Here is a 55,382-nt window from a genome sequence, read left to right on the forward strand (position 1 = left end):
GCCCGGAACACGGGGATCGCCGCGGCGACGGGTGAGTACGTGGCGTTCCTCGACGACGACGACTACTGGGAGGCCGAAAAGGTGGAACGGCAAGTCGCCGCCCTCCGAGACGCCGACGATCGCTGTGCGGTCGCATTTACCGGCCAGCGGCGCGTCGACGAGAACGGGACGACCCTCGGGACCGTCACACCCGTGACCGACGGGGAGTTCCTCGCGAACCTTGCGGCGGGTGCCACGTTCGGCCCCTTCTCCACGGTGATGGTCGAGGCCGAGGTGTTCGAGGAGACCGGGGAACTCGACGAGCGCTTCCCCTGCTGGCAGGACCGCGAGTGGTATTTCCGGCTCGCCGAGCAGTACGACTGGGTCGCGATCCCGGACGCGCTCACGGTCAGGCGGTCGATCGAGGGAGCACAGATCTCCGACGGCTACGAGCGGAAGCGCGATGTCGCCTACCCGCTGTTGGTCGACAAGCACGGGGGGAAGGTGGCCGACCTGGGCCGGTCGTACGAGCGGCGCTTCCTCGCGTCGTTCTCACGTGGACTTGGCCTCACAGCCGCGAAGAACGGGTTTCACCGCGAGAGTCTCGTCCATTTCGGCCGGGCGATCGGATACCACCCGACGGCGGTGGGCACCTACGGATATCTCCTGGCCGTACTCGGCGGCGGGTACACGTTCCGTGCCGCGCGCGTCTGCAGGCGGGCGGCCGGACGGACGGTCGCGAGCCTCCGCCCGGGGACGAGCGACCCGTGACGGCACCGGGAGAAGAGAGCTGAAGCGGTCATAGTCACGTCTATTCGCTTCAACTCCCGGTCTGTTCGGACACGAGTCAGCCCGTAAGCGCGCGGCGGAGCGACGCAACGTCCCGGTCGAGACCGACGTCGAACAGCCGGACACCGACGGCGAGGACGGCAAGATACGCGATGACGCCGATCGTGACCAGCGCGGCCAGCTCAATGAACGGCGAGGCGGGCGCAAGCGTCCGACTCGCAGCGACGACCGTCCCGCCCATCAGGAGGGCGCCGGCGGTCGGGAGCGCGAGCGATCGAAGCAGTCGGTTCGCTGAGGCGTCCACGGTTCGGAGCGCTATGAACAACGCGATCGGGTTCTGGATCACCGCGCTGGCGACGAGCGCGGCCGCCGTCCCGACCGTCCCCCAGGCGACGGTCGCGGGATAGAGTAGCGCCGCGACGATCACGAGCCGAGAGGCCTGCAGGGCGGTGCTGTAGTGGGGCCGGTCGGTCGCCTTGAACAGCGGTCCGACGACGGCGACGAGCGCACGCAGCGCTCCCCAGAGGGCGAGCACGCGCATCGTCTCGACCATCGGGAGCCACTTCGGACCGAAGGCAGCCTGGACGAACACGGGTGCGACCGCCGCGACGCCGACCGCCATGGGGAACGAGAGGTACGCGACGGCCCGGACCGTCCGCAAGAATCCCTCGCGGAGCTCCTCGACATCGTCCTGAACCTTCGAGAACGCCGGGAAGGTAACCTTCGCGATCACGTGACTCACCTCGGTCGCGGGCGCGTTCGAGAACCGGAACGCCATTCCGTACAGCCCGAGGGCCGACGCTCCGAGCAGCCAGCCGACGATCGCGTCGTCCCCCTGGTTCAAGAGCAGCAGTAAGATCCCGGACCCGAAGATCCACTTGCCGTACCCCAGGAGTTCGCGTGCGGCCGCCGGGTCGAACCCGGGCCGAGGGCGGTACGGGTGGAGGAGGTGTGAGGCGACCGTCCGGGCCGCCGACCCCGCGAGGAGCCCGGCAACCAGCGCCCACGCGGTCCCCCACGCAAGGGCTGCGGAGACGGCGACTGCTGCCTGCACGACCGTTCCGCTGACGGAGTACGTGAACTGGCGGTGGAAGGCGAGCTCCTTGCGGAAGTAAATGACGCCGGGGTTCCGGAACCCGCCGACGACCGACGAGAGAGCCAAGACCGGGAGGACGGCAGTCAGTTGGGGCTCGCCGACCGTGTCCGCGACGGCCGGGGCTGCCAGCGAGGCGATCCCCCAGAGCGCGAATCCCCGCAGGACAGTAAGGGTCCACGTCGTATCGAGGTAGGCGTCGACATCCGCTTGCTCGTCCTGAATCAGCGCCTCGTCCAACCCGAGCCGGAGTACCTTGCGGAGGACGGCGACCGCCACTAGCCCAAGCCCGACTACGCCGAAGGCCTCGGGGGAGAGCAGCCGGGCGAGCACGACCAGCATCGCCAGCCGGACGAGGCGGTCGGCGGCTGTGAGCGCCGACAGCCAGACCCCTCCCGTGGCGACCCGCTCGCCCAGCGACTCGCCCGGAGCGAAGAGGCGCACGACGAGCCGCGCCCACCGGCGGACCCGTGATCTGGGCGACACGTCGATGTGCTCCCGGCGGGCGCCGAAAGTAACGACAGTCATAACCCGCCTGTCCCGGGGGGTCAAACCGCACTCAACCCGTGTGTCTCTGTCGCACATTCCGCCCGGAGATCGCCCGTCTCGGGAGTTGGCCGAACCGCCAGCGGCGAAAAGGATAGCCGGACGATACTAATGGCCAGCGTCGTCGAATCTCCGGCCGATCGACAGTGATGAGCTCCGAACGGGATGGCGGGCCGACCGTGTCCGTGATCGTTCCCGTCTACAACGATCCCGAGGGCATCGACCGGACCCTGAGCGCGCTGACCGACCAGACGGTCGCCGACGCCGAGTACGAGGTGCTCGCGGTCGACAACGGCTCGACTGACCGGACGAAGGACGTCATCAGGGAATACCGCCAGCGGAACCCGGGGCTCGTGACGCTCGGCGTCGAGGATGATATCCAAGGTTCGTATGCGGCACGAAACGCGGGGATCGAACGGGCGACGGGCGAGGTTATCGCGTTTGTCGACGCGGATATGACGGTCGATCGGAGGTGGCTCGCGTCGGTCCGCGAGGCGATGGCCGACGCGGACTACGCCGGCTTCGACGTGCAGATCGAGGGGACCGTCGAAGACGGTCCGGTCGTGGCGTACAACCACGTGAGGGAGTTCCCGGTGGAACGGTACCTCGAGAACGGCGACTTCGCGCCCACGTGCTGTCTGGCCGTCCGCCGGAGCGTGTTTGAACTGGTCGGGACGTTCGACGCGAGCCTGGAGTCCTCGGGGGACGCGGAGTTCGGGAGACGGGTCGCCGACGCCGGGTTCGACCAGGTCTTCGTGCCGTCGGTCACGATGTATCACCCGCCACGCTCGGCCGCCGGGCTCGTCCGGAAGTACGTCAGGATCGGCCGAGGACTCCATCAACGCCGGCGAGACCACCCCGAACGGTTCGACGACGAAGAAACAGGGGTTGGCCTCGCCGACGTGCTGCCGACGGTTTCGCCGCGGCAACTCGTGGCGTCTGCCCGAGACGTCCAGGCTCGCGCCGGAAGCACCCTCTCGCTCCGTACGCTGGGAGTGTTCTATGTCCTTGAGCAGTTGGTACGGCTGAGTACGCTCGTAGGGCGGCTCGCAGCACGCCTGGAGCGGGATCACCCGGCTGGCGATCGGTCGACGGACGAGTGACCCGTCTCGGGGGCAAGATCCGAGGCAATTTGCGAGTACTATTCGGCTACTCCGTAGTTACCGAACTCAGAACAAAGGTCCACCGACCCTCTCCATCGGCTATGACCCGCCGGAGCAATACCTGTCGAATCGGATTTCGTCACGACCGCCGAGTGGAAGCACAATGATCGGACGACGGCGTACGCTCACGGTCGTGGTCGTCCTACTCGTTGCCGGAGTCGGGGCCTTCTCTCCCGTCACGAGCGCGGACGGCAGCGCTGTCGGGTTCAGCCAGAACGGCGCGTGTTATTCGGCGACACCGTACGGGAATGGATCTGAGACCGTCGTTGACTACTACGACTACCGGTATCAGAACGGCGCGCAGTACAGTTCCTACGGCACCACCGACCTCCAGCAATCGCAGGTGAGTCAGCTGTTCATCTACCGTGGGAGCGATGGACTCAGCCTCGTGTTCCTCCATGACAAGCTGGGCGACGGTGAGCTCGGCGGCACGATCACGTTCGACATCACCGGCCTTCCCGCCGATGGCGTCTGGGCAGAGCGGGACGACTACTACGGCAGCGGGACGGACGACAACTGGGAACTCGGCGAGACTACGGCCCACATCGATTGGGTGTGGGCACCCGGCCGGAGCGACGGCGCGGCGTTCCGCGGCCTCGACAGCGAGGAGCCCTACGAGATCGTCATTCGGCCCGGCTTCAACGAGGACGCTGACAGGTATGCATCGTGGCGCTGGGGCCAAAACGAGACGGAGGCGTGGATCCTCAGAACGAGTACGTCGGACACTGTCGAGCTTTCGATGGACGATCCCGTAACGATCACGCCCTCCTGCGGGCCGGACGCGGTGCTCGACGCGCCGAGCACCGTCGAGATCGGTCACGAGGTCACGCTCGATGCGGGCGGGTCGACCGACGACGAGGGGATCGTCGAGTACCGCTGGGACGTCGACGGCGACGGAGTCACTGACGAGACGACATCGACCGCGACGTACACGCACACGTATCACGCGACGGGAACGGTCGAACCACATGTGACCGTGGTCGACGACGACGGGCAGACGGACACCGCCAGCGTTTCGATCGAGGTCGAAGACACAACGCCCCCAAAGGCTAGTCTCGACGCACCCACCTCTGTGACGGTCGACGACCTCGTGACAGTGTCCGGGGCCGACTCTACCGACAATGTGGAGATCGTCTCCTACGAGTGGTCGTTCGGCGATGGGACGACGGCTACCGGGGCAACGGCAAACCACACCTATGACGAACCGGGAACGTACTCGGTCACGCTGACGGTGACTGACGCCGCCGACAACACCGACTCCGTCACGGAGACGATCACCGTCGAGGAATCGGCATCCGACTCCAAGACGATCGCCGAGGCGGTTGCGAGTACCGGGCCCGGCGACGACACCCAGATCTCGCGACAGGAGGTCCAGAAAGCGATTTTCTGGTGGCAGACTGACCAGGCGGTCCCTGACACGGGCGGCGAGACGATCAACCGACAGACACTCCAGCGACTGATCTACCTCTGGCAGACCGGGGCGACGGTCGACGGATCATAATGGTGATGGGCAGCGGGTCACCTCTCGATTCGGAGGCGATCCGCACCAGCGTGAACACGATCGCGAACCAACTCGGCGAAGGCTTCCTCGAGGCCACGTTTCGCCACACCCAGCACGGCGAGTTCACGGAGAACCGGGGGAGGATTCGAGAGGAGAGAGTGACACTCGCCCCCGAAATCCACCAGGCTGGTGGGTACTTCGACATCCAGTGGTGAGAGAACGGCGCCTACACGTACCACTACCGGGAGAACGGACTCGAGTTCTGGTTCGAACGGGAAGCGTCTACCCAGATCACTGAACATCCGGTTCGCCATTTTCACCCGCCGGATAGTCCACGCGAAAGCCCTACCCTCAACGACCGAGCGGGTCCGTAGACCCCGAGCGAAGTAGGGTAGGGTAGTTTACACCTCAGGCTTCGGCTTCCGCCTCGCCGCTCAACCGGCGCTCCGCTTCGTCGCGGTCCTCCGGGTATCCGATGTCCATCCGCCAGCCGTCCAGCGGGATCGCGTCGATCGTTCGGCCGCTCTCCAACAGTAACCCGACCGCGTCGCTGATCTCGTACTCGCCACGGTCGCTCGGTTGGACGAGGTGGCAGGCATGGAAGATCGCTGGCGTGAACGTGTAGAAGCCGGTCATCACGAGATTCGACGGCGGGTCGTCGGGCTTCTCGACCACGTCGACGATCTCGCCGTACTTGTTCGTGTCACAGACGCCGTAGCGTGAGGCTTCCTCCATCGGAACCTCCTCGACGAGGAACGCGGCGTCCGCGCGGTCCTCGGCCTGTCGGCGGACCACGTCCTGAAGGTTCGCCTCGAAGACGTTGTCGCCGAGGATGAGCATGAAGTCGTCGTCGATGTGCTCCTCGACGGTGAGGAGGGCGTGAGCGAGCCCGTTCTGCTCGCGCTGGTGGGCATACGTGATGGGGACGCCCTCGTATTCGTCGCCGTAGTGCTGGATGATCTTCTCTTTCATGTACCCCACGACGACGATGAGCTCGCTCGCGCCGAGCTCGACGAGATTATCGAAACAGTGCGTGAGGATCGGCGCTCCGTCGACCTCGACCATTCCCTTAGGCTTGTCTTCGGTCAGCGGTCGGAGTCGGGTTCCCTCGCCTGCGGCGAGAACGACTGCTTGCATGGGAGAGGGGTTCGGTTGGCACCGTATATATCTCTCGGCTCGTTGACGCGTGGGGTTCTCGTGACCGGACGAGAACGCTCATGTGAGTCGGTCCACATCCCGTCGATATGCGAATCACCGTCGTCGGTTCCGGTTACGTCGGTACGACGCTGGCTGCCTCGCTGGCGGATCTCGGCCACGAAGTGACCGCGATCGACATCGACGAGGAGATCGTCAAAGCGCTCAACGGCGGCCGTGCACCCATTCACGAGCCCGGACTCGATGACCTCGTCGCCGAGCACGCGGGCGGCCGGCTGCGGGCCACGACATCCTACGACGGCGTTCAAGCAGGCGACGTGACGTTTCTCGCGATCCAGACGCCCTCACGCGAGGACGGAAGCATCGACACGGGGGCGCTGTGTGCGGCCGCCGAGATGACCGGCGAGGCGCTCGCCGGCGGCGACGGTCGCCATCTCGTCGTGGTCAAGAGCACGGTCGCGCCGCCGTCGCTCCCCGAAGTCGCCGACGCCCTCGCGACCGGGCTGGGCGAACCACTCGCCGGCGACGGCGGCGACCGCGTCGCCCTCGGCGCGAACCCGGAGTTCCTTCGGGAGGGGACCGCAGTGTCGGACTTCCGCGAGCCCGACAAGATCGTGTTCGGGACGACCGTCGAGTGGGCTGCTGAATTACTTGCTGACGTGTACGCGCCGCTGCTGGCCGAGCACGACGCACCGGTCGTTCGGACCGACCCGGCGACCGCGATGATGGTCAAGTACGCCAACAACGCCTTCCTCGCCGCGAAGGTGAGCCTGATCAACGACCTCGGCAACATCTGCAAGGCCTTCGGCGTCGACACCTACGAGGTCGCCGAGGCGATCGGTCTCGACGACCGGATCGGCGAGCGCTTCCTTCGAAGCGGGTTGGGATGGGGTGGGTCGTGTTTCCCGAAGGATACGAACGCGCTCATCGCTGCAGCCGAGGCTGCCGGGTACGAGCCGGCGATGCTGAACGCTGCCGTCGAAGTGAACGATCGACAGCCTGAGCGACTCGTCGAGTTGTTGGAAAAGGATGTGAACCTCGACGGCGCCCGGATCGCGGTGTTGGGGCTAGCGTTCAAGCCGGGCACTGACGACGTTCGTAATTCCCGGGCTATCCCCGTGATCCAGGCGTTACAGGAGCGGGGAGCAATCGTCGTCGCCTACGACCCCGTCGCGACAGAGAACATGCGTGAGCGCTTCCCCGACTTGGAGTATGCCGACTCCGCCGCTGGCGCGCTCGCTGGCGCTGACGGTGCTGCTGTCGTTACAGACTGGGACGAGTTCGCCGCGCTCGATTCGGAGTTCGACGCGATGGCGGAGCCTGTGGTGGTCGACGGTCGTCGTGTGATCGAACGTCGGGATGGTCTGAGGTATGAGGGGTTGACGTGGTGAGTATTGACTACTGAATACGCGTGAACGGCTGTAATTGGCGCACTCCTTTCCCGTTTGTGTCCGATTCCCCGCCTTCGGGCGGAGGGAATCTCAATCCTCGTTCGCGTACTGGTAGTTCGGACGAACATCCTCGAGCAGTTCCTCGATGATCTCCCAGAGGATCAGCGAGGGTATCTCGTGTTCGAACCTGACGCCCCACCGGTCCTCGTCATCGGCGACCGCGTACTGGAAGTGTGCCCGTCCGAGATCGGGGTGGTCCTCGTCTTGGTGCCAGCCAGCGTGATATCCTGTGTTCGGGTCAGAGTAGTTGATGCGAAACCAATCGTGTGGCTCTTGTCGATACCACTTGACGGTCAATTCCGGCGAATCCGGGCCTGTTGGTGGATCAAGACGGGTCGGATCAAACGTCGCTCGTAGCCGCCTGGCTTCGAGATCGTCCGGAATATACTCGACCGCGGAAACGTGTGGTAGGCGATCGAGAACATCCCGTTTTAGCTGTGTGTACAGGTTCGCGTTCGGGTCACCACCGGGATGCGGGACCGACATCCGCTAGCTGCTGGCCTCAGCGGGATTGTTCGTCGGGGCGAGGAAGTCCCATTCGCGGACGGCGAACCCGACGATCTCGATGCGCCGCTGAAGGTGCTCCCACTCACGTGCGATCTCACGGCGGCGGTCCTCCTCGCCGGCGTCGAGGGACTCATCGGCGAGTGTCCCGCGAAGCTGGTTCGGTGACTCGACACTGAACTCGTCCCCCCACTCGCGGATCTGCCGCTTCATGTCGGCGATGCTGTCCGTGAGCTCCTCGACAGTGTGCCCGCTGTCTCGAAGGCGCATCGCCTCCTGCATCGCCTGGCGACGATAGTCCGGGTAGTACGTGGTGTGCGTACCGTCGTCATCTCGGTGAAGAATACCGTCTTCGACGAGGCGTTCGAGGACGCGCGTGGTCGGCTCGTGTGACCAGCCCGCTTCCGAGGCGATCCAGTTGGCCGTCCGCGGCTCCGAGAGCTGCCGGGCGACCATCCGCACACGGTCTTCACCCGTAGTCTGTTGATCCCGGAGCCCGGTATCCTCACCCATGGCTTCATCTTTACGCTCTGTCTTCATATAGATTGAGTCGAGTAATTCTATACCGAACTCCGATCAGGCGGCACGTCATGACCGCTAGCGGGCTCCGACTGGTGGCGGACCGGCCTGTTCACCACGTACCGTCGACGGCCGCTCGGTAGGCGGCGAGCGCGTCGTCGGCGACGCGGTCCACCCGTATCGGGCGGCTCGTTCTGTGGGCTCCGCCAGCGGGCGTTCGCCGTCGATGGCGCGTGCGAGAGTGTCCGTGAGATCGTCGATGCTCGCCTCGGTGAGCACGCCCGCGTCGGCGATGGCCTCGTCGGCCGCGGAGTACGCCGACCTCCTCCTGATCGACGAAGCCGACGGGTGACGGGTCGGTATCATCCAACCAGTCCGAGAGATCTGACGGCGCTTGTCGGACCGATGAACGCGGCCGCGCGTTCGACACGCCACGCGGCCGATCTCGGCGTCGGTTCGCCGAATCGGTTATGTCCGCTTGACCCTTACCCACGGTGAATGATCGCAGTTCGATGGACCGTCGCCTCCGACGGTCCGGAGGGTGAGTGAGTCCGCCGCCGTGGGGTCACGACTCCGAGGACGCGCTTGAGTTCTCCGTCGAGGGGGACCCGTTGCGCGACCTGTTCGCGCGATACGCGGGCGCCGACCTGCCGCTGTTCGTCGTGGGCGTGCTCACGAGCATCCTCGGCCGGGTCGCCAGTCTGGCGCCCCCACTGGTGCTCGGCGTCGCCATCGACGCGACGTTCAACGACGACGTCGCGTACACGCTGCCGTTCGTTCCTGCGGAGTTCCTCCCGACGACGCAGGCCGCCGAGGTGTGGGTGTCCGTCGGTATCATCGTCGCGGCGCTGGCGGCCTCGGTCGTCCTCACGTGGACGAACGGGGCGGCGCTGTCGCTGTTCTCCAACCGGATCCAGCACCGCATCCGCGTCGACAGCTACGAGGCGATGCAGCGCCTCGACATGGCGTTCTTCGACGACAAACAGACCGGGCAGGTGCTCGCCATCCTCAACGACGACGTGCGCAACCTCCGGATGTTCCTTGGGACGACCGTCTCGTCGGCGCTGCAACTCGTTGCGACCGTGATCGGCATCGCGGTCATCCTGTTCAGCCTGAACTGGCAGTTGGCGCTCGTCACACTGGTGTTCGTCCCCGCGCTTGGCGTGTTCACCCTCTGGTTCATGCGTTCGATCCGCCCCCGATATCGCGCGCTGCGGGCGTCCGTCGGCGACCTCAACACGCGCTTGGAGAACAACCTCTCCGGGATGGAGGTGATCAAGACCGCCAACGCGGAGGCCCATGAGACGGACCGCATTCACGAGAGCTCGTGGCAGTACTATCTGCGGACGTGGGCCGTCGCCAAACTCGAGTATCTCTATCAGCCGTCGATGGACCTGCTCGCGGGGCTCGCGTTCGCGGCGACGTTCCTGATCGGCGGGCTGTGGCTCGTCGGCGCTGCGCCGGAGCCGCTGTCGGGCACGCTGCGCGTCGGCGAGTTCGTCACGTTTCTGTTCATGACCCAGCGATTCGTCGACCCGCTCTCAGGCGTCGGCCGGATCGTCAACAGCTACGAGAACGCACGCGCCAGCGCCGAGCGCGTCGTCGGCCTCGTCGCACAGCCGGTCACCGTCACCGATCGCGAGGACGCCATCGTTCGTGACCGCCTCGAGGGCGCCGTCGAGTACGACGACGTGACGTTCTCGTATCTTCCCGACCGACCCGTGATCCGTGATTTCTCCTTCGCCGCCGAGCCCGGTGACACCGTCGCGTTCGTCGGCCCGACCGGCGCGGGGAAGTCGACGGCCGCGAAGCTGCTCCTCCGGCTCTACGACGTCGATTCCGGGGAGGTTCACGTCGACGGCGTCGACGTACGCGATCTCTCGCTGGATAGTCTCCGGTCCAACATCGGCTACGTCAGCCAGGACGTCTTCCTGTTCGACGGCACCGTCGCTGAGAACGTCCGATACGGCTCCTTCGATGCGACCGACGAGGAACTCGAGGACGCCGTTCGACTCGCGGAGGCACACGAGTTCGTCGTCGACCTACCGGACGGGTACGACACGCGTGTCGGCGAGCGCGGCGTGAAGCTCTCCGGGGGACAGCGCCAGCGACTCGCCATCGCCAGGGCGATGCTGCAAGACCCCGCGATCCTCGTGCTCGATGAGGCGACCAGCGCCGTCGACACCGAGACGGAGGCGCTCATCCAACGCGGACTCGCCCGGCTCACCGCCGACCGGACGACGCTGGTGATCGCCCACCGGCTCTCGACGGTCAAGACGGCGGATCTCATCCTCGTCGTCGACGACGGTCGGATCGTAGAGCGCGGGACACACGAGGAGTTACTGGCGGTCGGTGGGCGGTATGCCGCGCTGTGGGGCGGGCAGACTGAGGGTTCGGTCGGTTCGTTCTTGGGAGGCGAGTGAACGTCGGAGATCGGGTGGGGCCGTGCACGAGACGACTGCGGGCTGTTCCTCAGGCTGGTTTCGTGTTCGTGATAACAGAGACACTCGTGTGACACCCGGGTCATATCGACGAGGTGTCGGTAGATGTCGCGGCGAGCCGGTACATTTCCTCGACCTGTTCTTTCGTAGCGATACCAAGCCTGTACTCGGTCTTCGTTCGGGTTCGGTTCCACAGCTCGGCGAGGTCGCCCCCGCGCGCGTCACCGGACACACGATCCCAATCGTCGCGTTGGGTATTCTCGATTCGATCGGAGAGATCGCTGTGAACTACCCCACCCTACCGCTCGCCTGACGGCTCGCACTTGAGGGTGGGGTAGCTCACGGAATCCTGGTTGTCATTGCCCTCAGGTCTTCAACATCCCACCATTCAACGCTCTGTTCTCCCGTCAGGAGTAACTTGATATGTGAAGCTGCCATCCCGTTCTCGTATCGCCTGCGTTCCTCCTCTTCGCTCTCGTATGCTCGTTTCAGAACCCACACCTTCTGGCGGTACTCCGGTGCGAACAGCAGGCCCAGCTCCCAGACGTAGCCGCCGTCGAAATCTTCGATCACTGCGACAATGTGTGTCGCCTCCCCACAGAGAATATCGAAGACTCGTCCCCATAAACGGATATCGTCCGGGGTGAGGCCGAACTCTTCCAGTCGGGTAGCAATAGCCGGGGGATCACCACGCTCGTCGAGTAGATCGTAGACGATCATCCGGCGCTCGGCTGCCGCTGAATCCCCACCCGCCCCGACGACAAGGTATCGGCGGTCGAACCGCTTGATTCGATTCAGCCGGTCACCGTTGAGTAGGTCCTTGATCCGCTGATGCTCGGTCGGCGTCAGACTGATACTCTCAATCCCGTTCATGAGCTCGTCTTCATCCGGGATCTGTGATCCCTCACCCTCGTCTTCGTCCCCCGATCTACCGCCACTATCCATAGTTGTCCAGTGGTTTGTTCACCACTTTAATTGCGCTATCACTGTTCAATCAGTTGTGGAACTAGTTGTGATACTAACCTCACTTAGATACAAGTGTTTATGCCGGTGGGGAACATATCTGCTTCTATGAGCCACGTCCCACCGCAGGCTGACGATCCCCCTACTGAGGATCGCGAGGAGTTCAATACCTGGAGGGCACTCCAGAAAGCCACTGATAAGAAGCGGGCCGATATCCTCGCGGACATTATCGGCCATCCGAACGGACTCCCGACCGTGGAGGAACTGGACTATATGAATCCCCCGCTGAGTGACGACGCTATCCGTCGGCATCTGAAGACGCTACTGGATGTAGGGGTTGTTGAGGAAGTGGAACTAGAGGTGGGGAACCGTGTCAGAGGCTACCCCTTCAAGTTCTACCGACTCACTGAGCCCGCTCGCAAACTGTTCGACAAGAACGGTCTGTTCCCGGAAAACGCCTGGAAACGACAGTACCAATCGGTCGAGAAGACGGACCGCATCCGCGAGATCGAGGAGATGCCGCGCCCGGATGTGCCCTCCTCCCGCGCCTGAAGACCTGTCTCGTACGTCCCAAGACACTCGCCGTGGCATTCGTGAACTGCGGCTGGTGACCCGAACTGATATTCCGTCTGCCCGGGGTACTAGCGTCTATGGCGAGTACCAGCGACGCCGGCGCGGACGGCGCTACCCGGGAGATTCGACTCGTCGAAAATCCCGATGGGCAGTGGACCGCCCGGGACCAGACAGTCGGTGTGACCGCACAAGGCGACGCCGCACTCGACGCTCTGGACGATGTCGTGGCTGCCGTGCGCGGCAAGGGCGGGCACGAACCCACCGAGGAGGAAATTCGCGCGCTCGGCGTCGATCCCGAGGTCGCGCGCTCTCAAGACGGCGAACTGCCGGACGTCCTGCAGTAACGCGGCGATGGTCACGCACGACTTCTCCGGTGAACGGTCATTTCCGACCGCGACGCCGGGGAAAGTCGAGACAAATACGGGAAAGACCTTTCCATAGCGTGAACGTACACTTGGCTATGGCAACGAACACCGACGACCGCGGGCGGATTTACCTCCCGAAGGACGTCCGCGAACGGTTCGGCGACCAGTATCGGATCGTCGAGCTCCCGACCCACGTCGCGCTGTTTCCCATCGCCGACGATCCCCTCGCTGCCGTCGAGGACGCCATCGGCGACCGCCTGGACGGGACGCCGTCGGATGAGGCGAAAGCCGAAGCGCGGCGGAAGGCTCGCGAGGAGATCACGGCCGAACGCGGGGAGATCGACGCCGCAGGCGGGGCACAGTAACCCCGGATGTACGTCGAAAGCGATTTTTTGTTTGCCCTCGCGAAACCATCCGATTGGTTAAAAGCGGACGCCGAGGTGGCGCTTGACGAATACGACATCCACACATCGATCGCGACCTACACCGAGTTTCTCGTCTACTTCTACGACGAGGCGGCCGGGGAGTACACGCTCCCAGTCACGGAAGTGATCCCGAATCTCCTGGAGCTCGTCCCCGTCCGCCCAGACGAGCATGAGGACGCGCTCCTCGCAGCGGCGGCGTTCATCGACGAGGAGGAGCTTACACCGTTTGACGCTGTCCACGCCGGGATCGCCCACATCGAAGGCGAGGCCGTCCTTTCGACAGACCGGGCGTACGATTCGGTCGGTGTCGAGCGTGTCCCGCTCGACGAGGTCGCCGGCGAGTAACCGGTGGGGCACGGCACAGTTGCGCCGAGTGATCGATAGGTCCGAGACACCAATCCGTCACAGTCGTGAATCGTCGTCCAAACAATCACTCCGTGTTCCGGTCGACCGTGAGGGTGGCGGCCTCGCGCTGAACGAAGTCTTCAACGCGGGCAAGAACGTCGCTCACAGCCTTCACAAGAGACTCCACTCAAGGCAAAACTCATTCAGGTGAGGCGCACCCGGTCTGTGTGAGCCACTGGATAGGATGGTGGCCTGAACGGCGATTTCACGTCGCCGTCACGTCGACAGGCGTTCTCCAGTCAGTCCTGTGCGTTGGTAACCCACGACTGAAGTCGTGGGCTTCCGCCTTGCCACTCTGTGAGTGTCAGGATCAACAATGCCTGCTCAGTAGAATGAGCGCGAGCCCGTCGACCGCGAGTATCACCGACAGTGCGAGCGTCCCAAGCAGGGGCGTGGATACTGAGCCAAGAAGCAAGCCGACGCCGACGATTGTACCGATCAGGAGCGAAAGCGCTCCGAACACCAGCATCATAATGCTCCCCGTATCGAGGAGGAGCAGGTCGCTTCGGTTCTGGAAGCCAGCCATAGTGACCGATGTGGTGAATGCCCACAAATATCCTCTCCTCGAATTCTCAGCGTTGATGCTCTCGTGGTCCTCTTTGCGAATTCGTTTGCTGAGGATCGTCCGTTCATCGGTGCCGACGTTTACGCCGGGCATTCAGGCTCGTCTGGATCCCGATTTTCACGCTATTTCTTCGGACGACCCCGAACGTTCGCTGCCCGGTCGAAACGGAGTCGCCTGTGACCCACATGCGAACGGGCTCGTCGTCATGGTGGACTGCCCCAAGTAGTAACCCCCGCGGCACCGCGGGAGCGACGCGATTCTCCGCGGTCTGGTTGTTGCTTCGGCCCATGAGGACCCGGCAAACATCCCGAGTCCGTGCCACGACGGCGTGTGGGGTTGGCGTCAATGACGAGGTACCGGCGATATACTCAAGAGATACACACTCGTAGTTCCGCTGGAACCCAGCCCCCAATGACCGATTACGACGACCTCTTCGAGACGACCGCCCCCGACAACACCCTCTTTATCGACAAGCGGGCGCTCGACCCGCTGGCCGGGCCCGCGGAGATCGTCGCCCGTGACGCCCAGCAATCGAAGCTGGCACGCCTCCTCAACGGCGTGCACGAGGGGTATCTCCCGACGACGGTGTCGATCTACGGCCCGCCCGGGACGGGCAAGACGCTGACCACCCGCCGGGTGTGTCGGGAGTTCGCCGCCCGGAGCGACGTCGTCGCCGTCGAGTACGTCAATCTGAAGGAGTGCCGCACGCTATTCAGTGCCGCCAACGAGATCCTCTTCGAGCTCGCTGGGGAGAAGAAAGGCGCCTACGAGGGGATCGACGGGGTCTTCGAGGGGATTTGGGACGCCTTAGAGGCGTATCCCGAGTGGCCGATCCTCATCCTCGATGAGATCGACCACCTCACCCAGGACTCGAACTACGACCCCAACGACTTCTTCTATCGGTTGTTGCGTGGCGAGGGGAAGCTCAAGCGGGGGCTCAACCTCTCGGTGATTATGATCAGTAACGAGTTGTTGGAGGTGGACTTGCGGTTGGACAGTCGGGTCCAAAGCGCCATGGACGGCGAGGAGGTGTACTTCCCGCCGTATGGGATGGTGGATCTGGAGGCGATCGTCACACCGCAACTCGACCAGGCGTTCGTCGACGGGGCGATACCTGAAGAAGTACGTGAGTATGGCGTGCGGGAGGCGGCGCGGCGCTGGGGCGATGCCCGCAAGGCGCTACGGCTGTTTCGCCAGGCTGGGGAGACGGCGACTGAGCGTGAACTCGACCAGGTGACGCGAGAGTGTGTGGAGGTGAACTTGGAGGCGACTGAGCAGGCGGCGGTGACCGAGAAATTACTTGGCTTACCGTTGAATCACTTCCTGGTGTTGGTCGGGATCACGGGCTGGGATCGAGGTGGCGCGATCAAACAACCGGTGCGGACAAACGAGGTCGTAGAGGCGCTTGCCGACCCCGACGCGCCACAGAGTACGCAGTTGGGGGAGCGGGCGGTACGCAACATCCTGACCGAGTTAGAGACGATGGGCCTCGTGGAGACATGGATCAACTCCCGTGGCCGAGAGGGGCGCATCAAACAGATCAAGACGACATTCGCACCGCAGTGGGTGCGGGCGGCGATTCCATTGTATTTTGACGCGACCGTTCACACCGACCCCATGGCACTGTCCACCGACGTCACGGAGTGACCGTCGCGCGAGTGGGTGGTCGGTGGGGAAGAAAAACGGACGGTTCGGTTGGCATAGCCCCGACAGCGGCTGTCTTAGCCCTTTGTTCGCGTCGGGGCGTGGTCGACAAGCGGGCTGGCGACAGGGTGTCCCGTGCCTCTTAGGTGCATCATAGTATCCACATGTCCGGTTGTGACCATTGAGGTATATCGCTTGGAAGCCTTGATTCAATGACACTCTATGGCAACTGAACGAGAAGAAGTTATCGAGATTAGTGTCGAGAACATTCGCGCGCTCAACGAGCGGATTAAGGCGGCCCGTGCCGACGGGCTCACACCCGACAACGAGCCGCTGCAGCTGCAGCGGATCCGAACACTCTCACAACTCATCCGACAGCACCGGCTGTTGACCCAAGCGACTGGCGACGATGCGGAGGACACGCGGCTCGATAACTGGCGCAGATTTATCACTGGGGACTACGATCGGGAGGCGGTGGACGATGAGGAGTGACGCTCCGAGCACCCACTTCCACACACGGTGCCTGTAAGAGCAGGTGTGCGATGTTTTCTCCCGACGGCCACCGTGCTCGGCCGGCTATGCGTGACGGCTGATCGTGGACTGCAAGGGAGTGTGAGCACCCCGGTCGGGAGAGGCACGTGGTGCAGACGGGACGGACTGTACGGGGTGCAGCTTCGCCATCGCACGACGGTGCTGGTGCAGTGATCGCGTCGTTCACGTACACGTGGAACTTGCTCATCGTGTGGCTGTTGTGCCCGTTTCGCAGGTAGTGGTTAGGCCTCGCGCGGATCTTCGATAAGTTCGTAGAGGCCGCCGCCGAGCTGGGCTACATAGCCGTGTTCGACAAGTCGAACAAGTCTGTTTCTAATATTCCCCTTAGAGTATCCCGTTTCCTGAGCGATATATGCTGCTGTGCATCTGCCCTCATTAAGGCAGTCGAGAATCACTTGGTCGGATGGATTGAGCTGTTCTGAATCTAGCGCCACTATTGAGGTTATGGTCGTGAGCCGACCAAAAATATGATCTATGGAGCGGCTGTGAAAATACGCGTATTAGATAAACGATTCGTAATATCTAACTCCTTGTAGCCTCATAGGTAAGATCGAGAGCGCGGTCTATCGGTCATGAAATGGCCGGGTGTTGGAGCACCCGACCGCGCTTCTCGGAGTGAGAAGCAATGCACACTACGAACGGTACCCTAGAAGAAGATACCGCCAGCCTGACCGGTTGCACCACCGAGTGGTGTCCCGGTCCAACGAGCACGGAGCTTCCCTGTTTCGTGTGCTTCAATCCCGATCGTGACTACGTGCTCCCAGCGCCTGCCAATACTACCGCCGAAGAGCGGGCAGACTTCACGCGATGAACGACGACTACGTCCATCCGTGGGACCAGCCTGAGGCGGAGGGAACGCATCGAACGGTACAGACGACGCTTCACCAAACGCTCACCGGCCTGCCGGTCGGCTTAGCTACCCTGGACGTGATCTGTAGCGCGTGTAAGCGAGCGATACAGGAGGGCGACCACCTCTGGGTGTATGCGTATCGGGCGGCCGACGACCCGGAGTGGCTACTCACGCGTTGTTATTGTGAGGCGTGTGCAGTCGACGAGATCGAGACGCCGACGTTGGGGACGAGTGAGACGCTTGTCGAGGCCCGCCTCGATGTGGTAGCGATCACGAGCGAACAACGCCACCACCTGTGTCTGGGTGCGGTGGACGTCCGCGCATTCAGTCCGCTGACGGAGGGGGCGCGGCCGTGATGGAGGATCCGGAGACACCAGACTCGCTTCGAGCACGGGTTGACGCGCTCGAACGCCAGCTTGCAGCCATGCAGGCGGCGCTTGAGACCGCCACGAATCGCGATCTCCCGCTCCTGAAAGGGACCATCCGGTCACTGGTGGCAACTGACGTCGAGACGATCGACGAGTTCCCCATGGTTGGTGCGGCGTTCGGCGAGCGCGTCACAGCCCATGGGAACCGCCTCGATCAGCTTGAAGCACGGGTGGACCTCGTCACTCGCCAGTCGGACACGTCGACGAAAGCCGAGAAGATCGCGGCTGTCCTCACATTCGCACAAAACAAAGCCGACCGGACCGGGAAGGTGGCAGTGACGCCGGCAGAGATCCGTGGTTGTACCGGCGTGTCGCGTCGATACGCCTACGACCTCGTTGAGGCGATCGCTGCCGATGTCGATGGGGTCCGGATTCGCGAGAGTCGCCAGGTCAAAACTGGCAGTGGGACAAAGCGCAAACAGAAGGCGCTGCTGGTCGACTGTGAAGCAGTTCACGGGTTGGATGATGCTGTGAACTCCTTCACCACAGCGAACGGGGGTGATGGGGAGGTCTAGGCCACCAAGTCAGCAGGGAGTCGCTCGTGGTGGCTCCCGTTGGCGTTCGATTCAGATCGGTAGAACGAGAATGAATGTGTTCGAGAGTGGCGGGCATGGCATTCTCTCCGTGAAACTGTGTGCTAGTATCTGAGTGACTCGTCGGCCACGGACCCGGAATCGTGTGGTGAACGAGTTCATTCCGTGGTCGCTGTCGTGGTACGTCGACGATCAATCACCAAGACTCCGACCGCAATGGTACCAGTCACGATCGCCGGCCATATATCGGTACTCAGGTAGAGCCCAGGCGTTGGTGGCGCATACGCGGTGAGCGGCCACAGGAGTGGGTACGAATGGCCATATGCCTTAATCAGGAACGCGTCCGCGATGAGATGGGTAACGGCACCGAGTGACAGAAGCATGAATACACGAATGCGCTCTGTCGATTGAACGACAACGACTCCGATCAGGACGCCGACTAACGCCCCACCAGCAGTATGGACGCCGAACCAGCTGAAGGGAATGTTCAACAAAGCGGCCACACGGTCGCTCGGAATGAGGAGGTCGATCTTCGCGATATCGGGAATGAATGCCCCCGCCATACTCACAGTCACGTAGCGTGACGTAATCCAGTCGTAACGCCATGAAAGAACCAAGCCCCCCGTATACGCGAGGAACGCGTGGGTGAGCAGGTCAGGCATCCGTATTGTCCTCCTCGCTGGTCGGGAGTCGAGATGTTAGAGCGGTTCGTATGGTGAGCGGTGTTGAACGGGGAACGACACGAACGTGTCGCCAGTCAAGACGCCACTGTCGGAGTATGCGGAGGAGGACCCACAGACCAGCGATGAAAGAGATCACATACATATACAGGTAGTTGCCGGCCGGGACGACGACCGTATTGATCGCACGGACAGTCCCCCTGTCGGTGAGCGTGCCGTACACCTGCATCGTTGCCCCCCGGGAAGGGGGTGGTGTAACGTCAGTCACAGTAAATCGAGATGAAGTACGAACAAATTGGCCCGCTTGAACGTGTGTGTATTCGTCTTGGATGACCACTGGGTCTGTTTGGACGACAGTTCCGGACACAACGACGTGCTCACCGAGATAGTCGTCCGTGTGTTGGACAACGTCCTCAGCGCCGGGATAGCGGCCCGCCTGAGGCTGTGGCGTGAGCATCCCATAGCCGACGAATGCAACGAATAGCATTAGCAAAAGTACGCCAAGCGTAACAATACGAGAGGTTCGCGATTCAAGCATCAATTCGTATCCAGTCTACTCCCGAACGGATAATAAATACCTCCGTGGGCACCGTTAGGCTTGGCGTTCAAGCCGGGAACTGACGACGTTCGTAATTCTCGGGAGATCTCCGTGATCGAGGCGTTGCAGGAGCGAGGTGCGACCATCGTCGCCTATGACCCCGTCGCGACAGAGATAATGCGTGAGCACTTCCCCGACTTGGAGTATGCCGACTCCGCTGCTGGCGCGCTCGCCGGCGCTGATGGTGCCGCTGTGGTTACTGACTGGGATGAGTTCGCCGCGCTCGATTCGGAGTTCGACGCGATGGCGAATTCTGTGGTGGTCGACGGTCGTCGTGTGATCGAGCGTCGAGACGGGCTGACGTATGAGGGGTTGACGTGGTAATCTGAGATGGGTACGGGTTTATCGACGGTCTATCGATAGCGGGGTGATCGACTCGATACTATCGGCTAGATTGAACAAGCTTCGCCTGTCCGACGATACTACCATCAGCGCATGCGGGCCCAGACGGTGGCCACCCAGATGTACAGACACAGCGGTCGAATTCAACTGGTGAGTTTGGCCTGTGGAGGCGCGCTACATTCGTGATTCTCGGTACCACTCGATCGTGTGCTCAAGCCCTTCCCGGAGCGAAACTGTCGGCTCGACCTCGAGTTGATCACGCATCCGTGTGATGTCCGCTTTCGAGTGGTCGATATCGCCCGAGCGGACGTCCGTATGAACGATGTCAGAACGAGTGTCCGTTATCTCTTGGATCTCCTCGGCTAACTCGCGGATCGAGGTCGATTCGCCGGTACCGACGTTGTAGGGGTTCCCAACCAGGTCCGTTGTCGCAGCCGCACAGTTCGCCCGGACAACGTCGTCAACGTAGACGAAATCGTGTGTCTGCTCACCATCCCCGTGAACGGAGATGTCTTCACCGGAGAGCGCCTGTTCAATGAAGACGCTGATGACGCCGCTGTAGTCGCCCGCGACCTGCCCGGGTCCATAGACATTGAAATAGCGGAGCGGGATGGCCTCCAGCCCGTACAGCTCGGAATATAACCGCGCGTAGTGGTCGATCGTGAGTTTGTCGAGCCCGTACGGTGAGGTGGGCTCTTTCGGGTGTGTCTCAGAGGTCGGGATGGACTCGAGATGACCGTAAATCGCCGCACTGGACGCCCAGACGACTCGCACGTCATTGGCGCGAGCAGCCTCAAGCAACCCGAGCGTCACCTGTGTGTTGATCTCGTGGCTGTCAGTCGGATCTTCGACAGAGCGCTGGACGCTCACAAGGGGGGGGCTTCGTGAAAGACAATATCCTGCAGTGCATCTGCTAGTCTGTGCTGAATCAGATACATTCGTTAGCAATCGTCGTTAATTCACAATACGGCCAGACAAAGCATTCTATAGAATTAATTACATATATGTTCTGAAATAATATAGAATATGAAGAACTAGCATCCAGATTGATCGACGTTTGGGTACTGAATCGCCGCCATCGGCTCCGCGCGTGAGACTATGGAACTTGTCCAGAGCGGGATCGACACCGAGCAGATCCGAGCCGCCCCACTTCCCGACCACGGCTACGACGTGCTCTTCACGGGCCGGCTGATCGCTCACGAACGCGACCGTCGACGATCTCGCGGACGTCCTTTCACGTACTCTCGACGGCGAACGTCCGCCCACGGGTCCCGTCGAACGAGCCGCCCGGTACGACTGGGACCGCGTCACGGACGACGCGCTCGCCGCCTACCAAGCGGCCGTCGACGGCGAGTGGTGAGTGGACTGTCTGCTGTTCTCCGAGGATAGAATTCCGGTGTTCACATCGATCAGCTGTGACCGGTTGTACGCCGTTCCAGGATTTGTACAGTTCCGGTTGTTCGTGAGGAACTCGCGAACAGTGTTGAGTTTCCATGGGTGACCGTCTTCGACCGTAATGCCGCCGACCACGCTGAGATGGGATCGCCGACGAGAGTCTGATCTGGGACACTGACGAACAGGTACTCCGGCGCGTTCAAGAGCAGAACCGGGGTGGGACCAGTCGTTTGTCGTACCCGTTCTGTTCACTGCATCTACGGGTTTCACGTGATCAGCCGGACCTTTGAACGCACATCACAGATGCCTAGATCGCTAAAATCGCTCAGAATCTCCGAAAGTGAGTATAGAACAATGCAGAGAAGAATCAGAGGTCGCTGAAACAGCCAACCGGTCTTCTCAGGCACTCGAGAGGATACCGACGAAGAAGCTCCCGAACACCGCCTGAATCCCCACCACGATGGCGGTAAACGCGATCAAGCTCACTCCGATCGCGGGGGGAGTTTGATAGCCAGAGACGATCCAGTCCAACACGGTCCCAGCGGCGATTCCCGCGCCAGCTGTGAACACGATCAGCCCTGAAGCGACGCCAATTTCCAGCGTAAACTGATTCGTCATGTATTCGGTTATCGGGTCACGCGGCCGGCGGATCGGATCGCTCGCGATCGTCGCGTAAATCCCGAAACTCGCGATCTGGACGCCCGAGATTATGAGCAGACTCCCAGCTAGCAACGTCCGGACGCCAAACGCCGCACCGTTGAATTCGACACCGCTGACGGCGAGGCCCATGCACAGAGCACCGACGACGCCGAGGACGATACCCGGTACCGAAAACAGGTACCCCGGCGCGTTCTCAAGCATGAACCGGACGTGGCGCCAGCCGTCGGAGAAGCTGTCGAGCGTCTCTTCGCCCTCCCGCTCGTGATAGACGATCGGCCGCTCGGCGATCTCGAGGTCTTTCGCCCCCGCTTCCATGATCATCTCGGAGGCGAACTCCATGCCAGTCGTGTCACAGTCCATCCGGTCCCACGCCTCCCGGGAGAACACTCGCATCCCCGAGTGGGCGTCCGAGACGCCGGCACCGTAAAACGCGTTCAAGAACGCGGTGAGCAACGGATTGCCGATGTACTGATGCAGCGTTGGCATCGACCCCGAGCGGATCTCGCCGTTGAGGCGCGAGCCCATCGCCATATCCGCGTCGCCTGACTCCACGAGTTCGATGAGCTTCGGGAGGTCCTCGAAGTCGTAGGTGGTGTCGGCGTCGCCCATGGCTATGTAGTCGCCGCGAGTGCGTGCGAACGCATAGCGGTAGGCGTAGCCGTATCCCGGCTGGTCGGGTGTGACGACGATCGCACCCATCTCCTCAGCGATCTCCGGTGTGCGGTCCGTCGAGCTGTCGGAGACGATGATCTCCGCGTACACTTGGAGCTCTTCTACTGCTGTCCGAATGCGCTCGATACACTCGGCGATCCCCTCTTCTTCGTTGAGCGTCGGCATCACGACGCTCAACGTGGGTCGGATTTCGCTGTCGGACCCGACGATCAACTCCGCTGCTGGCTGTTCGTGCTGTATCTCGGAAGCATCCGGTTCCGTATCGGTTGCCCCGATTCCCCCAGGTTGATTGAGTGACTCTCCTGACATAGTTGCTCCTTACGGACTGTTGATGACGCGCTCCCCGCACTCGACGCAGACGTACGCGTCGTCGACCGTCTCGGTCGCCGGTGCATTACAGTCGATGCACTTCACCCGAGAACTCCGCGCTGGCCGAGGATAACGTCCCATACTATCTTCATAGAGACGGGATAGAAAAGTGTGTCTTTGTCTTCAAGTCCCACGTCCCAAAGCTTCACAAAAATATACGATGTTCTATCTTGAGACACAACAAGCACCTACTGAACCCGTAGTACCCTCCTCAAATCCACTGTGTTGACCCTTCTACGGGATCTCATGAGTTTGTCGGTCAGTTGTACACGCGAGGCGGACTGCCTTATCACTCAAGGTTAGAGGCTCCCATCTGAGCGCGGCGAGGTTCTCGATCGACAGACGCATCTTGGGGACGTCGACCGTCCAGCCCCGGTCGCCACCAGTGTACTCATACGTCGAGTCCACTCCCAATTCATCGCCAACGATATCCGCGGGGCGATTCACTGAGGTGGTCGTTCGTGAGCCGAGATGGTACGTGTTCAAGTTCCTCAAAATGGCTCTCGACTCACTACGGCAGGCGTGAGCTCGAGTGAGGGACGGAATAAATCTTGTCTACACGTAATAATCCGTCAAGCCACACAGTCAGTCAATTCTGGTTCTTTCTGGTGGCGTACAAGACGGTGAACATACCCCGGGGTCAAGCCTCGGGGCACTCTGCCTTGAGTTCTGTAGAGAAGCCGACTCGAAGTCACAACCGATTTGCGTCTGCCGTAGCTTCCATCCGCTATGCAGACCGTCATTCTCGCCGCCGGGCAGGGGACCCGGATGCGGCCACTCACTGACCGGCGTCCAAAACCCATGCTTCCGGTTGCGGAAACACCACTCGTCGCCCACACCGCGGAGGCGGCGGTCGCGGCCGGCGCTTCGCGTCTCGTGATCGTCGTCGGCTACGAATCAGAAGCTGTGCGCACCTACTTCGGCGACGAGTTCGCGGGCGTCCCCGTCGAGTTCGCCGAACAGCCTGACCAGCGCGGTACCGCCGATGCCGTCCGCAAGGGCGCATCACGACTTGAGGACGGTCCCTTCGCCGTGCTCAACGGCGACGCGCTGTACGACCACGCATCGCTGAGGACGCTGTACGACTCCGCGCCCGCCGTCGGATCGTATCGAGTCGATAATCCGAGCGCCTATGGCGTCCTCCACACGGAGGAGTCGGGCGACGAGACACGCGTGACCGGCGTAACAGAGAAACCGCAAAAGCCGCCGTCCGACCTGATCAACACGGGCGCGTACGTGTTCCCCGCAGCGGCGCACGATTGGCTCGATGTCGGCGAAAGCGAACGCGGCGAACTCGAACTCACCGATGTGCTTGAACGCACGTGTACAGAAACCCACGTCACGGCAGTTCCGTTCGACCGCTGGCTCGATGTTGGACGTCCGTGGGAACTACTCGAAGCGAACGAGTGGAAACTCGACGAACTGGAGCGTCGGATCGACGGCGACGTCCACGAGGATGCCGACCTTCGCGGCGCGGTCGTCGTCGAGGAGGGCGCGGAAGTCGATGCGGGCGTCGTGATCGAAGGCCCTGCGTTGATCCGATCGGGCGCGAGTGTCGGTCCGAACGCGTACGTGCGCGGGCGTACGCTCCTCGGGCGTGATGCGAAAGTCGGCCACAGCGTCGAGATCAAAAACAGCGTGCTGATGGAGGGGGCCACGGTGGGGCACCTCTCGTACGTCGGGGACAGCATCCTTGGACGAGATGTGAACTTCGGGGCGGGGACGACCGTCGCGAATCTTCGCCACGACGATTCGGCTGTACAGTCGGTCGTGAAAGGTGAACGCGTCTCAACCGGGCGTCGGAAGTTCGGCGTCGTCTGTGGTGACGGCGGCAAAACGGGGATCCAAACGAGCCTGAATGCGGGCGTGAAACTTGCCACCGATGCACGGACGATTCCTGGGGAACGAGTCCTCAAGGAGGATCCTGAAGCGACTACTGAGAGTTAACCGTTCAACGGCCTGAAAGCCACACAGCGCGTCCGTCTGGTCTCGAGCAGTTTGCCCCGATTATTTATCCACTCATCCGCCGAGATGCATGTATGAGTGGTATCGAGCTCCGAGACGAGACGCTCATCGTTAGCCGAGAGCCGAACCAACTCGACGAACTGGCGATCGAGTTCTCGGCCATTCTCGACCGATTCGGCATCGACCACGTATACATCGCAGGATACGTCTCAATTCTCGCCGGACGCGCTCGTTCGACCGAAGATGTCGACGTCTTCATCGAAGACATCGACGGAGAAACAGCAGCAGCCCTTGCTGAGACACTGAAGGATGAGGGGTTTTGGGGTGCAGCGATGCCACTCTCCTCGATGTACGAGATGCTGTCAAATGGTGATAACATCTGGGTTGCCCTCGAGGACCAGGTGACCCCGCACCTCGAGGTGAAGTTCCCACGTGATGAGTTCGACCGCGCGTCCCTCGAGAACTCGATCACCGCTCGCATCGCTGGAGAGACCATTCCGATCGGTCCGTTGGAACTCCAGATCGCCTACAAACTCTACCTCGGTGCCCAGAAGGACCTCGAAGACGCAGTCCACCTCTACACGCTCTTCGAGGAAAGCCTTAGTTTCGACCGCCTCGAAGAGTGGGTAACGCGCCTCGGCGTCGAAGACGAATATGAGCGACTCAAACGTGCCTGACTACCTCGACGCGAAACACGAGCAGAATCGCCACGAGCGGATCGAGGCGGTCAAGCGCTGGGTCGAGTATATCAAGTCCGAGCCGCCGAAGAAATGGGGACCACAGCAGAACAGCGTCGTGAACGATCAGCTTGAGGCCGCCCAGAGTGTACAGACGTCTGCTGTCCATCAACAGCACGTGAAAGACGTCGCCGAAGAGATCGCCGACGCGCGGGACGATTCTGACGAGGGTTCGGATTGACCTCCTCCCGCGCCTGAAGACGCGCGGCACACCCTACTACCTCCAGACCATCGATCCCACCCAGTCGCTTGGAACGAACGTCCAGCAGTCGATCCTGTCAGAACGCGGCCTGCTGTACTCTGAACCCGAATTCCTGCTCCGGACCGAACTCCGACAGCCGAATACGTACTTCAGTATTCTCCGCGCCCTCGCTCATGGACGTCGCACCCCGAACGAGATCGCGGGCATGGCCGGTGTGGATTCGGGGTCGCTCAGCACGTACCTTCAGAAGCTTCGCCGACTCCGCCTCGTCGAACGCCATATCCCCGTGACGGCGTCGCCGACAGCTTCGAAACGTGGTCGGTATCGCATCGCCGCACCACTATTCAGATTCTGGTTCCGGTTCGTGTATGGGAACCAGGACCAACTTCGGATGCTCGACGACGACGCATACGACGAACTTGTCGCACCCGAGTTAGCGGATTACGTGAGTTCGTTGTTCGAACGCCTCTGCCAGCGAGCGCTCCCGGAACTCGTGGACCGCCGATTCCGTGACGTCGGACAGTGGTGGTTCAAGGAACACGAACTGGATGTCCTCGGCCTCACCGACGAGGGACTCGTTGCCGGTGAGTGCAAGTTCACCTCCAGACCCGTGAGCGAAGGTGTCCTCGCTGACCTCGAACGAACTTCGTCGGAAGTCCGGTGGTCAGAAGGGGGGCCGAATGGGGAACCACTGTACGTCTTGTTCAGCCGGTCCGGGTATACCGACGATCTTGAACGAGTCGCCGACGCGCGTGATGACATACTCCTCTATGGGCTGTCCGATCTGGTTACCTCCCACTAAGCAACTTGTCAGCCGCTCTCAGATTCACTCACGCACCCCCCTCACCCTCGAGTGAGGTACCGCACTCCTTGCACATGTCCGACTGCCACGGCACGGTCTCGACCACCGCTCGTTGGTCCTCACACCGCGGACAGTACTCATATCGTTGGTTCTCGGGCACCGCGTCATCACAAGTACGAGACTGCGAGAAATAGTTTTTGGATAGTTGATAGGGCCGGGGAACCACTGAGCGAACCCGAACGAACCATCGACACGGCAAGCGTGCTCACCCGGATCAGCTCGGATATCACCCGACGACAGCAATTAACCCGGCCGGATGGCCGTCGGACGCACCGCAGTTGAGGACTCAGTTTCGTTGTTCCACAGGTGGAACTCGCGTCACTTCGATTCGGACCGCCGCCGCTCCGACGCGGCAGTGACGGCCGCGGCCTGTGGCTCGCTCAATCGTCGTCGTGCCTCACGCACCGCCGTCCAGTCGTACTCGTCATGCTCCCCAGACAGCGACACGTCCCGTTCATTCACCTGACAATAGTAGTACACCCCGAACCGCCCGTTCCCATCGTCGTTGTGCCACACGAGCGTGTCGACGGGCGTGACGACCTCCGGCTCGAGCGTCGTCTCCTCTGTGATCTCACGCCGGACGCCCGCGACGGCACGCTCGCCGCGGTCGACGCGGCCGCCGGGCAGTTCCCAGCCGCCGTCAGTCGCTCGCCGGACGATCAACACCTCGTCGGTCGGCGCGAAGACGACGCCGCGCTGGGACACGGTCGCGCGAAGCGGCTCATCCGTCATCGGTTGAGGTACGGACGTATCATGTATCAATGTGGCGAGCACTTTGGCACCCACTCCCCCTGAAGAACGACAGTGCTCCGTGCTGTTCTGCAACCCCAGCCGCGATCGCCCCGTTTATCCACACCCCACACCTCCCCGTTATCGTGTTACCGCTGGGACACCTCGCGTTCGCGTACATCTGGTATGCGGGCTACGCGGCCGTCGGGACCCACCGCCTGCCCGCCCGCGCCGCGCTCGTCCCGCTGGCGATCGGCAGCCAGTTCCCCGATCTCGTCGACAAACCGCTCGCGTACATAGAGGTCCTTCGATACGGTCGATCGCTGGCACACTCGCTGTTCACCTTCGCGATCTGTTCGATCGCCGTGTGGTGGGTCGCCCGCCGACTCCACGGTCGCTGGGCGGACGGAACCCTCCCCGAGCGGCTGCGGATCGCCACACCGGCAGCCTTCGCCGTCGGCTACCTGAGCCACCTCCTCGGCGACACGTATCGGTCCCTGCTCGCCGGCGACCTGTGGGCCGCGCGGTTCCTGCTGTACCCGTTGTTCCCGATGCCGACCTCAGCCGGCGACGATATCGCCCCCTGGATCCGGCTGCTCCAGATCTATCAGGATATGGAGACGCATCCCCAGCTGGAGCTGATCGCCGTCGCGCTCGTCGTGTTCGTGGGACTGCGAGTACGACGCTACTGGAAGCAGGCGCACGTCGACCGCGCCTGAAGCGGACCCGACCATCCACGGCTCCCCGACTACGGGCGAGACGTCCCGCTTTGCCTCCACCCCGTCAATCGTCGAGCTCTGGGAACGATTCTGGACCGAAGTCCCGAAACCCGAGTTCGAGGTCACGTGACTCTATCACCCCTCGTCGTGACCGCGAAGTCGTCCAGTGAGTTCCACGACGATGTCACCAACGGGATCGAGGCGCTCGAACGTGGCGACGAGGTGGATTCCACGCCGACGCTCTCGTTCACCAGCTACGACGACCTCATGGAGACGCTGACGCCGCGTGTCCTCGATCTCATCGAAGCCATCCGCCGAGAAGAGCCATCCAGCATCAACGAGACCGCCAGGGTTGTTGACCGGGACGTGAAGAACGTCCGCGAGGAACTCAGTCGGCTCGCCCAGTTGGGCATCACCTTCTTCGAGGAAGACGGCCAGAGTAAGCGTCCGGTCGTCAGGTTCGACGAACTCGTCATCACCCTCCCGTTCGATCCAGAAACTGGCGATACGGCCACTGCCGCGCCGTAGCGCTCACCTTCCCGGTGGCGGCGGTCGAGTCCCGACTCACCGTCTCGCTGACGCGAATCCGTTCGTCGGCAGTCGCCGTCGTACGTTGTCGCGGCTTGGTCATTGGGCCCAAACGGCAGCTTCTACTTCTTCGAGGTATTGGTTCGTCCGCTCGTGAAGGTCAAGAAAGGCAGACGTCGACCTCGGTGAGATCAATTAACGACCAGTCGTCTGTAAGGTCGTCGGCAAGCCCATCGACGAACCCGCTCTTCGAGAACAGGGCGAATTCCTCCTCTCTCGTCTCCGGGCCCCATCGAACGTGCGGGGCCTTCTCCCGGAGCTGTGACGCGACCGAATGGCCGACAGGGTCGCTCGTCCACTTGCATTCCGCGAGCAGAATACGGTCGTCATCCGGAGCGAGGCCGACGATGTCGATCTCGTGTTCGCCGTACCACCATCGCCCGACTTCGGAGTAGGGCGCGAGTTCGCCACGTCGGATCTTCTCCCACACGACTTCCTCACAGACGTCCTCGAACGTCGGTGCGACGTGGTCGGGAAGGGTCGGTTCGATCGTCCCGTCGAAGACGACTTTCGGGGCCTCTTCGATGCTGGAGCGATTCGGTTCGACGAACCGGAACCAGAAGCGCAGAAATTCGTCGGCGACTCGATATCGTGACCGCTTCGACTGTTTTGCCGACGCGGTCACAGGGACAGCACGGTCGATGAGGCGCAACCGCCGGAGTGTCTGAAGATACTTCGAGAGTGGTCCGGAGTCGATTCCAGTTGCACCAGCGATTTCGTTGGGAGTCGTGTGCCCCGTTGCTACTGCTTCGAGGATGCTCATGTACCGGGCCGGGTTGCGAAGCTCGCTTTGAAGGAGGAACTCGGGTTCGTTGTACAGAACGGCAGTGGGGGAAAGCATCTGTGTTCGGATGTTCTCACCGAGAGGGAGATCATAGTCGAAGAGCGTGAGGTACATCGGGGTCCCCCCAGTGACGGCATACGACCGAATCGCATCCTCGATATCGTATCCAATGACCTCGCGCGCTTGCTGGAAGGAAAACGGCTGGAGATCGATCTGTCCTGTTCGTCGACCGTACAGTGGACTTTCGTGGCCGAGCACGTCGGATTCCATCGTGCTAATGCTGGATCCGCACAGGACGAGCATCGAGTCCGTATTCTGGAGTTGCTCATCGATGAACGACTGGAGATAGGACGGAAGCGAGTCGTTCTCTGCTACGAGGTATGGGAACTCATCGATGACGAGGACGAGCTGTTCGGTGGCGAGTTTCTCGCCGAGATAGTCGAAGGCCTCGTCCCAGCCACCGATACGGGGGACGCGGTCATCGAAGTGTTCGGCGATCTTTTCGATGAATTTCTCACGCTGACGGGCTTCGGCCTCTTGTGCTGCGAGAAAATAGATGTGCGGTCGGTCAGCGCAGAACTCCTTGAGGAGTGCAGTTTTCCCCACGCGCCGGCGACCGTAGACGACATAGAACCCGCACTCTGGCGACTCGAAGGACGTTCGGAGAGCATCGAGTTCTTGGTCTCGGTCGTAGAAGGTCATACTCTGGATAATGATTATTGCGATAATAACTTATAGCTTCCTCCATGTACCAACTTCGTCACCGTTCATGGGCGAGGGTGTTACTGCCTCGTGCGCCGGAATCTCCCACGAGCGTTCAGTCAACTACTTGCCCTGACGGCATGTTTCTGGGGCTTGCGCAGCTATTGAAATCGGATGCACGTGGACCGTCTTGGGGCAACGAACAGGGACACCCCTCGTTTCGTCTGTTATCTGGTTGTGAATGGAGGGGACCCAGAGTTGGGCTCAGGACACGGTGGGGGGACACACCCCTCGTTTCGTCTGTTCTGAAGAGAACACACACGTCCCCTCTTGTCAATTCACCTCACGTCGCCGGGTCGGTCTCGATCGCCTCTCTGGTCTCTAGGACGATTTCGGGGTCGAGCGTGAGCTCGTACCGATAGTGAGCGCCGCCCGCGCGGCCGTCGTTGCGTTCGCTGCGTTCGAGAAAGCCGAGCATCGTGAGGTCCGCCAAGTGATTCTGCACGCTCTTGAGCGTCGTGAGCGGATCGTGGCCCCACCCGACGGCGACGCGTTCGTACACGTCCTTGATCGCCTTCGAGCGTACACCCGTCTCGCCGTCGCGTTCGAGCCGCGCGACCGCCTCGAGGATGAGCTGTCCGTGCATCGTCTGGTCGCGGAGCTTGTCTCGAACGCGACCGCGCTGAACCCGGTCGCTCGCGACGTGGATGTGTTCGTCGACGATGCGGTCGGCGCCGCGTTCCTCGGCCACGTCGCCGCCCTCGCGGAGGAGGTCGATCGCCTGCCGCGCGCTGCCGGTGTCCTTGGCTGCCATCGCCGCACACAACGCGATCGACGACTTCTCGTAGGCGCCATCGATCAGCGCTTTCTCGGCGCGGTTCGCCAGGATCGACCGCAGCTCGCCGGCGTCGTATGGTGAGAAGCCGATCTCCTTCTCCATCAGGGTGTCTTTGACCTTCGGACTCAGCGACGACCGGAACGTGTAGTTGTTGCTGATCCCGATCAGGCCGACCCGCGCCGTCTTGAGGTTGCCGTTCGCGCGGGCCCGCGGTAGTTCATACAACAGTGAGTCCGGATCCGAGAGGTGGTCGACCTCATCAAGGACGAACAGAAACGTGCCGCCGCGGTCGTCCATCTCCTCGTACAGCGTCTCGAGTGCATGCGACGTGGAGAGGCCGGTCTCAGGGAACGGCTCGCCGTCGTCGCCGCGGATGCTGTGAATCAGCGACCGCACCGTTCGATACACCGTGTCGTCGTTGCAGTTGTGCGAGTGGACGTGGAGATCGTCGGCCTCGGAGCGACGGTCGACTTCGTCGGCGAGCGCGGATGTGATGTACTCGGTAACCGCGGTCTTGCCGACGCCGGTCTTCCCGTAGATGAAGACGTTCGAGGGGTTGCGACCGAACAGAACGTCCTTGAGCGCGATCCGGTACGCATCGATCTCCTCCTCGCGCTCGACGATGTCGTCCGGCCGGTACTCCTCGGAGAGGATCGACTTGTCCTCGAACAGCGTCTCGGTCATCCCGGCGAAGAGATCCTCGCTCATCCTACTCGGATGCAGGGTCGAGAACTGGGGATATAACTCTGTTCTTGTGTTTCGGCTGTTTCGTGTGATTTCACACCTGTCCACCAGTCCTGTCCACCAGTCGCTTCTACATCTTGACCGGCAGTACGCCGCGGCGTACAATGGCGGTCCGCTCAGGTGCCCCACCCCTAAAGGGATCAGAACAGACGAAATGAGGGGTGGGGGTGATATCGGGAGAGCACTTGTGTCGATGCCCGTGGCTGATCGAGCTCCTGAGGTGGCGTGTCCAGTAATTATCGCAGTTCTCGTACGCCTGTGTCCACGGCGATAAACAGACGAAATGAGGGGTGTCCCCCTACGGAGTCACTCTACTGCGAGAACAACCGAGACCCCACGGCACCAGCACACAGCAGGCCGAACCCCGGATCAGCGTGACTTCGACCGTATATCGACTGGACAGCCCGCTGTGTACAGTTCTCGTGTAGTGGATACCGTCAGTACACCAACCGACAATGATGAGAGTAATCGATTGAGTTGACACTGATCTGTATCCCCTCGATTGACGCCTTCTCCAGTGTGGATATGCGGGATACGCTCGGACTACAGTGGCGTGGTCGCCTCGACTATCGCTGAACTCGCAGTGTTCGACACTTTGTGGCGTATCCCCTCGAGAGACTCCGCTACACGCCCGAATTCAGAGGATTCGCTATGTGCCATCGATCGTAGTTGAGTATCGCCACTAACTGGACAACAGTGGCTGAACCCCCGAATTCGCGAGTATAGCTGTAGCCAGCAGAGTACGACCAGTCGTACAGGGTGAGTGGCTCAATTCGAAATACCCACTGTAGCCCAGAGTATCCCCGCGAATACGGCGAATGCGCCGCAATTTCTGTGCCGGACACGCGAGTAGAATGCAGGTTTCAGCCTCGCTCACGCCCGAATACGATCACGGGTGCTTGGGTGTCAGCCTCCGGCAGCGATTTCTGGATGCAAATTCGGTATCATCCGCTCGTTCACGTACAGTGCGGGTGAATTCGGAGGGATACGTGTATCTCATATCCCAGTGACAGTAGCGGCAGCCCAGCAGCGATCGATCGCGACCGAGACAACCGCTGCAGGTATTCCAAGTAAACGCGACCCGACAGAAGCGGAGAGGCTTTCTCTTTCGATAATTTGGACCGCACTGTCATATACCTGAATGTGAGACGTACTAGCATGCACGCGAGCGACGATCTGCCGCAGCTCCGGGAGCCGGACGCCCTCGAGAACCTCCCCGAGTTCGGGCTTCGGTACCTCTTCGACGACGGCTCGAACCCGAGTTCGGTGACCGTCTACGATCCGGAGACCTTGGAGACGACATGGATCACCGTCGACGCCGACGCGGCCGTGTCGCTCGACGACCTCCGATAGGACGAATCCCATTCGAATCGGTCCTCCGCTCGAACTCGACTCGCCTTCCACACCCGCCGACTGTCCACTCCAGTGAACACACTCCGGGGTCAAGTCCCGTGGCAACCGCCTTGTACCGCCTGTACAAGCGAACCCTCAGCCACGGCCGCAAGGGGAAGCGTTTACGCCGATCGGGTCCGAGCGACGTGACATGACCGACATACGCACCAGCGGCGCGAACGGCCCGCCTCGACCGCCCGGTCGGCGCGACCACCCCGCCGAACCCGACGCCCAGGATGGAGGTACCGACCGATGAGCGACCTGCTCTCGCGGGTCGTCGTCCCCGTCGCCTCCGACGCTGACGCGTCCGCCACGGCCGCCGCGATCGCCGCCTACGACGCTGAGGTGGGCGAGGTAACGCTCGTATACGTCGTCGAGAAGGCCGGCGGCGCCCCGGACAAGGCGAGCGTCGAGCAGCGCGAGTTAGCCGCCCGCGAGGCGTTCGACACCTTCGACGCCGCGCTGCCGAACGTGCACGTCGACCGCGAGATCGTCTACGACACTGACATCCTCGACGGCATCCTGTCGGTCGCCGCCGACGTGGACGCGACCGCGATCGCGTTCACGCCGCGCGACGGCGGCCGCTTCGTCCGGATGCTCACCGGCGACATCACGCTGCGGTTGGTGACTGACGCCGACCGGCCCGTGGTGAGCCTGCCGCGACCGACCGACGGCGACGACGAATCGCCGGAGGACGAATGAGCGGCGACGAGGAGCTCGCGAAGGACCTCGGCCCGCTCGCGGCGCTGACAATCGGCGTCGGGACCATGATCGGCGCGGGGATCTTCGTCCTCCCCGGCGTCGCGATCAGCGAGGCCGGGTCGTTCGCCGTGATCTCGTTCGTGCTCGGGGGCGCCATCGCGATCCTGACGGCCTTTTCCGCCTCCGAGTTGGGGACGGCGATGCCGGTGTCGGGGGGCGCCTACTACTACGTGAATCAGGCGCTCGGTCCGATGTTCGGCTCCGTGGCCGGATGGGCCAACTGGATGGGGCTGGCGTTCGCCTCGGCGTTCTACATGGTCGGGTTCGGCGAGTACGTCGTCAACATCTCCGGCGGGTCGATCGCCGTTCCGTTCGTCGGGATCGCGATCCCCGTCGGCGTGAAGGCCGTCGCGCTCGCGGGCGCGGCACTGTTCGTCATGATCAACTACGTCGGCGCCAAGGAGACCGGCCGGCTCCAGAACGTGATCGTCGTGCTCCTGGTCCTCATCCTCACGGTGTTCACGATCGCGGGCACGCTCCGCGCGGACCCGGCGAACATCGCGGAGGGGACCGGCTTCGGGCCGATGCTCACGACGACCGGGCTCATCTTCGTCTCCTATCTCGGGTTCGTCCAGATCACCTCCGTCGCCGAGGAGATCAAAGACCCCGGACGGAACCTCCCGCGGGCCGTCATCGGCTCGGTCGTCATCGTGACCGTCATCTACGCGCTCGTGCTCATCGTGATGAGCGCCGCCGTCGAGCAGGGGTTCATCGCGAACATCCCGGACGGCCAGATCGCGGTCGTCGAGGTGGCGCGGATCGTCCTCGGGCCCGCGGGGGCGATCGCGATGCTGATCGGCGGGCTGCTGGCGACCGCCTCCAGCGCGAACGCGTCGATCCTCGCGTCCTCGCGGATCAACTTCGCGATGGGCCGGGATCGCCTCGTCTCCCCGGAGCTCAACGAGATCCATCCCCGGTTCGGAACGCCCTACCGCTCGATCGCCGTCACGGGCGCGCTCATCCTGCTGTTCATCGTCCTCGCGGACGTGAACACGCTCGCGACGCTCGGGTCGGTGCTCCACCTCGTCATCTACGCCCTGCTCAACATCGCGCTGATCGTGTTCCGCGAGGCGAACGTCGAGGGGTACGAGCCGAGCTACACCGTGCCCCTCTACCCGGCCGTGCCGATCCTTGGCACGATCGTCTCGCTCGCGCTCATCGTCTTCATCGAGCCGACGGTCGTGCTCATCGGCGCCGCGTTCGTCGCGTTCGCGCTGGTGTGGTACTTCGGGTACGCCCGATCGCGTACGACCAGTGAGGGCGCGCTCGCGGACTACGTCCGCTCGAAATCCGACGCGATGCCGGACGCCGCCGTCGACGCGGCGGACGCGGTCGCCCCCGACGGCGGGGAGTACCGCGTGATGGTGCCGCTGGCGAACCCCGCCACCGAGGCAACACTCATCGAACTCGCCGCGCGGATCGCCCAGCAGCGCGGCGGGACCGTCGACGCCGTCCATATCGTTTCCGTCCCCGACCAGACCTCCCTGGAGTACGCCGCGGACAACGTCCGCAAGTTCGACGACGGGAGCGACGAACTGCTCGAACGTGCGCGTCTCGACGCCGAGGAGTTGGGCGTCACGGTCGAGACGAGCACCATCGTCTCCCACCGCTCGTTCGAGGAGGTGTTCGACGCCGCCCGCACCCACGACGCCGACCTCGTCGTGATGGGTTGGGGGCCGGAGGGCCACGGCTCTCCCGGCCGCGTCGAGGGGCGCGTCGACGAACTCACGCGGAACCTCCCGTGCGACTTCCTCGTGCTCAAGGACCGCGGCTTCGACCCCGAGCGCGTGCTCGTCCCGACCGCGGGCGGCCCGGACTCGGACCTGTCCGCGGAGGTCGCGGGCTACCTGCGGGAAGCGTACGGCTCGGAGGTCCGGCTGCTCCACGTCAGCGACGACGTGGACGAGGGGGAGGCGTTCCTCGCGACCTGGGCCGACGAACACGACCTCGGCGACGCCGAGCAGGTCGTCGAGTCCGGCGACGTGGAGGCGGCGATCCGACGCCAAAGCGAGGACTGTTCGCTGGTCGTCATCGGCGCCACCGAGCGCGGGATGCTCTCGCGCCTGGTCTCGGGCGCGCTCGCGCTCGACGTGGTGGACGAGGTCGATGCCTCCGTTCTCCTGGCCGAGCGACCCAGTGACCGCAGCCTCCTCGACCGGCTGTTCGGCCGCTAGCCGTCGTCGAGCGCGGGGTCGTCGAGGACGACTGCGACTGGGCCCGAACCGGAACCGGTCCGGGTCGGCTCCCGGTCCCGGCAATCGCGCCGCCGAGGGGCAGCTACTTCCGACGACGCCCGGACTCTGGATCGATGACCGACACCGACGCCCCGGACCCGGGCGGCCCTCCCGAGACGCCGCAGCGACCCGTCACCGAGGAACTCCACGGCGAGTCGATCACGGACCCGTACCGCTGGCTGGAGGGCGACGACGCCGAGGTCCGGGAGTGGACCGACGCACAGAACGAATACGCCGAGGCCGTCCTCGATACCCCGCACCGCGAGGCGCTGGCCGAGCGCTTCGAGTCGCTCGGGCGCGTCGGCCAGTACGGCCCCGTCACGCCCGCCGGCGACCGCCTGTTTCAGGAGGTGAAGCGTCCGGACGACGAACAGCCCGTGCTCTACGCGTACGACGACCCCGACGCCGTCGGCACCGACGAGGGGACCGTGCTGGTCGACCCGAACGAGTGGGCCGGCGACGGCACGGTCTCGATGGACTGGTTCGTCCCCGGCCCCGAGGGCGAGTACCTCGCGTACGGCGTCGCCGAGGGCGGCGACGAGCAGTACGACGTCCGGATCGTCGACGTGGCGACGGCCGAGGTCATCGAGACGGTCCAGGGCGCCGGACGAACCCAAAAAAACGGGTTCGCGTGGGTTGAGGCGGACGGCGACGGCGTAACCGATACTGACACTACCGACGACGCGGCCGCGGCCTCACCTCGGGGGTTCTACTACGTGACGACCGGTGCCGCCGGCGACGATGGCGCCGGCGACGCTGACGGCGAGGGCGGCGCGGGGGAGGACGCTGACGAGGCGTCCGACGGCCAACTCGACAAGGCGATCCGCTATCACGAGTTCGGCTCCGGGTCGGCCCCCGCCGACGACCACGTCGTCGCCGACGATATCGGAGAGACCACGTGGCCGACGCTCGTGAGCGACGGCGACGCGCTGGTCGCCGGCTATGTCGAGGGATGGGAGCGCTCCGACGTGTACGGCTACCGCGGCGACCCGACGGAAGCCGAACTCCGGCCGGTGCTCACCGGCGTCGACGCGGTGTTCACGCCGACGATCGACGGCGACCGCGACCGCCTGCTGCTCGCGACCGACCACGGCGCCGACTTCTCGCGTGTCCTCGCCGCGTCGCTTGACGCCGCACTCGCGGGCGAGGCGGACGAGCCCGAGGCGTACGACGAACTGATCCCCGAGACGGACGCCGTCCTCCGCGGCGTCGAGCTCGCGGGCGACCGGATCCTCGCCCACTACCATCGCGACGCCAGCTCCGAGCTCGCGATCCTCGACACCGACGGCGAGCGCGAGCGGACGGTCGACCTCCCGGCGTTCCCAACGGTCGCGGGCGTCCACGGCGCGAGCGACGACCCCGAGGCGTACCTGACGGTCCAGTCGTTCGCCGAGCCGCCCGCCGTCCGCCGCGTCGCCCTCGACGACGGGACGACCGAGACGCTGTGTCGGCAGTCGACCGCGATCGAGTTCGACATCGAGGTGAGCCAGGAGTGGTTCGAGTCGGCCGACGGCACCGACGTGCCGGCGTTCGTCGTCCGCCGAAGCGACGTGGACCCCGGCGGCGACAACCCCGCGCTGCTCAGCGGCTACGGCGGCTTCCGGGTGAACCGAACCCCGACGTTCGACCGCTTCCGCCTGCCGTTTCTCGCCGCCGGCGGCGTGTTCGTGCTCGCGACGCTGCGCGGGGGCACCGAGTACGGCGAGCCGTGGCACGAGGCCGGGCGCCGGGGGAACAAACAGCGTGTGTTCGACGACGCGCTCGCGGTCGCCGACGGCCTCGCCGAGACCGGCTGGGCGGACCCCGACCGCATCGGCGCCGTCGGCGGCTCCAACGGCGGGCTGCTCGTCGGCGCGCTGATCACCCAGCGACCCGACCGCTGGGCGGTCGCGCTGTGTCACGTGCCGCTGCTCGACATGCTCCGGTTCCATCGGTTCCTGCTCGGTGCCTCGTGGACGACGGAGTACGGCCACCCCGAGGAGGACCCGGAGGCGTTCGCGTACATCCGCGAGTACTCGCCGTATCACAACGCCCCCGAGGCCGACTACCCCGCGACGATGTTCACGACCGCGCTGGGCGACACGCGCGTCCACCCGAGCCACGCGCGCAAGATGACCGCGCTCGTTCAGGAACGAACCACCGGCGACGAGCCGGTGATCCTCCGCGTCGAGGACGACGCCGGCCACGGCGTCGGCAAGCCCACGTCGATGCAGGTGCGCGAGAACAGCGAGCGCTGGGGGTTCGTGTTCGAGCGGTTGGATCTCTCGGTAGACCGGCTGTAGACGAGAACACCGACACGTCGAGTCGAGGTCGACTAGTTCGACTCCGACTTGTACGATTCTGTGTGATTATCGACCACGTTCATCTCCTCGTCAACGATGACAGTGAGTCGATCACCGTCGATTTCGAACACGACCTCTACTTGAAGCGGATCGATATCGGTGACCTCCTCGGACCGCTCGTATGGTAACGACCACGGAGGCAGGCTCCACGGATCGAGACCGTGGTCGATCAGGAACGTCGAGACTGTCGGATGAAACCTGATCTTTCCGGCGACGTTTCCGTACATGAACCACGCACAGCGCTCGCAAGCGACGTGGACCACGGCATCGTGATCGCGGAGGTTCTTCTCCTCCCAGTATCCTTGCGTCGGCCCTATCGACCAGTTCGTCCTTCCAGCGCAGTACGGACAGATCCCGTGGAGCATCGACGATTCATCGCGTATCAACCGAGTTTTGGCGGCACTCACGAGCGATCGTGGATCGTCGGTGTCGAAGTTCGAAACCGGAACTGGATAGTACATGACGGATTCGCCGCAGTCGGTACAAGCGATCCGTAGTCGTCCATCCTCGTACCATGCGTTCATCGTTCCACCACAGTGCTCACAGTCCACGATATCCGCGGGTTCGAACGGTTCGACCTCGATTTCCGCGTCGAACCGGTGCGCCACGATCGCCTGATACGCCCGGATCCCCGCGAGCGTCAGCGCGTACCCGCCCTCGCGGTCTTCGATGAACTCGCCGATGAGTTTCTTTAGGTGGTAGTTGAACTGGCCGTTGTCCTCGACTCCCGTCACCGCCTGCAGCTCCGAGAACGCCAGCGTCGCGTACCCGCCCTCCCCGCTGGCCTCCCCGAGCGCCGAAATGATCCCGAGCCGCGTCTCGTTCGCCAACAACTCGAACGTCCGCCGCGACGCCTCGTCGTCCATCTGTCCGTACTGCCACATGGAAACTCATACGTGTTCCGTTCGTCATATCAGATAAGATAGGTGTAGTCCAATTCACCATCTGTCCAGCCCCACACACGTGGTGAACGGTGTTTCACCAAGTCGTTAAGTCACTGTGAGACGATCGATCGTTTGCGTTGGGTCGGAGGGACACAGTGCCTCTGACATGGACTCCCACCCCTCCGTCCCAGCCGTTCCGTTCTACAACATCGCGTCCGACGGCCAGCGTGTGCCCGGAACCAGTAAGTCGCCCCCGAGTGTAGCCGCAGGTATGACAACCGACGAGTCGGCGCTCGCCCGGGAACTGCGAGCCGACGGCATCGACGTCGCTGACGTTCGCCTCTCGCCGGAGCGCGTCGCCGTCGCCTACACGACGACGCTTCCCGCGGAGCGTCCGGCACACGGAGAGATGGGGCGCGTCTGCAACACCGTGATCGACCTCGTCGAGGCCGGCGATCTCGAGCCGCGGCGCGTGGACGCCACCTCGCTGCGCTTCGAGGACGACGTGCAGGCGACCTGGCACGTCGAGGCCGCGTGGCTCGACGACCTGACCAACTATCGAATCTCCGAGGAGGAGTTCTCCGCGCGCGTGCTCGAGACCGTCGAGACGGACCCCGACGCCGATGTCGACTCTGACGCCCCACACGCGAGCGCCGTCGCGAACGACGAACCGGGCCGGCCGGCCGGCGACGGAGGGAGTCGATGAGCGCCCCGCTAGCGACCCCCGACCGGCCGCCGGCGCGGCGCGTACGCGGGGAGCGCCCCTCGCGCGAGCGCTTCGCCACGCGTCAGCTCACGTTCACCGTCGACGGCGACGACTGCGTCGGGACGCTGTACCGCCCGCGCGACGTGGACGACCCCGACACGGTCGTGCTCGGGCACGGCTTCGCCGCCGAGGCTGCCTTCGGGCTCGACCGGCTGGCCGAACACCTCGCGGACGTGGGGTACGCGGCGTTCACGTTCGACTACCGCGGCTTCGGTCCCTCCGAGGGGGAGCCGCTGGTGCTCCCGAGCCGCCAGATCGCCGACTGGGAGGCGGCCCTCGACCGCGTCCGCGGCGTCGACGCCCTCGGCGACGGGATCGCGCTGTGGGGCGTCTCGCTGGGCGGCGGCCACGTCGTCAGCGTCGCCGCCGAGCGGTACGACGTGGACGCGGTCGTCGCGCGGACGCCGTTCGCCGACGGCCGGTCGCTGCTGCGGAGCAAGTCGCCGCGATACCTGCTTCGCGCGATCGGCGCTGGCGTTCGCGACCGCCTCGCCGGACTCGTCGGCAGGAGCCACGAGGTGAAGGTGTACGGCCGGCCGGGGGAGTTCGCGGCGCTGAACGAGCCCGGCGCGCTCGACGGCTACGCGGCGCTGATCCCGCGGGACTCCACGTGGCAGAACCGCACTCGTGCGCGGACGCTGCTGGCGCTGCCGCGGTACCGCCCGGTCACCGACGCGTCGGCGGTGACGTGTCCGGCGCTCGTCGTCGCCGGTACCGACGACCAGATCGTCCCGTACAAGTACGCCGACCGACTGGCCGACGAGCTTCCCGACTCCTCGCTCGTCGCGCTCCCGATGGGCCACTTCGACGCCTGGGACGACCGGTTCACCGAGGTCCTCGCCCACGAGGTGGCGTTCCTCGACGCCGTCTTCGAGCGAGAGAGCCGAACCGACCCGTTTCGAACGAGCCGCTGACGGGAACCGCCGGCGGCCGGCCGCATCCGGATACCATCCGATCCGTACTACGTATTTATCTCCACAGACGACCTCTACTGGGTATGTTCAATAGAACGCTCGCCCTCGCAGTCGCAACGCTCCTCGTCATGTCGGTCGCGGTCGCGCCCGTCGCCGCACAGCCGGACCGTCCGTCGTGGTCCGGGGAGGTGTTCGCACAACTCGAGACGGGCTTCGACCTGTACAACGACGCCAGCGGCGGGCTCGATCTCGGCCCGTTGGCGGGCCAGATCGAGAACAAGCGCGTGAACCTCTACGTGAGCGACGGCGGCGAAACCGCCGTCTACTCGTTCCGGATGACCGGCGCCGGAGCCGTCGTCGACCTCCGCGAGTCGGCACACGACGACGCGACGCTCCGGATGGAAACCGACCGCGCGACGATAGCGAACATCGCCGACGCCAACGGCGGCGAGCAGGCGGCGAACCGCTTCGCCGACGCGGTCAGGAACGACGACATCGTCATCAAGGGCGAGCAGGGGAACGTCGTCGCACAGGTCACCTGGGGCGTCCTGAACGCGCTCAAGGGCCTCCTGATCTAGGCGGGTGACGCGCCGACCGAGCAGTCGAGTGTGGCGACCGTCGATCACGGCCGATACCGCGGTTACGGGTAGCTTTTCAGCGGCGCGGGGCACACGGACGGTATGACTGTCAGCGACGTGGTCGAGCTCGAGGGCCACATCATCGACTCCGGCCTCATGGAGCGCGCGTTCACCGTCGTGATGGACCTCGGCGGCGAGTTCGACATCGAGGAGTTTCGCGTGGGGACGAGCAAGACAAAGGAGTCGTACTGCCTGATGCGCGTGATCGCCGAGGACGAGGAGACGTTGAACCCGATCCTCCACGAACTGCACCAGTCGGGCGCGACGCTCGCGGCGCCGACGGACGCGACGCTGACGCCGGCGCCCGCCGACAACGTCGTCCCCGACGGCTTCTACTCGACGACGAACCACCCCACCGACGTTCGGGTCGACGGCGAGTGGGTCGGGGTCGACAACATCGAGATGGACTGTGCGATCGTCGTGGACCGCGACGGCGACGCGGTCACCGCCGAGACGAAGGTGCTCAACGGTATCGAGGCGGACGACCTCGTCGTCACCGGCGACGCCGGCATCCGGGTGAAGCCGCCCGAGCGCCCCCGGGACGCGTCGGGGCCGTTCGGCTTCATGCAGGGCGGCGTCTCCGCGGAGCGTCCCTCCGCGTCGCTCATCCGCGACATCGCCGAGGCGATCGCCGAGACGAAGGCTCAGGGCGGGAACGTCCTGTGCGTCGCCGGCCCGGCGGTGATCCACGCCGGGGGCGGCCCCGCGCTCGCGCGACTCGTGCGCGAGGGGTACGTCGACGCCATCTCCGCGGGCAACGGCTTCGCCGTCCACGACATGGAGCGGTCGATGTACGGCACCAGCCTCGGGATGGACGTCGAGACGATGGAGCATCCACGCAAGGGGCACAAACATCACATCTACACGATCAGCGAGGTGATCCGCGCGGGCGGGATCGAGGCCGCCGTCGGGGACGGGCTGATCACCGAGGGCGTCATGTACGAGTGCGTCGACAACGACCGCGACTTCGTGCTCGCGGGGTCCATCCGCGACGACGGCCCGCTGCCGGACACCATCACCGACGCCGTCGAGGCGCAAAACGCGATCCGAGAGCAGGCGCGCGATGCCGACCTCGTGCTCATGCTGTCGTCGCTGTTGCACTCCGTCGCGGTGGGCAACTGCCTCCCGTCGACGACGCGCACCGTCTGCGTCGACATCAACCCCGCCACCGTCACGCAGCTGCTCGACCGCGGCTCCGCCCAGGCCGTCGGGATGGTCACCGACGTGGGGACGTTCATGCCGATGCTCGCCGGGGAGCTCCTGGAGTAGTTACCGCGCTTCGACCCATTCGTCGGCGAGCAGGCCGAACCGCCTGATGTCGACGTGCTCGCCGTCGACGAACGCCTCCTCGCGGTGGCGCCCCTCCTCGGCGAAGCCGACCTTCTCCAGCACCCGCGCGGAGGCGGGGTTCGTCTCGTAGACGTCGGCGTATACCTTGTGGAACCGCCGCGTCTCGAAGGCGTACGCGCACAGCTCGCGGGCGGCATCGGTGGCGTAGCCGTTGCCCCAGCTGTCGGGCGCGAACTGGTAGCCGAGTTCGACGCTGCCGAACGACTCGTTCGGCGCGTTCAGGCCGGCGATCCCGACGGGGTCGCTGTCCACGCACGCGAGGAGGTGCACCTCGCCATCGTCGCCCGCCGACTCGATCCACTCGCGCTCGTCGCCTTCGCTGATCGGGGTCGTCATCGCGGTTCCGGCGCGAACCTGCGGGTCGTTGACCAGCGACGCCAGAAACGCGGCGTCCGCCGCTTCGACCGTTCGCAACTCGACCGCCTCGCCGCGACGGAACACGGGCCCGGGCATACCGCGGCGGTCGTCGTCGCGGCGCTTCAATCACCCGCCGGTACGTGACCAGCTAGCACAGTGTCGGCCGCACCCTCAGACGGTGTCAGCCATCGCCATCGGCCTTACACGGTTTCCTGCGGGACGACGCGCAGCGGCAGGTTCGCCCCGAGGAGGAGGTCCTGTGCGACGCTACCGAAGACGACCTTCGCGGTCGGCGAGCGGTTGCGGACGCCGATGACGAACTCGTCGGCGTCCACGTCGTCGGCGTACGCGAGCACGTCCTCGGCGGGCGGGTTGCCACGCACGAACTGGTGTGTTTCGACGGTCACACCGTCGATCCCGTCGAGCGCGTCCGCCACGGCGTCGAGCGCGTTCTCGCCGTCCCTGATGTCCGCGGAACTCGTCTGATCCCCGCCGTGCAGGGAGTTGATCGCGTGGACCGCGTCGCCGGGTGCGAGCCGGTCACGGAGGTACTCGCACAACACGTCGCTGGTTCGCACCGAGTTCGTCGCTAGGACGTACAGCATGCGCAATGGCGCGAGCGCGCGGCGCATAACCCTGCCGACGCCGTGATAGCGGGCGCCTCCGCGTTACACAAAGGGTTTACCACGCCGCTGTGCAGTGCCGGCCGTATGTCACGAGAACGACGGCTGACCGCGGGCGCGGTCGCCGTCCTGCTCGTCGCCCTCCTCGGGGTCGCCGTGGGTCCCGGCGTCCTCGCAGACCCGGCCGCGGACGGTCCGGTCCGTCCCGGTCACGTCACCATCGCCGAGTCGCCGGCGATCGCTCCCGGGGAGGTCGACGGCGCGACGGCGACGCTGACGCTGCACACCCGCATCGGCCACCGCGGCAACCCCACGGACAACGTCTCCGTACGGTTTCGCGCGTACGACGCCGAATCCGGCCTCCTGACGACCGAGCGAACGGTCGAGTTGGACGAGTTGATCGGCGACCGGAGCGTCCCGGTGAACGCGACGATCGAGGTGCCCCACGAGGGCGGCTACGTCGTCGAGACGGTCGTCTTCCGCGACGGCCAGGTCGTCGACCGCGACCGGACGCGCGTCTCCGGGCTGGAGGCGCTGGGCACGGAGGTCCGCTTCACCGAGAGCGAGGCGGTCCCGCCGCTGTCGGTGTCAGTCGCGTCCGTCGACCGAGAAGCGAACCGCACCACGCTGGCGGTCGCGGCGTCGCTGACGAACGGCGGCGCGGCGTCGAGCGACGACCTGCGCGTCGAGGTCATCCTCCGGCAGGCGGAGTCGAACCTCGTCGCCGCGCGCGAGTCGACGACCGTGGACGGCATCGGCCCCGGCCGCACCGCCGACGCGACGACCGAGGCGACCGTCCCGAGCGACTACAACTACTACGTCGACGCCGCGGTGTATCGCGACGGCGTGCTCGTCGACACCGCCCGATCGGTGGCGAACCTCGACCCGACCGAGACCATCTCGGCCAACGAGACCACCCGCGAGGTGGAGTTCGAGGTCGGCGACTTCGCCGGCGACGACGGAGCGGACGACAGAGCGACCGAGGCGGCGGCCCGCACCGAGACCTCGACGGCGACGCCCGGCTTCGGCCCGGCGCTCGCGGTCGTGGCGCTGGCCGGCGCCGCGCTGCTTGCACGGAGGCGAACCCGACGATGACCGAGGACACCGACGACACCACGACGGCTGAGGAACCGAGCGAAAGCGAGTCGAGTGGAAGCGACCCAACGGTGTCGACCCGCGACGCCCCGACGGGTGCGGACGCCGGCGAGGATCCTGCTTCGGACGGCCGGGCGGGCGATACGTCGGCGGGGACCGGCGACGCTCTCGCCAGCGATGCCGACAGCGGTCGCTCGCGGGACATGGTCAGATACGTCAACTACCTCGTGCTCGTCGCGCTCGTCGTGCTCGCGCTCATCGCGGGGATCCAGTTCTACGGCGCCGTCTCCCGAACGATCAACCAGTGGGTCACCGCGGAGTATCGCTCGCTGTTCCACGGCGCGTTCAACCTCGCCGTGTTGCTGATCGCGGCCGCGGGCATCTCCCGGCAGGTCCGTCGCGTTACCTCGTAGAACCAACCCGACCAAGCTTCGCCGACAGTGTCGAACTCGAACGCAGCGCAGTCCCCGGTTTTCAGACGATGACCAGCCAGCCGACGAACACCGCCAGGCCGCCGAGCGCGGTGCTGGCGACGGCGTGGAGCCGGAGGCGGTCCAACAGCGTGTGGGCGTCCCCCTCGTGGCTCAACGACTCGTGGACCTCGCTGCCGATCTCACACTCCGGGAGGAAGTCCATCGCGACGTGGAGGAACACGCCGGTCGCGAAGCCAAACACGACGCCGCGGACCGCGCCCGAGGCGGGCAGCGCGACCAGCGACGAGGCGATCGCGGCGACGCCGACGCCGGCCGCCGGCAGCAGGATCGCCGTCCAGTCGCCGCCGTCACCGGAGAACCGACGGACGGCAGCGTAGCCGGCCGGTCCCTTGTGCGAGACGATCGAGAGTCCCAGCAGGATGCCCAGATCCGGCATGTTGCCGTAGATGATGCCGATGATCGCGCCGGCGCTCACGGCGTGGGCGGTCAGTTCCGCCAGCGACCGGTCCAGCGGGAGATCCATGTGCGAGAGGCGGTGGCCGAGCGTGTGTGCGCCGTAGCCGACGAGCAGCCCGAGCGCGACCCCGAACCCGCCGTAGGCGGGGTGCTGGCCGATCGCCTGCGGCAGGAGGAAGACGGCCGCGCTGGTGATCATCGCGCCCGCGGCGAGCCCGTACCCCCACACGAGCGTCCCGGAATGGGTATCGCTGGTCCGCCCGGCGATCCACCCGGCGATCGCCATCGCCCCGAACGCGATCCACGCGATCCCGAACAGCTTCGTCCGTCCCGTCGCGAGCGCGTACGCGGTCGCGGCCACCAGCGCCGCCGTGCTCGCGGCGCCGATCTGCCGGGTCCGAGTCGTCCGACGCTCGGTCCCGTCGGTAGTCACGTCGGCCATATTACTAACGCACCGGTTGCGGTTAATAACGGCTCCGATCGGTGACCCGGATCCGGAGCAGATCCGTTCGGGAACGGAGCCTCTCAGGGACGGACCGTCCGGCTCGCGCGGCCGGAGGCGCCACGGGGGAACGGGTCGCGCTCGGCGGCGGGCTGGACAGTGCCGTCGGCCTCGACGGCGCGGACGACGACCTCGTGTTTCTCGTCGGCCTCGTACTCGTAGTGCCAGCCGCGCCAAGCGTCCTCGGCCTCGCCGCCGACGGCGTCTGGGTCGTCCGGATCTCCGTCTGCGGGCGTCGGCCCCGGGAGGCGGTCGGTGAGGTCGGCCTCCGACCAGGTGTCGCCGCCGTCGGTCGACACTTCGACGGCCGAGACGCCGCGGGTGCCCGCGTACGCGTGGCCGCCGACGGAGACCGCGCCGTCGGCGGTCTCCACGTGGTGAAGCTTGGCCACCGTCGAGACGGGGCCGGTGCCGTGCCAGCCGCGCTCCTCCCAGTAGCCCGTCGCTTCCTCCTCGAGGATCTCGATCTCGGTGAGCCACTTCACGTTGATCTCCCCCCAGTGGCCCGGGATCAGCGCCCGAACCGGCGCGCCGTGCTGTCGCGGGAGCGGGAGCCCGTTCATCCGGTACGCGAGCAGCCCCTCCCTGAGCGCAGACAGCGGGAACTCCTCGTAGTAGTCGTCCGCGGCGCGCAACATGACACAGCAGCTATCGGGACGAACGCCGGCTTCCTCGAGCAGGTCGTCGATCGGGATGCCCGTCCACACTGCGGTGTCGGCCTTCCGCCCGTTCACCTGATCGCCGACGCACCGGAGGGTGACGAAGCGATGCTCGGCGGGGCGCGACTCGACCGCGCCGAGGTCGACCTCGACCTCCTCGTCGACAGCGCCGGTGACCCGAAGCGACCACGTCTCGGGGTTTACCCGGGGGTCCGCGGCGTTCTTGTCCACGACGTAGAACGACTCCGAGACGAGCGGCTCCGCGCCCGCGAGGTCGAACGAGCGGTCCGCGGCCGTCCCGAGCAATCGCTCGACGAGCGGATCGGGGTCGACCGGTTCCGTCCCGGCGGAGTCGCCCCCTCCCCCGCCGAGCGCGCGTGCGAGCGGCCCGGCGCCCGCGAGTCCCACCGCCGCCGCCGCGACGCCCGCCGAGCGCAACAGTCCGCGGCGCGCCCGGGACACGTCGCCCGTTCCGGTCGCGACGCCGCCCGCGAGGCCCACGACCGCGGCGCCGAACACGCCGCCGACGACGGCCGCGACCGGCGCGACCGACAGCAGGAACGCCGCGAGCGCCTGAAGCGTGCCGACGAGGAAGACGACCTCCGCCCGTTCCCTGTCGCCGGTCCGACCGATCCGACGGGCGAGCCCCGCGATCCCAGCGAACAGCGCCACCGAGAGCCCCGCTGCCCCGGCGACGAGCAAGGGCTGAGCTGTGCTTCCGAGCCCCTGAATGCCGGCCGCCAGCGCCGCGTCGGGGAGCGCGAGCAGCACGGTCTGGGCGATCGCGACGACGACCCAGCGGGGGGAGAAGCCGACGACGAGGAACGTCCCTGCCGTGACCGCGACTCCGGAGGCGACCGCGACGGCGACCTCGGCGGCGAGCGCGACGCGGCGGGACGAGCGAGCGCGACGGGCGTTCATTCGAGTACGCAACGGCTTCCACGGGTAAAACGCGTGCGGCCATCCGGCTCCGGGCCCCGGGACCGATCCGCCCGAGCTTCCGAACCGCTTTGTCGTGGGAGCGCAAGCCTCGAGGTATGAGCGACGGCGAGGAGGCGGTGAAACGGACGCGACCGTGTCCCTACTGCGGGGCCTCGATGGTTCACCGCCACTGCGAGTACGTCTGCCCCCAACACGGCGTCGTTTTCGACTGCTCGGACCCGTTCTACGGGTGATCGATCAGCCCACCCTGGCGTCGCTCACGGGTGCGAAAACCGCAGGCCCGAACCGGCACCAACTGTTATGGTGTCGGCCGCCATACGGAATTCTACTCAGATGCGAGGACGGGACAGTGCTACCAGCGCGCGGGCCGCGCCGGGGCGACGATGGTAGACGACGACCAGATCGCCCGGAGTAAGCGCATCCAACAGCGCACGGGGAAGACCTTCCACTTCGCGACCCGGGTGCTGCCCGAACGGGTGCGCGAGCCGACCTACGTGCTGTACGCGTTCTTCCGCGTCGCCGACGAGATCGTCGACGGCGCGGAGACGGGCCCGCCGGACGAACAGCGCCGGGAACTGGATCGCCTCCGTAACGCCGCGCTCAGCCGCGAGGAGACCGACGACGCCGTCCTCTCGGCGTTCGCCGAACTGTGCGACGAGCACGACATCGCCGCCGAGGACGTCGAGACGTTCATCGACGCGATGCGCTCGGACATCGATACCGACCGCTACGAGACGTACGAGGACCTGGAGGCGTACATGGACGGCTCGGCCTCGGCGGTGGGTCGAATGATGACTGCGGTGATGGACCCGGACGAACCCGCCGCCGCTCTCCCGCACGCAACGGCGCTGGGCGACGCGTTCCAGCTGTCGAACTTCCTGCGCGACGTGCGCGAGGACATCGTCGAACTGGACCGGGTGTATCTCCCGCAGGAGACCCTGCGCGAGTACGGCGTCACCGAGGCCCAGCTCAAGCGCTTCGAGTTCGGCGAGAACGTCGAGGCGGCGATGCGCCACGAACTGCGCCGCGCGGAGTCGCTGTACAAGGAGGGCGTCGCGGGCATCAAGTACCTCCCCGAGGACTGTCAGTTCGCCGTGTTGCTGGCGGCGGTGCTGTACGCCGAGCACCACGCGCTCATCCGCGAGCGCGGCTTCGACACGCTCTCGGCGACGCCGGAGCTGAGCACGTACCGCAAGCTCACGCTGTTCGTCAAAACGCGCTGGGCGTGGTTCCGGTGTAAGGACCCCGAGACCGTGTTCCGCCGCGTCTCCTGTGTCCCGTACGGCGACAGCGAGTCGAACCGCTCGGGCGCCGGGCACGCCGACCGGGTTCCCGCCCGCTGACCGTCAGTCCGTCAACCGCGGTTCACGAACACCTCGCTCCTCAGAACGCTTGCCTCAACAGCGACGCGTCGAACCGATCCGCCCGAACCAGTCCGACGCCGATGCCGACCGCGACCGCGGCGGCGACGGGGTTCCAGAACCAGAGGTTCACCCCGCCCCACAGCAGCACGAAACTCACCATGTCGTCGAGCATGAACTCGCAGTCGGCGAGTCGCGCGCGCAGCGCCGCGCGGTCGAACGCGGCGTCGAGCACGACGACGGCGACGGTGGCGGAGACGACCCAGCCGGCGTAGTTCGACAGCGGGACGCCGTAGAAGCCCGCCCCCGAGAGCACGCCGAGCGCGCCCGCGTCGGCGACGCCCTCGTACGCCCAGAAGCCGAGCGCGACGGCGCCCGGGTCCAACACGACGTCCATGACGAGCACGAGCGAGATGACCGCCAGCAGCCGGACCGCCGCGCGCTCGGCGCGGTCGCCGAGGAGGAGCAGACTCAGGAGGTAGGCGTTCGCCACCAGCGGGAGGAAAAAGACCGGCAGTCCCAGGGGGACGCCGCCCAGTTCCGGACCGAGCGCGACGAGGTACTCGAACTCGCCGTAGGGCCACCCGGTCGTGATCCCGACGTACTCGATCGCGTACGCGTACGCCGACAGCAGCCCGATCCCCGCGAGCTCGCGACGGCCAATTAGCGGTGCGAGCCCGACAACCAGCGGCGAGCGCATCACGAGCGTTCCGAGCAGGATCATCCCGCCGTTGAACGCCAGCGGCGCCAACGGGGTGCCGGCGAACGCGCCCTCCGCGCTGGCGACGAGCAGCACCGCGCCCACGACCGGGAACACGACCGAGATGGTGAAGCGGTTCTCGCGGACGAGCGCGTCGAGGCGTGCCTCCGCCTCCCGGCGGTCGGCCGGTATCGCCTCGCGAAGGGCCGACAGTCGGCCCGGAGTGGTTTCCGGACTCACGGCAGCACCGCCTCCGGGGGGACGATCCGCGTGAGCGCGCCCATCGTGAGCACGGCGCCGACGACGGTGTTGATCGCCGGGAACCACCAGTACGCGCGGTCGATCGCGACGCCCGCGAGGTGGACGACGGCCACGAGGGCCGGGTACGCGAGCAGCACCGCGCCGATCCGTGGGTCGACCGCCGCGAACGCGCCCGCCGCGGCGATCCAACAGGCCGCACAGTACGCGAGCGTCCGCGACTCCCCGAGCGCGGTCGCGGTCGTCCGGATCCCCGCCGCGCGGTCCGGCTCGATGTCCGGGATCGCGGAGAACGTGTGCATCCCCATCGCCCACAGCCACGCGCCCGCCAGTGCCGCGGCCGGCGGGGCGGCCCCGGCGACCAGCGCGTACGCGGCGGCGCCGGGCAGGACGTACAGGCCGTTCGACACCGAATCCAGCAGCGGCGTCGTCTTGAACCGCAGCGGCGGCGCCGAGTACCCCGCCCCGAGCACGAAGAACCCGGCGAGGTACGGCCACGCGACCCGCGGCGTGATCGCGAACGTCACCGCGCCCAGCGCCAGCGACGCGACGACGACCGTGGGGACGAGCCGGTCGCCCGCGTAGCGCACCTCCCGGCCGTCCTTCTTCGGGTTGTCCTCGTCGATGTCGCGGTCGAACACGTCGTTGACGCCGTAGAGGAACAGGTTCGCCGGGAGGAGGAAGTAGCCGAACAGGAGGATGTTCTCGGAGCGAAACAGCCCCGGAACGGTCGTCGCGCCGAAGGCGACCCCGACGGCGATCGGCCCCGCGAGGTACAGCCAGAAGCGCGGGCGCGAGAGCTTCAGGAGGTAGCGTGCGCTCGCGCGGCGGTCGGTCGCGTCGGTGTCGGCTGAATCGGTCGCGTCGGCGTCAGCGTCGGCCGAGTCGGCGGGGTCGACTGCGGTCGGCATGGGCGCGGTCAGGCCGACTCCGCCATCGTCTCGGCCGTGAGCAGCCCCGAGATGAGGCACATCGGGACGCCGATCCCGGGCGTCGTCGTCGACCCGGTGAAGTAGAGCCCGTCGACCTTCGAGGACTCGTGACCGGGCCGGAACGGCGCCGTCTGGCGCAGCGTGTGCGCGAGCCCCAGCGCCGACCCCTTCATCGAGTTGTAGCGACCCGCGAAGTCGTCGACGCAGAACTCCTCCTCGAAGACGATTCGATCGCGCAGGTCCACGCCGGTGTTCTCGGCGATGTCGTCCAGGACGTGCTGCCGGTACCGGCTCCGCAGTTCGGGCGTGTCCTCCAGTCCCGCCGCGACGGGGACGAGAACGAACAGGTTCGAGTGTCCCTCGGGGGCGACGGTGTCGTCCGTCTTCGACGGGACACAGAGGTAGTAGGCGGGGTCGTCGGGCCAAGCGGGATCCTCGAAGATCTGCTCGAAGTGGCCGTCCCAGTCGGTCGGAAGCACGAGCGTGTGGTGGGCGAGTTCCTCCACGTCGCCCTCGACGCCCATGTACAGGAGGTACGCGGAGGGCGCGTACGTCCGCGACTCCCAGTAGTCGGCGTCGTACTGGCGCTTGCGCGGTGCGAGCAGTTCCTGCTCGGTGTGGGCGTAGTCCGCGTCGCTGACGACGAGATCCGGGAAGTACGTCTCGCCGGACCCGGCGGTGATCTCGGTCTCGACCGAGGCGCCGCCGTCCGCGGCGGCGGCGGTCCTGCCGAGCCCGTCGGCGGGGTTCGTGGTCGCCGTCTCAACCTTGAAGCCGCCGCGTTGCCCCTTGATCGCGGTGACGGGCGCGTCGGTCACGTATTCGACCCCCAGCTCTGCCCCGAGTTCGACGATGCCGTCGACGACGGCGCCGACCCCGCCGTCGGGGTAGTAGACGCCGAGGTTGAAGTCGACGTGGCTCATGAGGTTGTACAGCGCCGGCGTGTTGTGCGGCGACCCGCCGAGGAACACCAGCGTGTACTGCATGATCTGCTGGAGCTTCGGGTTATCGAAGTAGTTCTCGACGTGGTCCTGCATCGTCCCGATCAGCGACAGTCCCCACGAGTAACGCAGCACGTCGGGGTCGACGAAGTCCGCGAGGTCGTCGCGGTGCTCGTACACGAAGTGCTCCATTCCGATCTCGTAGTTGCGCTCGGACTTGCGGAGGTAGTCGTCGAAGGCGTCGCCCGCGCCCGCCTCGTACGACTCGAACGTCTCGCGGTTCGCCGCGAGATCCGGGACCATGTCGACCTGATCGCCGTCCTTGAAGAAGATCCGGTAGTGGGGGTCGAGCCGCGACAGCGAGTAGTATTCCGACGGTTCCCGGCCGAAGTGACCGAAGAACGTCTCGAACACGTCGGGCATCAGGTACCACGACGGGCCCATGTCGAAGCGAAAGCCGTCTTCCTCCAGCACGGCTGCACGGCCGCCGAGCTGCTCGTTTTTCTCCACGAGGGTCACGTCGGCGCCGGCGTCCGCCAGGTAGCAGGCCGTCGAGAGCCCGCCGAAGCCGCCGCCGATCACGACCACGTCCTCGCCCGAGAGCGAGGAGCGATCACGGGGTTCGCGCATTAACCGTGTTACGGCGGGGCGATGTATAAATATGGGCGCACGGACGACACCGCGCTCGGCGACTCCGTCGCTTGCGAGCGTCGGCACGGACCCGCCGCGGCCCGCAACCACTACCTCCCGCCGGCCCCTGGCGATCCCATGGACGGAACCACCGCGGTCGTCACCGGCGGAACGCGCGGCGTCGGAGGCGCCGTCGCCTCGTCGTTCGTCGAGGCCGGCGCCCACGTCGTCGTCTGCTCGCGCGACAGCGACGCAGTCGACGGGACGGTCGAGACGCTCTCACGCTCGGGCGGGGCCTCGGGCCTCCGGGCGGACGTGCGCGACGAGTTCGACCTCGAACGCCTTATGGAGCACGCCGACCGCGCGGGCGAACGCGACGGGATCGACACCGTCGTCGCCAACGCCGGCGTCAACCACGGCGCGCCCGGCGAGATGCCCCTCGACGACGAGGCGTACAGCCGCTTCGACGACACGCTCCGCACGAACGTCCGCGGCGTGTTCGCGACGGTGCGTGAGGCCGTCCCGTACCTGACCGACGACGCGCGGATCCTCGTCCCCTCGGGGTCGATCGCCCGCGACGCGAAGCCGGGGATGGGCGCGTACGCCGTCTCGAAGGCCGGCGCCGAGGCGGTCGTTCGGCAGGCGCACGCCGACCTCGACGCGACGTCGATGACGCTGGATCTGGGACTGGTCGACACCGAGCTCACGGGGAATCAGGGCGGCAGAGACCCCGAGGACGTGGCGCCGATGTTCGTGTGGGCGGCGACCGACGCCGACCCCGACGAGCACGGCGGCGCGGTCGTCGGACTCAGGGAGTGGAAGGCGGCGACGCGATAGCGAGTGACGAAAGAGCGAACAGAACGGGGTGGCCCGTGGCGGTGCAGTCTACCGACTTACGACGTCGACGGCGACATCGAGATGTTGAGTCCCTTCTGGATGATCTGGGTGAACGCCATCGAGCACAGGAAGTACCAGATGATCCAGGTGGGCATGATGAACAGCGTGTCCGTCCACGCGACCTCGCCCGCGATGGGGAGCACGATCGGCTGGAGGTCGAGACCGGGCTGTCCCTCGGCGCCGCGGAAGCCGATCTTCCAGTACATCCACAGGAACGCCGGGATGGTCAGGACCATGATCCACACCATCGGGCGGAACTGCTCTTTGAACATGCCGAGCTGGTCGCCCATTGCCTCCATCTGCTCCTCCTGGATGGCGTCCATGGCGGCGTCGTCGCCGCGCTCTTTCGCCTCCTTGCGGCGCTCCTGGATGTCCTTCATCCGCTGTTGATAGGCGGCCATCCGGTCCATGTCCATCAGGTTCGCGCGCAGGAGCGTGGAGTACAGCCCGGTGAGCGTCGCGATGATCATGATGACCGCATACAGCGGCAACAGGTCCTGCAGCGGGCCGAGCACCACGTCCATCGCCTCGCCGACGACGCTGCGAACCGGCCCGTACGAGTAGCCGACGAAGAACAACAGCGTCACGACGGCCGCGCCCTTGTCGTAGATGCTCCAGGACGCCCCCTCGGAGTCGGGGATCTCGACGCTGCTTCCGCCGCCCGCGTCGTCGTCGGGCGACTCGAGTCCGGCCTCGATCGCGTCGCGGTCTGCGAGTGCGAAGCCCGCCTCGCCGTCCTCGAGGAGCCCGCGCTCGATGAGCCGGCCCCACTGCCCGCTCGAGAGCTCCTCCCGCACGTCGATCCACTGGATCTCGTTGTCCTCCGCGCGTTCGAGGACGAGTTCGATCGCCTCGCGCATCTCGGGCTCGGAGGCGAGCTCCCGAGTGCGCTTCTCGATTCGTGCCATTGCACCCGGCTAAGCGACAGCCACGTAAGAAGGTTGTACTCTCGGCGCGCCGCCGACGGTCCGGTCGCGGTCGTCTCCGTGGACGCTCGCCCGTTCAGTTCTCGACGACGTCGCGAAGGTTCTCGAACACGTCGTCCGGCGTCCCCTCGCCGGACACCTCGACGAGCACGCCCTCCTCGCGGTAGTGCTCGATGACGGGCTCGGTGTTCTCGCGGTAGACGCGCAGACGCTCGTGGACCGTCTCCTCGGTGTCGTCCTCGCGCTGGATCAGTTCGCCGCCGCACTCGTCGCAGACGCCTTCCTCCTCGGGCTGGTCGAACTCCACGTGGTAGGTGGCGCCGCACTCGTCGCAGACGCGACGGCCGGTGAGTCGGG

At 65.0% G+C, this 55,382-nt stretch carries 55 protein-coding genes and 3 pseudogenes (2 of these 58 running past the window's edge); 34 read left to right on the top strand and 24 right to left on the bottom strand.

The window, feature by feature from the left end:
* Window positions 1–750, top strand: partial view of a glycosyltransferase family 2 protein gene (locus ABJD39_RS02355; protein WP_348611615.1) — the 3' portion only. 234 nt of this gene lie to the left of the window's left edge; the window shows 750 of its 984 coding nt (coding positions 235–984); the start codon falls outside the window, past its left edge; the stop codon is at window positions 748–750.
* Between the two features lie 76 nt (window positions 751–826).
* Here the strand turns inward: ABJD39_RS02355 and ABJD39_RS02360 are convergent, their stop codons facing one another.
* The gene (locus tag ABJD39_RS02360; protein ID WP_348611618.1) at window positions 827–2,389 is read right to left on the bottom strand and encodes a lipopolysaccharide biosynthesis protein; all 1,563 of its coding nucleotides are present in this window, start codon (window positions 2,387–2,389) and stop codon (window positions 827–829) included.
* Between the two features lie 167 nt (window positions 2,390–2,556).
* Here ABJD39_RS02360 and ABJD39_RS02365 point away from each other — a divergent pair, with 167 nt between their 5' ends.
* The 3 genes from ABJD39_RS02365 to ABJD39_RS02375 all read left to right on the top strand — a co-directional run bounded on the left by ABJD39_RS02365 (window position 2,557) and on the right by ABJD39_RS02375 (window position 5,286).
* Window positions 2,557–3,510 (top strand): glycosyltransferase, encoded by a 954-nt coding sequence (locus tag ABJD39_RS02365; RefSeq protein WP_348611621.1) that lies wholly within the window; start codon window positions 2,557–2,559, stop codon window positions 3,508–3,510.
* Window positions 3,511–3,673: 163 nt separating this feature from the next.
* Window positions 3,674–5,071, top strand: a complete 1,398-nt coding sequence (locus ABJD39_RS02370; protein WP_348611624.1) for a PKD domain-containing protein — start codon at window positions 3,674–3,676, stop codon at window positions 5,069–5,071.
* Window positions 5,071–5,286, top strand: coding sequence for a hypothetical protein (locus tag ABJD39_RS02375; protein WP_348611627.1), 216 nt, complete (start codon window positions 5,071–5,073; stop codon window positions 5,284–5,286). The genes ABJD39_RS02370 and ABJD39_RS02375 overlap by 1 nt, the downstream gene beginning before the upstream one ends.
* A 193-nt stretch (window positions 5,287–5,479) precedes the next feature.
* Here the strand turns inward: ABJD39_RS02375 and aglF are convergent, their stop codons facing one another.
* On the bottom strand, window positions 5,480–6,208 hold the full coding sequence (aglF, locus tag ABJD39_RS02380; RefSeq protein WP_348611630.1) for a UTP--glucose-1-phosphate uridylyltransferase AglF: 729 nt from the start codon (window positions 6,206–6,208) through the stop codon (window positions 5,480–5,482).
* Between the two features lie 107 nt (window positions 6,209–6,315).
* Between aglF and aglM the strand changes: the two genes are divergently transcribed.
* Window positions 6,316–7,617, top strand: coding sequence for a UDP-glucose 6-dehydrogenase AglM (aglM, locus tag ABJD39_RS02385; RefSeq protein WP_348611632.1), 1,302 nt, complete (start codon window positions 6,316–6,318; stop codon window positions 7,615–7,617).
* A 90-nt stretch (window positions 7,618–7,707) separates the two neighbouring features.
* Here aglM and ABJD39_RS02390 read toward each other — a convergent pair whose 3' ends face one another.
* Together ABJD39_RS02390 and ABJD39_RS02395 are read right to left on the bottom strand one after the other, a co-directional pair.
* The gene (locus ABJD39_RS02390; protein ID WP_348611634.1) at window positions 7,708–8,163 is read right to left on the bottom strand and encodes a hypothetical protein; all 456 of its coding nucleotides are present in this window, start codon (window positions 8,161–8,163) and stop codon (window positions 7,708–7,710) included.
* A 3-nt stretch (window positions 8,164–8,166) separates the two neighbouring features.
* Window positions 8,167–8,694, bottom strand: coding sequence for a DUF7342 family protein (locus ABJD39_RS02395; RefSeq protein ID WP_348611637.1), 528 nt, complete (start codon window positions 8,692–8,694; stop codon window positions 8,167–8,169).
* Between the two features lie 617 nt (window positions 8,695–9,311).
* On the opposite strand from ABJD39_RS02395, the gene ABJD39_RS02400 reads away from it, so the two are divergent.
* Window positions 9,312–11,123 carry an ABC transporter ATP-binding protein gene (locus ABJD39_RS02400; protein WP_348613685.1) on the top strand — a complete coding sequence of 604 codons (1,812 nt, stop codon included), beginning with the start codon at window positions 9,312–9,314 and terminating at the stop codon, window positions 11,121–11,123.
* 357 nt (window positions 11,124–11,480) lie between these two features.
* Here the strand turns inward: ABJD39_RS02400 and ABJD39_RS02405 are convergent, their stop codons facing one another.
* Complete coding sequence (locus ABJD39_RS02405; RefSeq protein ID WP_348611640.1) at window positions 11,481–12,086, bottom strand: hypothetical protein; 606 nt, start codon at window positions 12,084–12,086, stop codon at window positions 11,481–11,483.
* A 126-nt stretch (window positions 12,087–12,212) separates the two neighbouring features.
* On the opposite strand from ABJD39_RS02405, the gene ABJD39_RS02410 reads away from it, so the two are divergent.
* From ABJD39_RS02410 to ABJD39_RS02425, 4 genes are all read left to right on the top strand, one after another.
* Window positions 12,213–12,656, top strand: coding sequence for an ArsR family transcriptional regulator (locus ABJD39_RS02410; RefSeq protein ID WP_348611643.1), 444 nt, complete (start codon window positions 12,213–12,215; stop codon window positions 12,654–12,656).
* Window positions 12,657–12,754: 98 nt separating this feature from the next.
* On the top strand, window positions 12,755–13,021 hold the full coding sequence (locus ABJD39_RS02415) for a type II toxin-antitoxin system HicB family antitoxin (protein WP_348611646.1): 267 nt from the start codon (window positions 12,755–12,757) through the stop codon (window positions 13,019–13,021).
* Window positions 13,022–13,137: 116 nt separating this feature from the next.
* Entirely contained in the window at window positions 13,138–13,407 is a 270-nt protein-coding gene (locus ABJD39_RS02420) for an AbrB/MazE/SpoVT family DNA-binding domain-containing protein (RefSeq protein WP_348611649.1), read from the top strand.
* Window positions 13,408–13,413: 6 nt separating this feature from the next.
* Window positions 13,414–13,812, top strand: coding sequence for a PIN domain-containing protein (locus ABJD39_RS02425; RefSeq protein WP_348611652.1), 399 nt, complete (start codon window positions 13,414–13,416; stop codon window positions 13,810–13,812).
* 370 nt (window positions 13,813–14,182) lie between these two features.
* Here ABJD39_RS02425 and ABJD39_RS02430 read toward each other — a convergent pair whose 3' ends face one another.
* Complete coding sequence (locus tag ABJD39_RS02430) at window positions 14,183–14,530, bottom strand: hypothetical protein (protein WP_348611655.1); 348 nt, start codon at window positions 14,528–14,530, stop codon at window positions 14,183–14,185.
* A gap of 318 nt (window positions 14,531–14,848) precedes the next feature.
* Between ABJD39_RS02430 and ABJD39_RS02435 the strand changes: the two genes are divergently transcribed.
* Both ABJD39_RS02435 and ABJD39_RS02440 read left to right on the top strand, forming a co-directional pair.
* On the top strand, window positions 14,849–16,084 hold the full coding sequence (locus tag ABJD39_RS02435; RefSeq protein WP_348611658.1) for a Cdc6/Cdc18 family protein: 1,236 nt from the start codon (window positions 14,849–14,851) through the stop codon (window positions 16,082–16,084).
* Between the two features lie 219 nt (window positions 16,085–16,303).
* Window positions 16,304–16,573, top strand: coding sequence for a hypothetical protein (locus tag ABJD39_RS02440; protein ID WP_348611661.1), 270 nt, complete (start codon window positions 16,304–16,306; stop codon window positions 16,571–16,573).
* Window positions 16,574–16,854: 281 nt separating this feature from the next.
* Here the strand turns inward: ABJD39_RS02440 and ABJD39_RS02445 are convergent, their stop codons facing one another.
* On the bottom strand, window positions 16,855–17,067 hold the full coding sequence (locus ABJD39_RS02445) for a helix-turn-helix domain-containing protein (protein WP_348611664.1): 213 nt from the start codon (window positions 17,065–17,067) through the stop codon (window positions 16,855–16,857).
* A gap of 373 nt (window positions 17,068–17,440) precedes the next feature.
* Between ABJD39_RS02445 and ABJD39_RS02450 the strand changes: the two genes are divergently transcribed.
* Together ABJD39_RS02450 and ABJD39_RS02455 are read left to right on the top strand one after the other, a co-directional pair.
* Entirely contained in the window at window positions 17,441–17,839 is a 399-nt protein-coding gene (locus ABJD39_RS02450) for a hypothetical protein (RefSeq protein ID WP_348611667.1), read from the top strand.
* Window positions 17,839–18,426 (top strand): hypothetical protein, encoded by a 588-nt coding sequence (locus ABJD39_RS02455; protein WP_348611670.1) that lies wholly within the window; start codon window positions 17,839–17,841, stop codon window positions 18,424–18,426. The genes ABJD39_RS02450 and ABJD39_RS02455 overlap by 1 nt, the downstream gene beginning before the upstream one ends.
* A gap of 176 nt (window positions 18,427–18,602) precedes the next feature.
* Here ABJD39_RS02455 and ABJD39_RS02460 read toward each other — a convergent pair whose 3' ends face one another.
* Complete coding sequence (locus tag ABJD39_RS02460; RefSeq protein ID WP_348611673.1) at window positions 18,603–19,106, bottom strand: metal-dependent hydrolase; 504 nt, start codon at window positions 19,104–19,106, stop codon at window positions 18,603–18,605.
* A 604-nt stretch (window positions 19,107–19,710) separates the two neighbouring features.
* Between ABJD39_RS02460 and ABJD39_RS02465 the strand changes: the two are divergent.
* A pseudogene (locus ABJD39_RS02465) lies at window positions 19,711–20,046 on the top strand (UDP binding domain-containing protein); the annotation flags it as partial.
* A 192-nt stretch (window positions 20,047–20,238) separates the two neighbouring features.
* Here ABJD39_RS02465 and ABJD39_RS02470 read toward each other — a convergent pair.
* From ABJD39_RS02470 to ABJD39_RS02480, 3 genes and pseudogenes are all read right to left on the bottom strand, one after another.
* Entirely contained in the window at window positions 20,239–20,934 is a 696-nt protein-coding gene (locus ABJD39_RS02470) for an NAD-dependent epimerase/dehydratase family protein (protein ID WP_348611676.1), read from the bottom strand.
* Window positions 20,935–21,858: 924 nt separating this feature from the next.
* Complete coding sequence (locus ABJD39_RS02475) at window positions 21,859–23,100, bottom strand: glycosyltransferase family 2 protein (RefSeq protein ID WP_348611679.1); 1,242 nt, start codon at window positions 23,098–23,100, stop codon at window positions 21,859–21,861.
* A gap of 294 nt (window positions 23,101–23,394) precedes the next feature.
* A pseudogene (locus ABJD39_RS02480) lies at window positions 23,395–23,652 on the bottom strand (hypothetical protein); the annotation flags it as partial.
* Between the two features lie 237 nt (window positions 23,653–23,889).
* On the opposite strand from ABJD39_RS02480, the gene glmU reads away from it, so the two are divergent.
* The 4 genes and pseudogenes from glmU to ABJD39_RS02500 all read left to right on the top strand — a co-directional run.
* The gene (gene glmU, locus ABJD39_RS02485) at window positions 23,890–25,107 is read left to right on the top strand and encodes a bifunctional sugar-1-phosphate nucleotidylyltransferase/acetyltransferase (RefSeq protein ID WP_348611682.1); all 1,218 of its coding nucleotides are present in this window, start codon (window positions 23,890–23,892) and stop codon (window positions 25,105–25,107) included.
* Window positions 25,108–25,199: 92 nt separating this feature from the next.
* Window positions 25,200–25,802 carry a hypothetical protein gene (locus ABJD39_RS02490; RefSeq protein WP_348611685.1) on the top strand — a complete coding sequence of 201 codons (603 nt, stop codon included), beginning with the start codon at window positions 25,200–25,202 and terminating at the stop codon, window positions 25,800–25,802.
* Window positions 25,780–26,043, top strand: coding sequence for a hypothetical protein (locus ABJD39_RS02495; protein WP_348611688.1), 264 nt, complete (start codon window positions 25,780–25,782; stop codon window positions 26,041–26,043). Before ABJD39_RS02490 ends, ABJD39_RS02495 begins: the two co-directional genes overlap by 23 nt.
* A gap of 25 nt (window positions 26,044–26,068) precedes the next feature.
* Window positions 26,069–26,866 (top strand): annotated as a pseudogene (locus ABJD39_RS02500) (ATP-binding protein); the annotation flags it as partial.
* Between the two features lie 378 nt (window positions 26,867–27,244).
* Here the strand turns inward: ABJD39_RS02500 and ABJD39_RS02505 are convergent.
* Window positions 27,245–27,658, bottom strand: a complete 414-nt coding sequence (locus ABJD39_RS02505; RefSeq protein WP_348611691.1) for an NUDIX hydrolase — start codon at window positions 27,656–27,658, stop codon at window positions 27,245–27,247.
* 143 nt (window positions 27,659–27,801) lie between these two features.
* Here ABJD39_RS02505 and ABJD39_RS02510 point away from each other — a divergent pair, with 143 nt between their 5' ends.
* Both ABJD39_RS02510 and ABJD39_RS02515 read left to right on the top strand, forming a co-directional pair.
* Window positions 27,802–28,374: a metal-dependent hydrolase gene (locus ABJD39_RS02510; RefSeq protein WP_348611694.1), complete on the top strand. Its 573-nt coding sequence runs from the start codon at window positions 27,802–27,804 to the stop codon at window positions 28,372–28,374.
* Window positions 28,375–28,500: 126 nt separating this feature from the next.
* Window positions 28,501–28,902 carry a hypothetical protein gene (locus ABJD39_RS02515; protein WP_348611696.1) on the top strand — a complete coding sequence of 134 codons (402 nt, stop codon included), beginning with the start codon at window positions 28,501–28,503 and terminating at the stop codon, window positions 28,900–28,902.
* Window positions 28,903–29,062: 160 nt separating this feature from the next.
* On the opposite strand, the gene ABJD39_RS02520 is transcribed toward ABJD39_RS02515, so the two are convergent.
* The gene (locus tag ABJD39_RS02520; protein ID WP_348611698.1) at window positions 29,063–30,448 is read right to left on the bottom strand and encodes an ATP-binding protein; all 1,386 of its coding nucleotides are present in this window, start codon (window positions 30,446–30,448) and stop codon (window positions 29,063–29,065) included.
* 343 nt (window positions 30,449–30,791) lie between these two features.
* Window positions 30,792–31,994 carry an orc1/cdc6 family replication initiation protein gene (locus tag ABJD39_RS02525; protein WP_348611701.1) on the bottom strand — a complete coding sequence of 401 codons (1,203 nt, stop codon included), beginning with the start codon at window positions 31,992–31,994 and terminating at the stop codon, window positions 30,792–30,794.
* Window positions 31,995–33,188: 1,194 nt separating this feature from the next.
* On the opposite strand from ABJD39_RS02525, the gene ABJD39_RS02530 reads away from it, so the two are divergent.
* From ABJD39_RS02530 to ABJD39_RS02545, 4 genes are all read left to right on the top strand, one after another.
* Complete coding sequence (locus ABJD39_RS02530) at window positions 33,189–33,383, top strand: DUF7511 domain-containing protein (protein ID WP_348611704.1); 195 nt, start codon at window positions 33,189–33,191, stop codon at window positions 33,381–33,383.
* Between the two features lie 291 nt (window positions 33,384–33,674).
* Window positions 33,675–34,124, top strand: coding sequence for a universal stress protein (locus tag ABJD39_RS02535; protein WP_348611707.1), 450 nt, complete (start codon window positions 33,675–33,677; stop codon window positions 34,122–34,124).
* Window positions 34,121–36,358, top strand: coding sequence for an amino acid permease (locus tag ABJD39_RS02540; protein WP_348611710.1), 2,238 nt, complete (start codon window positions 34,121–34,123; stop codon window positions 36,356–36,358). The genes ABJD39_RS02535 and ABJD39_RS02540 overlap by 4 nt, the downstream gene beginning before the upstream one ends.
* A 134-nt stretch (window positions 36,359–36,492) precedes the next feature.
* Window positions 36,493–38,700, top strand: a complete 2,208-nt coding sequence (locus ABJD39_RS02545; protein WP_348611713.1) for a prolyl oligopeptidase family serine peptidase — start codon at window positions 36,493–36,495, stop codon at window positions 38,698–38,700.
* 32 nt (window positions 38,701–38,732) lie between these two features.
* Here ABJD39_RS02545 and ABJD39_RS02550 read toward each other — a convergent pair whose 3' ends face one another.
* Window positions 38,733–39,644 carry a winged helix-turn-helix domain-containing protein gene (locus tag ABJD39_RS02550; RefSeq protein ID WP_431357861.1) on the bottom strand — a complete coding sequence of 304 codons (912 nt, stop codon included), beginning with the start codon at window positions 39,642–39,644 and terminating at the stop codon, window positions 38,733–38,735.
* A gap of 271 nt (window positions 39,645–39,915) precedes the next feature.
* On the opposite strand from ABJD39_RS02550, the gene ABJD39_RS02555 reads away from it, so the two are divergent.
* The 4 genes from ABJD39_RS02555 to ABJD39_RS02570 all read left to right on the top strand — a co-directional run bounded on the left by ABJD39_RS02555 (window position 39,916) and on the right by ABJD39_RS02570 (window position 43,231).
* Window positions 39,916–40,350, top strand: a complete 435-nt coding sequence (locus tag ABJD39_RS02555) for a hypothetical protein (RefSeq protein ID WP_348611719.1) — start codon at window positions 39,916–39,918, stop codon at window positions 40,348–40,350.
* Entirely contained in the window at window positions 40,347–41,324 is a 978-nt protein-coding gene (locus ABJD39_RS02560; protein ID WP_348611722.1) for an alpha/beta hydrolase, read from the top strand. The genes ABJD39_RS02555 and ABJD39_RS02560 overlap by 4 nt, the downstream gene beginning before the upstream one ends.
* 83 nt (window positions 41,325–41,407) lie before the next feature.
* Window positions 41,408–41,902: a hypothetical protein gene (locus ABJD39_RS02565; protein WP_348611725.1), complete on the top strand. Its 495-nt coding sequence runs from the start codon at window positions 41,408–41,410 to the stop codon at window positions 41,900–41,902.
* Between the two features lie 102 nt (window positions 41,903–42,004).
* Window positions 42,005–43,231, top strand: a complete 1,227-nt coding sequence (locus ABJD39_RS02570) for a TIGR00300 family protein (RefSeq protein WP_348611728.1) — start codon at window positions 42,005–42,007, stop codon at window positions 43,229–43,231.
* Here the strand turns inward: ABJD39_RS02570 and ABJD39_RS02575 are convergent, their stop codons facing one another.
* Entirely contained in the window at window positions 43,232–43,765 is a 534-nt protein-coding gene (locus ABJD39_RS02575; RefSeq protein WP_348611731.1) for a GNAT family N-acetyltransferase, read from the bottom strand.
* A gap of 104 nt (window positions 43,766–43,869) precedes the next feature.
* Window positions 43,870–44,274 carry a universal stress protein gene (locus tag ABJD39_RS02580; RefSeq protein ID WP_348611734.1) on the bottom strand — a complete coding sequence of 135 codons (405 nt, stop codon included), beginning with the start codon at window positions 44,272–44,274 and terminating at the stop codon, window positions 43,870–43,872.
* 105 nt (window positions 44,275–44,379) lie between these two features.
* On the opposite strand from ABJD39_RS02580, the gene ABJD39_RS02585 reads away from it, so the two are divergent.
* Both ABJD39_RS02585 and ABJD39_RS02590 read left to right on the top strand, forming a co-directional pair.
* Window positions 44,380–45,387 carry a DUF7490 domain-containing protein gene (locus ABJD39_RS02585; RefSeq protein WP_348611737.1) on the top strand — a complete coding sequence of 336 codons (1,008 nt, stop codon included), beginning with the start codon at window positions 44,380–44,382 and terminating at the stop codon, window positions 45,385–45,387.
* Window positions 45,384–45,800, top strand: coding sequence for a hypothetical protein (locus ABJD39_RS02590; RefSeq protein WP_348611740.1), 417 nt, complete (start codon window positions 45,384–45,386; stop codon window positions 45,798–45,800). The genes ABJD39_RS02585 and ABJD39_RS02590 overlap by 4 nt, the downstream gene beginning before the upstream one ends.
* A 61-nt stretch (window positions 45,801–45,861) precedes the next feature.
* On the opposite strand, the gene ABJD39_RS02595 is transcribed toward ABJD39_RS02590, so the two are convergent.
* Complete coding sequence (locus ABJD39_RS02595; RefSeq protein ID WP_348611743.1) at window positions 45,862–46,719, bottom strand: ZIP family metal transporter; 858 nt, start codon at window positions 46,717–46,719, stop codon at window positions 45,862–45,864.
* 83 nt (window positions 46,720–46,802) lie between these two features.
* Window positions 46,803–48,359 (bottom strand): molybdopterin-dependent oxidoreductase, encoded by a 1,557-nt coding sequence (locus tag ABJD39_RS02600; RefSeq protein WP_348611746.1) that lies wholly within the window; start codon window positions 48,357–48,359, stop codon window positions 46,803–46,805.
* A 116-nt stretch (window positions 48,360–48,475) separates the two neighbouring features.
* Here ABJD39_RS02600 and ABJD39_RS02605 point away from each other — a divergent pair, with 116 nt between their 5' ends.
* Complete coding sequence (locus ABJD39_RS02605; protein WP_348611749.1) at window positions 48,476–48,613, top strand: HVO_2523 family zinc finger protein; 138 nt, start codon at window positions 48,476–48,478, stop codon at window positions 48,611–48,613.
* Window positions 48,614–48,763: 150 nt separating this feature from the next.
* A complete protein-coding gene (locus ABJD39_RS02610) occupies window positions 48,764–49,723 on the top strand; it encodes a phytoene/squalene synthase family protein (protein ID WP_348611752.1) in 960 nt (319 codons plus the stop codon).
* Between the two features lie 40 nt (window positions 49,724–49,763).
* Here ABJD39_RS02610 and cruF read toward each other — a convergent pair whose 3' ends face one another.
* Genes cruF through ABJD39_RS02625 form a run of 3 tightly spaced genes read right to left on the bottom strand, consistent with a single transcriptional unit; the run spans window position 49,764 to window position 53,202 of the window.
* Entirely contained in the window at window positions 49,764–50,681 is a 918-nt protein-coding gene (gene cruF / locus ABJD39_RS02615) for a bisanhydrobacterioruberin hydratase (RefSeq protein WP_431357862.1), read from the bottom strand.
* Window positions 50,678–51,610, bottom strand: coding sequence for a prenyltransferase (locus ABJD39_RS02620; protein ID WP_348611755.1), 933 nt, complete (start codon window positions 51,608–51,610; stop codon window positions 50,678–50,680). Before ABJD39_RS02620 ends, cruF begins: the two co-directional genes overlap by 4 nt.
* An 8-nt stretch (window positions 51,611–51,618) precedes the next feature.
* The gene (locus ABJD39_RS02625) at window positions 51,619–53,202 is read right to left on the bottom strand and encodes a phytoene desaturase family protein (protein ID WP_348611758.1); all 1,584 of its coding nucleotides are present in this window, start codon (window positions 53,200–53,202) and stop codon (window positions 51,619–51,621) included.
* Window positions 53,203–53,340: 138 nt separating this feature from the next.
* Here ABJD39_RS02625 and ABJD39_RS02630 point away from each other — a divergent pair, with 138 nt between their 5' ends.
* On the top strand, window positions 53,341–54,039 hold the full coding sequence (locus tag ABJD39_RS02630) for an SDR family oxidoreductase (RefSeq protein ID WP_348611761.1): 699 nt from the start codon (window positions 53,341–53,343) through the stop codon (window positions 54,037–54,039).
* A gap of 56 nt (window positions 54,040–54,095) precedes the next feature.
* Here the strand turns inward: ABJD39_RS02630 and ABJD39_RS02635 are convergent, their stop codons facing one another.
* On the bottom strand, window positions 54,096–55,007 hold the full coding sequence (locus ABJD39_RS02635; RefSeq protein ID WP_348611764.1) for a DUF106 domain-containing protein: 912 nt from the start codon (window positions 55,005–55,007) through the stop codon (window positions 54,096–54,098).
* A 94-nt stretch (window positions 55,008–55,101) separates the two neighbouring features.
* Window positions 55,102–55,382, bottom strand: partial view of an adenylate kinase gene (locus tag ABJD39_RS02640; protein ID WP_348611767.1) — the 3' end only. The gene runs 346 nt beyond the window's last position; only the last 281 of its 627 coding nucleotides appear in the window; the start codon falls outside the window, past its right edge — the gene reads right to left on this strand; the stop codon is at window positions 55,102–55,104.

This window comes from Halobaculum rarum (assembly GCF_040025155.1).
Classification (GTDB): Archaea; Halobacteriota; Halobacteria; order Halobacteriales; family Haloferacaceae; genus Halobaculum; species Halobaculum rarum.

Coding starts and splice junctions, on each gene's coding strand:
- ABJD39_RS02365 (WP_348611621.1), top strand. CDS start 2,557: ATGAGCTCCGAACGGGATGGCGGGCCGACCGTGTCCGTGATCGTTCCC.
- ABJD39_RS02390 (WP_348611634.1), bottom strand. CDS start 8,163: ATGTCGGTCCCGCATCCCGGTGGTGACCCGAACGCGAACCTGTACACA.
- ABJD39_RS02570 (WP_348611728.1), top strand. CDS start 42,005: ATGACTGTCAGCGACGTGGTCGAGCTCGAGGGCCACATCATCGACTCC.
- ABJD39_RS02590 (WP_348611740.1), top strand. CDS start 45,384: ATGACCGAGGACACCGACGACACCACGACGGCTGAGGAACCGAGCGAA.
- ABJD39_RS02580 (WP_348611734.1), bottom strand. CDS start 44,274: ATGCTGTACGTCCTAGCGACGAACTCGGTGCGAACCAGCGACGTGTTG.
- glmU (WP_348611682.1), top strand. CDS start 23,890: ATGCAGACCGTCATTCTCGCCGCCGGGCAGGGGACCCGGATGCGGCCA.
- ABJD39_RS02375 (WP_348611627.1), top strand. CDS start 5,071: ATGGTGATGGGCAGCGGGTCACCTCTCGATTCGGAGGCGATCCGCACC.
- ABJD39_RS02635 (WP_348611764.1), bottom strand. CDS start 55,007: ATGGCACGAATCGAGAAGCGCACTCGGGAGCTCGCCTCCGAGCCCGAG.
- ABJD39_RS02420 (WP_348611649.1), top strand. CDS start 13,138: ATGGCAACGAACACCGACGACCGCGGGCGGATTTACCTCCCGAAGGAC.
- ABJD39_RS02620 (WP_348611755.1), bottom strand. CDS start 51,610: ATGCCGACCGCAGTCGACCCCGCCGACTCGGCCGACGCTGACGCCGAC.
- ABJD39_RS02460 (WP_348611673.1), bottom strand. CDS start 19,106: ATGCCTGACCTGCTCACCCACGCGTTCCTCGCGTATACGGGGGGCTTG.
- ABJD39_RS02505 (WP_348611691.1), bottom strand. CDS start 27,658: ATGACGGATGAGCCGCTTCGCGCGACCGTGTCCCAGCGCGGCGTCGTC.
- ABJD39_RS02560 (WP_348611722.1), top strand. CDS start 40,347: ATGAGCGCCCCGCTAGCGACCCCCGACCGGCCGCCGGCGCGGCGCGTA.
- ABJD39_RS02545 (WP_348611713.1), top strand. CDS start 36,493: ATGACCGACACCGACGCCCCGGACCCGGGCGGCCCTCCCGAGACGCCG.
- ABJD39_RS02475 (WP_348611679.1), bottom strand. CDS start 23,100: ATGTCAGGAGAGTCACTCAATCAACCTGGGGGAATCGGGGCAACCGAT.
- ABJD39_RS02595 (WP_348611743.1), bottom strand. CDS start 46,719: ATGGCCGACGTGACTACCGACGGGACCGAGCGTCGGACGACTCGGACC.
- ABJD39_RS02425 (WP_348611652.1), top strand. CDS start 13,414: ATGTACGTCGAAAGCGATTTTTTGTTTGCCCTCGCGAAACCATCCGAT.
- ABJD39_RS02440 (WP_348611661.1), top strand. CDS start 16,304: ATGGCAACTGAACGAGAAGAAGTTATCGAGATTAGTGTCGAGAACATT.
- ABJD39_RS02630 (WP_348611761.1), top strand. CDS start 53,341: ATGGACGGAACCACCGCGGTCGTCACCGGCGGAACGCGCGGCGTCGGA.
- ABJD39_RS02535 (WP_348611707.1), top strand. CDS start 33,675: ATGAGCGACCTGCTCTCGCGGGTCGTCGTCCCCGTCGCCTCCGACGCT.
- ABJD39_RS02450 (WP_348611667.1), top strand. CDS start 17,441: ATGAACGACGACTACGTCCATCCGTGGGACCAGCCTGAGGCGGAGGGA.
- ABJD39_RS02430 (WP_348611655.1), bottom strand. CDS start 14,530: ATGCCCGGCGTAAACGTCGGCACCGATGAACGGACGATCCTCAGCAAA.
- ABJD39_RS02370 (WP_348611624.1), top strand. CDS start 3,674: ATGATCGGACGACGGCGTACGCTCACGGTCGTGGTCGTCCTACTCGTT.
- ABJD39_RS02435 (WP_348611658.1), top strand. CDS start 14,849: ATGACCGATTACGACGACCTCTTCGAGACGACCGCCCCCGACAACACC.
- ABJD39_RS02575 (WP_348611731.1), bottom strand. CDS start 43,765: ATGCCCGGGCCCGTGTTCCGTCGCGGCGAGGCGGTCGAGTTGCGAACG.
- ABJD39_RS02395 (WP_348611637.1), bottom strand. CDS start 8,694: ATGGGTGAGGATACCGGGCTCCGGGATCAACAGACTACGGGTGAAGAC.
- ABJD39_RS02455 (WP_348611670.1), top strand. CDS start 17,839: ATGGAGGATCCGGAGACACCAGACTCGCTTCGAGCACGGGTTGACGCG.
- ABJD39_RS02555 (WP_348611719.1), top strand. CDS start 39,916: ATGACAACCGACGAGTCGGCGCTCGCCCGGGAACTGCGAGCCGACGGC.
- ABJD39_RS02520 (WP_348611698.1), bottom strand. CDS start 30,448: ATGACCTTCTACGACCGAGACCAAGAACTCGATGCTCTCCGAACGTCC.
- ABJD39_RS02360 (WP_348611618.1), bottom strand. CDS start 2,389: ATGACTGTCGTTACTTTCGGCGCCCGCCGGGAGCACATCGACGTGTCG.
- ABJD39_RS02625 (WP_348611758.1), bottom strand. CDS start 53,202: ATGCGCGAACCCCGTGATCGCTCCTCGCTCTCGGGCGAGGACGTGGTC.
- ABJD39_RS02495 (WP_348611688.1), top strand. CDS start 25,780: ATGAGCGACTCAAACGTGCCTGACTACCTCGACGCGAAACACGAGCAG.
- ABJD39_RS02550 (WP_431357861.1), bottom strand. CDS start 39,644: ATGTGGCAGTACGGACAGATGGACGACGAGGCGTCGCGGCGGACGTTC.
- ABJD39_RS02565 (WP_348611725.1), top strand. CDS start 41,408: ATGTTCAATAGAACGCTCGCCCTCGCAGTCGCAACGCTCCTCGTCATG.
- ABJD39_RS02490 (WP_348611685.1), top strand. CDS start 25,200: ATGAGTGGTATCGAGCTCCGAGACGAGACGCTCATCGTTAGCCGAGAG.
- ABJD39_RS02605 (WP_348611749.1), top strand. CDS start 48,476: ATGAGCGACGGCGAGGAGGCGGTGAAACGGACGCGACCGTGTCCCTAC.
- ABJD39_RS02525 (WP_348611701.1), bottom strand. CDS start 31,994: ATGAGCGAGGATCTCTTCGCCGGGATGACCGAGACGCTGTTCGAGGAC.
- ABJD39_RS02410 (WP_348611643.1), top strand. CDS start 12,213: ATGAGCCACGTCCCACCGCAGGCTGACGATCCCCCTACTGAGGATCGC.
- ABJD39_RS02585 (WP_348611737.1), top strand. CDS start 44,380: ATGTCACGAGAACGACGGCTGACCGCGGGCGCGGTCGCCGTCCTGCTC.
- ABJD39_RS02415 (WP_348611646.1), top strand. CDS start 12,755: ATGGCGAGTACCAGCGACGCCGGCGCGGACGGCGCTACCCGGGAGATT.
- aglF (WP_348611630.1), bottom strand. CDS start 6,208: ATGCAAGCAGTCGTTCTCGCCGCAGGCGAGGGAACCCGACTCCGACCG.
- ABJD39_RS02530 (WP_348611704.1), top strand. CDS start 33,189: ATGCACGCGAGCGACGATCTGCCGCAGCTCCGGGAGCCGGACGCCCTC.
- ABJD39_RS02540 (WP_348611710.1), top strand. CDS start 34,121: ATGAGCGGCGACGAGGAGCTCGCGAAGGACCTCGGCCCGCTCGCGGCG.
- ABJD39_RS02610 (WP_348611752.1), top strand. CDS start 48,764: ATGGTAGACGACGACCAGATCGCCCGGAGTAAGCGCATCCAACAGCGC.
- aglM (WP_348611632.1), top strand. CDS start 6,316: ATGCGAATCACCGTCGTCGGTTCCGGTTACGTCGGTACGACGCTGGCT.
- ABJD39_RS02405 (WP_348611640.1), bottom strand. CDS start 12,086: ATGGATAGTGGCGGTAGATCGGGGGACGAAGACGAGGGTGAGGGATCA.
- ABJD39_RS02600 (WP_348611746.1), bottom strand. CDS start 48,359: ATGAACGCCCGTCGCGCTCGCTCGTCCCGCCGCGTCGCGCTCGCCGCC.